Annotated in this window: 50 protein-coding genes and 1 pseudogene; 39 read left to right on the forward strand and 12 right to left on the reverse strand. The window is 72.4% G+C overall.

The window, feature by feature from the left end:
- Positions 1 to 285: 285 nt before the first annotated feature.
- Complete coding sequence (locus ACIA6T_RS32940; RefSeq protein ID WP_399450193.1) at positions 286 to 1,305, reverse strand: LacI family DNA-binding transcriptional regulator; 1,020 nt, start codon at positions 1,303 to 1,305, stop codon at positions 286 to 288.
- A gap of 94 nt (positions 1,306 to 1,399) precedes the next feature.
- On the opposite strand from ACIA6T_RS32940, the gene ACIA6T_RS32945 reads away from it, so the two are divergent.
- The 17 genes from ACIA6T_RS32945 (at position 1,400) to ACIA6T_RS33025 (ending at position 18,480) form a co-directional block, all read left to right on the forward strand.
- Positions 1,400 to 2,659 carry an MFS transporter gene (locus ACIA6T_RS32945; protein WP_399450194.1) on the forward strand — a complete coding sequence of 420 codons (1,260 nt, stop codon included), beginning with the start codon at positions 1,400 to 1,402 and terminating at the stop codon, positions 2,657 to 2,659.
- 9 nt (positions 2,660 to 2,668) lie between these two features.
- The gene (pafA, locus tag ACIA6T_RS32950) at positions 2,669 to 4,030 is read left to right on the forward strand and encodes a Pup--protein ligase (protein ID WP_399450196.1); all 1,362 of its coding nucleotides are present in this window, start codon (positions 2,669 to 2,671) and stop codon (positions 4,028 to 4,030) included.
- A gap of 138 nt (positions 4,031 to 4,168) precedes the next feature.
- Positions 4,169 to 5,170, forward strand: a complete 1,002-nt coding sequence (locus ACIA6T_RS32955; protein ID WP_399450197.1) for an FKBP-type peptidyl-prolyl cis-trans isomerase — start codon at positions 4,169 to 4,171, stop codon at positions 5,168 to 5,170.
- A 61-nt stretch (positions 5,171 to 5,231) separates the two neighbouring features.
- The gene (locus tag ACIA6T_RS32960) at positions 5,232 to 5,603 is read left to right on the forward strand and encodes an FKBP-type peptidyl-prolyl cis-trans isomerase (RefSeq protein WP_030835713.1); all 372 of its coding nucleotides are present in this window, start codon (positions 5,232 to 5,234) and stop codon (positions 5,601 to 5,603) included.
- A 123-nt stretch (positions 5,604 to 5,726) separates the two neighbouring features.
- Positions 5,727 to 6,680 (forward strand): helix-turn-helix transcriptional regulator, encoded by a 954-nt coding sequence (locus ACIA6T_RS32965; protein WP_399450198.1) that lies wholly within the window; start codon positions 5,727 to 5,729, stop codon positions 6,678 to 6,680.
- An 18-nt stretch (positions 6,681 to 6,698) separates the two neighbouring features.
- Entirely contained in the window at positions 6,699 to 7,739 is a 1,041-nt protein-coding gene (locus ACIA6T_RS32970) for a helix-turn-helix transcriptional regulator (protein ID WP_385053593.1), read from the forward strand.
- The gene (locus tag ACIA6T_RS32975) at positions 7,736 to 8,029 is read left to right on the forward strand and encodes a hypothetical protein (RefSeq protein WP_385053596.1); all 294 of its coding nucleotides are present in this window, start codon (positions 7,736 to 7,738) and stop codon (positions 8,027 to 8,029) included. The genes ACIA6T_RS32970 and ACIA6T_RS32975 overlap by 4 nt, the downstream gene beginning before the upstream one ends.
- Positions 8,030 to 8,039: 10 nt before the next feature.
- Positions 8,040 to 8,234, forward strand: a complete 195-nt coding sequence (locus ACIA6T_RS32980; RefSeq protein ID WP_399450199.1) for a hypothetical protein — start codon at positions 8,040 to 8,042, stop codon at positions 8,232 to 8,234.
- Between the two features lie 234 nt (positions 8,235 to 8,468).
- Positions 8,469 to 8,750, forward strand: a complete 282-nt coding sequence (gene tatA, locus ACIA6T_RS32985) for a Sec-independent protein translocase subunit TatA (protein ID WP_385053602.1) — start codon at positions 8,469 to 8,471, stop codon at positions 8,748 to 8,750.
- Between the two features lie 92 nt (positions 8,751 to 8,842).
- Entirely contained in the window at positions 8,843 to 9,712 is an 870-nt protein-coding gene (gene tatC, locus ACIA6T_RS32990) for a twin-arginine translocase subunit TatC (RefSeq protein ID WP_399450231.1), read from the forward strand.
- Between the two features lie 31 nt (positions 9,713 to 9,743).
- Positions 9,744 to 10,634 carry a diacylglycerol kinase gene (locus ACIA6T_RS32995; RefSeq protein ID WP_399450200.1) on the forward strand — a complete coding sequence of 297 codons (891 nt, stop codon included), beginning with the start codon at positions 9,744 to 9,746 and terminating at the stop codon, positions 10,632 to 10,634.
- 7 nt (positions 10,635 to 10,641) lie between these two features.
- Entirely contained in the window at positions 10,642 to 13,500 is a 2,859-nt protein-coding gene (locus tag ACIA6T_RS33000; protein WP_399450201.1) for a DEAD/DEAH box helicase, read from the forward strand.
- 418 nt (positions 13,501 to 13,918) lie between these two features.
- Positions 13,919 to 15,496, forward strand: a complete 1,578-nt coding sequence (locus tag ACIA6T_RS33005; RefSeq protein ID WP_399450203.1) for a sensor histidine kinase — start codon at positions 13,919 to 13,921, stop codon at positions 15,494 to 15,496.
- Positions 15,493 to 15,900, forward strand: a complete 408-nt coding sequence (locus tag ACIA6T_RS33010; RefSeq protein WP_385053612.1) for a roadblock/LC7 domain-containing protein — start codon at positions 15,493 to 15,495, stop codon at positions 15,898 to 15,900. Before ACIA6T_RS33005 ends, ACIA6T_RS33010 begins: the two co-directional genes overlap by 4 nt.
- Positions 15,897 to 16,307 carry a DUF742 domain-containing protein gene (locus ACIA6T_RS33015; protein ID WP_399450204.1) on the forward strand — a complete coding sequence of 137 codons (411 nt, stop codon included), beginning with the start codon at positions 15,897 to 15,899 and terminating at the stop codon, positions 16,305 to 16,307. The genes ACIA6T_RS33010 and ACIA6T_RS33015 overlap by 4 nt, the downstream gene beginning before the upstream one ends.
- Entirely contained in the window at positions 16,288 to 16,908 is a 621-nt protein-coding gene (locus ACIA6T_RS33020) for a GTP-binding protein (protein WP_399450205.1), read from the forward strand. The genes ACIA6T_RS33015 and ACIA6T_RS33020 overlap by 20 nt, the downstream gene beginning before the upstream one ends.
- Positions 16,909 to 16,962: 54 nt before the next feature.
- Positions 16,963 to 18,480 carry a cytochrome P450 gene (locus ACIA6T_RS33025; RefSeq protein ID WP_399450206.1) on the forward strand — a complete coding sequence of 506 codons (1,518 nt, stop codon included), beginning with the start codon at positions 16,963 to 16,965 and terminating at the stop codon, positions 18,478 to 18,480.
- On the opposite strand, the gene ACIA6T_RS33030 is transcribed toward ACIA6T_RS33025, so the two are convergent.
- The 4 genes from ACIA6T_RS33030 to ACIA6T_RS33045 all read right to left on the reverse strand — a co-directional run bounded on the left by ACIA6T_RS33030 (position 18,474) and on the right by ACIA6T_RS33045 (position 22,432).
- Positions 18,474 to 19,427 (reverse strand): RluA family pseudouridine synthase, encoded by a 954-nt coding sequence (locus ACIA6T_RS33030; protein WP_399450207.1) that lies wholly within the window; start codon positions 19,425 to 19,427, stop codon positions 18,474 to 18,476. The genes ACIA6T_RS33025 and ACIA6T_RS33030 overlap by 7 nt on opposite strands.
- A 23-nt stretch (positions 19,428 to 19,450) precedes the next feature.
- A complete protein-coding gene (locus tag ACIA6T_RS33035) occupies positions 19,451 to 19,720 on the reverse strand; it encodes a hypothetical protein (protein WP_385053625.1) in 270 nt (89 codons plus the stop codon).
- An 831-nt stretch (positions 19,721 to 20,551) separates the two neighbouring features.
- Complete coding sequence (locus ACIA6T_RS33040; protein WP_399450208.1) at positions 20,552 to 21,397, reverse strand: siderophore-interacting protein; 846 nt, start codon at positions 21,395 to 21,397, stop codon at positions 20,552 to 20,554.
- Between the two features lie 105 nt (positions 21,398 to 21,502).
- Positions 21,503 to 22,432 carry a 5'-3' exonuclease H3TH domain-containing protein gene (locus ACIA6T_RS33045; protein WP_399450232.1) on the reverse strand — a complete coding sequence of 310 codons (930 nt, stop codon included), beginning with the start codon at positions 22,430 to 22,432 and terminating at the stop codon, positions 21,503 to 21,505.
- Positions 22,433 to 22,780: 348 nt separating this feature from the next.
- Here ACIA6T_RS33045 and ACIA6T_RS33050 point away from each other — a divergent pair, with 348 nt between their 5' ends.
- The 4 genes from ACIA6T_RS33050 to ACIA6T_RS33065 all read left to right on the forward strand — a co-directional run bounded on the left by ACIA6T_RS33050 (position 22,781) and on the right by ACIA6T_RS33065 (position 27,878).
- A complete protein-coding gene (locus ACIA6T_RS33050) occupies positions 22,781 to 23,872 on the forward strand; it encodes a glycine betaine/L-proline ABC transporter ATP-binding protein (RefSeq protein WP_399450209.1) in 1,092 nt (363 codons plus the stop codon).
- Positions 23,865 to 26,480, forward strand: a complete 2,616-nt coding sequence (locus ACIA6T_RS33055) for an ABC transporter permease/substrate binding protein (protein WP_399450210.1) — start codon at positions 23,865 to 23,867, stop codon at positions 26,478 to 26,480. The genes ACIA6T_RS33050 and ACIA6T_RS33055 overlap by 8 nt, the downstream gene beginning before the upstream one ends.
- Before the next feature lie 412 nt (positions 26,481 to 26,892).
- Positions 26,893 to 27,462: a helix-turn-helix domain-containing protein gene (locus ACIA6T_RS33060; RefSeq protein WP_399450211.1), complete on the forward strand. Its 570-nt coding sequence runs from the start codon at positions 26,893 to 26,895 to the stop codon at positions 27,460 to 27,462.
- Positions 27,459 to 27,878: a helical backbone metal receptor gene (locus tag ACIA6T_RS33065; RefSeq protein ID WP_399450212.1), complete on the forward strand. Its 420-nt coding sequence runs from the start codon at positions 27,459 to 27,461 to the stop codon at positions 27,876 to 27,878. The genes ACIA6T_RS33060 and ACIA6T_RS33065 overlap by 4 nt, the downstream gene beginning before the upstream one ends.
- Here the strand turns inward: ACIA6T_RS33065 and ACIA6T_RS33070 are convergent.
- Complete coding sequence (locus ACIA6T_RS33070; protein WP_399450213.1) at positions 27,805 to 28,971, reverse strand: TDT family transporter; 1,167 nt, start codon at positions 28,969 to 28,971, stop codon at positions 27,805 to 27,807. The genes ACIA6T_RS33065 and ACIA6T_RS33070 overlap by 74 nt on opposite strands.
- Positions 28,972 to 29,041: 70 nt before the next feature.
- Here ACIA6T_RS33070 and ACIA6T_RS33075 point away from each other — a divergent pair, with 70 nt between their 5' ends.
- A complete protein-coding gene (locus ACIA6T_RS33075; RefSeq protein ID WP_399450214.1) occupies positions 29,042 to 29,983 on the forward strand; it encodes a LysR family transcriptional regulator in 942 nt (313 codons plus the stop codon).
- A gap of 44 nt (positions 29,984 to 30,027) precedes the next feature.
- On the opposite strand, the gene ACIA6T_RS33080 is transcribed toward ACIA6T_RS33075, so the two are convergent.
- The 3 genes from ACIA6T_RS33080 to ACIA6T_RS33090 form a co-directional block, all read right to left on the reverse strand.
- A complete protein-coding gene (locus tag ACIA6T_RS33080) occupies positions 30,028 to 30,822 on the reverse strand; it encodes a gamma-glutamyl-gamma-aminobutyrate hydrolase family protein (protein ID WP_399450215.1) in 795 nt (264 codons plus the stop codon).
- A 21-nt stretch (positions 30,823 to 30,843) separates the two neighbouring features.
- On the reverse strand, positions 30,844 to 32,289 hold the full coding sequence (gene eat, locus ACIA6T_RS33085; RefSeq protein ID WP_399450216.1) for an ethanolamine permease: 1,446 nt from the start codon (positions 32,287 to 32,289) through the stop codon (positions 30,844 to 30,846).
- A 145-nt stretch (positions 32,290 to 32,434) separates the two neighbouring features.
- Complete coding sequence (locus tag ACIA6T_RS33090) at positions 32,435 to 33,169, reverse strand: FadR/GntR family transcriptional regulator (protein ID WP_399450217.1); 735 nt, start codon at positions 33,167 to 33,169, stop codon at positions 32,435 to 32,437.
- Positions 33,170 to 33,276: 107 nt separating this feature from the next.
- Here ACIA6T_RS33090 and ACIA6T_RS33095 point away from each other — a divergent pair, with 107 nt between their 5' ends.
- Genes ACIA6T_RS33095 through ACIA6T_RS33110 form a run of 4 tightly spaced genes read left to right on the forward strand, consistent with a single transcriptional unit; the run spans position 33,277 to position 37,739 of the window.
- On the forward strand, positions 33,277 to 34,647 hold the full coding sequence (locus tag ACIA6T_RS33095; RefSeq protein WP_399450218.1) for a glutamine synthetase family protein: 1,371 nt from the start codon (positions 33,277 to 33,279) through the stop codon (positions 34,645 to 34,647).
- 8 nt (positions 34,648 to 34,655) lie between these two features.
- Positions 34,656 to 36,029 carry an aldehyde dehydrogenase family protein gene (locus ACIA6T_RS33100; protein WP_399450219.1) on the forward strand — a complete coding sequence of 458 codons (1,374 nt, stop codon included), beginning with the start codon at positions 34,656 to 34,658 and terminating at the stop codon, positions 36,027 to 36,029.
- Between the two features lie 6 nt (positions 36,030 to 36,035).
- Positions 36,036 to 36,818, forward strand: coding sequence for a 3-oxoacyl-ACP reductase (locus ACIA6T_RS33105; RefSeq protein WP_399450220.1), 783 nt, complete (start codon positions 36,036 to 36,038; stop codon positions 36,816 to 36,818).
- Between the two features lie 27 nt (positions 36,819 to 36,845).
- On the forward strand, positions 36,846 to 37,739 hold the full coding sequence (locus ACIA6T_RS33110; protein ID WP_399450233.1) for a DUF2510 domain-containing protein: 894 nt from the start codon (positions 36,846 to 36,848) through the stop codon (positions 37,737 to 37,739).
- 4 nt (positions 37,740 to 37,743) lie between these two features.
- Here the strand turns inward: ACIA6T_RS33110 and ACIA6T_RS33115 are convergent, their stop codons facing one another.
- The gene (locus ACIA6T_RS33115; protein ID WP_399450221.1) at positions 37,744 to 38,946 is read right to left on the reverse strand and encodes an amino acid deaminase/aldolase; all 1,203 of its coding nucleotides are present in this window, start codon (positions 38,944 to 38,946) and stop codon (positions 37,744 to 37,746) included.
- A gap of 1,109 nt (positions 38,947 to 40,055) precedes the next feature.
- On the opposite strand from ACIA6T_RS33115, the gene ACIA6T_RS33120 reads away from it, so the two are divergent.
- Together ACIA6T_RS33120 and mycP are read left to right on the forward strand one after the other, a co-directional pair.
- The gene (locus ACIA6T_RS33120; RefSeq protein WP_399450222.1) at positions 40,056 to 40,868 is read left to right on the forward strand and encodes a hypothetical protein; all 813 of its coding nucleotides are present in this window, start codon (positions 40,056 to 40,058) and stop codon (positions 40,866 to 40,868) included.
- Complete coding sequence (mycP, locus tag ACIA6T_RS33125; protein WP_399450223.1) at positions 40,865 to 42,049, forward strand: type VII secretion-associated serine protease mycosin; 1,185 nt, start codon at positions 40,865 to 40,867, stop codon at positions 42,047 to 42,049. The genes ACIA6T_RS33120 and mycP overlap by 4 nt, the downstream gene beginning before the upstream one ends.
- On the opposite strand, the gene ACIA6T_RS33130 is transcribed toward mycP, so the two are convergent.
- Positions 42,034 to 43,020, reverse strand: coding sequence for a serine hydrolase (locus tag ACIA6T_RS33130; RefSeq protein ID WP_399450224.1), 987 nt, complete (start codon positions 43,018 to 43,020; stop codon positions 42,034 to 42,036). The genes mycP and ACIA6T_RS33130 overlap by 16 nt on opposite strands.
- A 117-nt stretch (positions 43,021 to 43,137) precedes the next feature.
- On the opposite strand from ACIA6T_RS33130, the gene ACIA6T_RS33135 reads away from it, so the two are divergent.
- Entirely contained in the window at positions 43,138 to 43,869 is a 732-nt protein-coding gene (locus tag ACIA6T_RS33135) for an SseB family protein (protein WP_385058677.1), read from the forward strand.
- Positions 43,870 to 43,873: 4 nt separating this feature from the next.
- Here the strand turns inward: ACIA6T_RS33135 and ACIA6T_RS33140 are convergent, their stop codons facing one another.
- The gene (locus tag ACIA6T_RS33140) at positions 43,874 to 44,251 is read right to left on the reverse strand and encodes a DUF1844 domain-containing protein (protein WP_385058675.1); all 378 of its coding nucleotides are present in this window, start codon (positions 44,249 to 44,251) and stop codon (positions 43,874 to 43,876) included.
- Positions 44,252 to 44,646: 395 nt separating this feature from the next.
- Between ACIA6T_RS33140 and infC the strand changes: the two genes are divergently transcribed.
- The 10 genes and pseudogenes from infC to ACIA6T_RS33190 all read left to right on the forward strand — a co-directional run bounded on the left by infC (position 44,647) and on the right by ACIA6T_RS33190 (position 55,494).
- Positions 44,647 to 45,288, forward strand: coding sequence for a translation initiation factor IF-3 (infC, locus tag ACIA6T_RS33145; protein WP_078662092.1), 642 nt, complete (start codon positions 44,647 to 44,649; stop codon positions 45,286 to 45,288).
- A 111-nt stretch (positions 45,289 to 45,399) separates the two neighbouring features.
- On the forward strand, positions 45,400 to 45,594 hold the full coding sequence (gene rpmI, locus ACIA6T_RS33150) for a 50S ribosomal protein L35 (protein ID WP_004933563.1): 195 nt from the start codon (positions 45,400 to 45,402) through the stop codon (positions 45,592 to 45,594).
- A 97-nt stretch (positions 45,595 to 45,691) separates the two neighbouring features.
- A complete protein-coding gene (gene rplT, locus ACIA6T_RS33155) occupies positions 45,692 to 46,075 on the forward strand; it encodes a 50S ribosomal protein L20 (protein WP_004933571.1) in 384 nt (127 codons plus the stop codon).
- Between the two features lie 186 nt (positions 46,076 to 46,261).
- The gene (locus ACIA6T_RS33160; protein WP_399450225.1) at positions 46,262 to 47,110 is read left to right on the forward strand and encodes a TrmH family RNA methyltransferase; all 849 of its coding nucleotides are present in this window, start codon (positions 46,262 to 46,264) and stop codon (positions 47,108 to 47,110) included.
- Positions 47,111 to 47,203: 93 nt separating this feature from the next.
- Entirely contained in the window at positions 47,204 to 48,340 is a 1,137-nt protein-coding gene (locus tag ACIA6T_RS33165; protein WP_399450226.1) for an ATP-binding protein, read from the forward strand.
- A gap of 163 nt (positions 48,341 to 48,503) precedes the next feature.
- Entirely contained in the window at positions 48,504 to 49,625 is a 1,122-nt protein-coding gene (pheS, locus tag ACIA6T_RS33170) for a phenylalanine--tRNA ligase subunit alpha (protein WP_399450227.1), read from the forward strand.
- Positions 49,625 to 52,138 carry a phenylalanine--tRNA ligase subunit beta gene (pheT, locus tag ACIA6T_RS33175; protein WP_399450228.1) on the forward strand — a complete coding sequence of 838 codons (2,514 nt, stop codon included), beginning with the start codon at positions 49,625 to 49,627 and terminating at the stop codon, positions 52,136 to 52,138. Before pheS ends, pheT begins: the two co-directional genes overlap by 1 nt.
- Before the next feature lie 395 nt (positions 52,139 to 52,533).
- Complete coding sequence (locus tag ACIA6T_RS33180; RefSeq protein ID WP_399450229.1) at positions 52,534 to 53,640, forward strand: PP2C family protein-serine/threonine phosphatase; 1,107 nt, start codon at positions 52,534 to 52,536, stop codon at positions 53,638 to 53,640.
- Positions 53,641 to 53,901: 261 nt separating this feature from the next.
- A pseudogene (locus ACIA6T_RS33185) lies at positions 53,902 to 54,802 on the forward strand (hypothetical protein).
- Between the two features lie 146 nt (positions 54,803 to 54,948).
- Positions 54,949 to 55,494, forward strand: coding sequence for an NUDIX hydrolase (locus ACIA6T_RS33190; protein ID WP_399450230.1), 546 nt, complete (start codon positions 54,949 to 54,951; stop codon positions 55,492 to 55,494).
- The last annotated feature ends 119 nt before the right edge of the window (positions 55,495 to 55,613 follow it).

Raw genomic sequence — 55,613 nt, forward strand, 5'->3', positions numbered from 1 at the left:
CGGGCAGTCGTGCCTCCCCCAGTGCCTTAAGGGCCTGGGAGGTGCCCCCAGGGCGGCACGGGTGGGCGGTGGGGGCACCTCCCGCTCGAGCGGAGCCGAGAGTGGGGGAGGCACCCCGTAGGCGCCGGGCCGCGCAACCCCACCCCCGGCCCACCCCAACGCCGGGGCACCCCACACGGCGCCGGGCCGCGCACCCCCGGCCGTCACCAGCGCGACGGCGCCCCGTAAGCCGCGGGCCACGAACCCACCCCCGCCCAGCACCGGCACAGAGGGCTGCCGAAGCCCTCAGCGGGGCGCCGGGGCCGTGGACCCCCGTACCACCAGCTCGACCGGGATGTCGCCCGCATCGGGGGCGTGGCCCTCCAGGACCGCCAGCAGCGCCTCCATCCCCCGCTCACCGAAGAGCTCCGCGTCCAACCGCACCGTGGTCAGCTCCGGATCGATCGCGCTCGCGAGGGCCAGATCGTCCAGTCCGGTGACGGACAGGTCCTCGGGAACGCGCAACCCCAGACGCCGCGCGGCCTTGTACGTGCCGGCCGCCAGATGGTCGTCGTCGCAGACCACGGCGGTGGGGCGGTCCGGTACCGCCGCCCCGCGGAGCGCGGCCTCCGCCGACACCTCCGCCCCTTTGATCGAGATCGGCGCCCGCGCCGTACGCAGCGATGTCCCCGGCACGGCCTCGAGCCGCGCCGCCAGCTCCCGCGCACGCACCTCGAAGGTCCAGGACGCCACATCCGCCGCCAGGTGCAAGAAGCGGCGGTGGCCCAGTGCCAGGAGGTGGTCGGTGACCTGGCGGACGCCGTCGGCGATGTCGAGGTTGACCGTGGCCGCGCCCACACTGCCCCCGGGGTCGCTGTCCAGCATCACCAGCGGCAGCGCCTCGCCGCGGATCGCGGTGAGGGCCTCCGCGGCCATGGAGGAGGCGATGACGCCGTCCAGGGCCGCCTGCGCGGACGCGAAGGGGTCGCGGGCGGGGCCGATGCCCTCGGGGGAGGGGTAGAGGACCACGCCGAAGCCGTGCCGGGAGGCCACCCGGGCGGCCCCGGTGTAGACACCGGCGAAGAACTCCGTGGTGAGGGCGGGGACGACCAGGAGGACCGTACGGGTGCGGCCCAGCCGGAGGTTGCGGGCGGCCAGGTTGGGGCGGTAGCCCAGGGTGCGCGCGGCCTCGCGGACGCGTTCCGCCGTGGCCTCGGAGACCCGGCCGCGCCACTTGTCGCCGAGGACCAGGGAGACCGCGGCCTGGGAGACGCCGGCGGCCTGGGCGACGTCCCGGCTCGTGGGGCGGGTGCCGGCTCGGGGCATCGTCGGGCCGCTCCTTCGTCTGGACTGGTGAACAGCGGACATGGTACGTATGGAGTGCCTAGTTATACGTAAAACTTCCAGTGAAGGGGCCCGCATGGCCACGGGATACCTGGAGATCCTCCGGGCGCGGCACGCCACCCGGCTGCTCGTGGGCACGCTCGTGGGACGGCTGCCCAACGCGACCGCCGCCATCGCGATCGTGCTGTTCGTGCGCGCGGAGGGCGGTACGTACAGCCTGGCCGGCGCGCTGGCGGCGGTGTACGGCGTGGCCAACGCCGTGGGGCAGCCGGTGCTGGGGCGGCTGGTGGATCTGCGCGGACAGCCGCGGGTGCAGTTGCCGGCCGCGGTGCTGTCGGCGCTGGCGATGGCCGTGTTCGCCTTCACGGGGGCCGGGTCGTCGGCGATGGCGTACGTCGCGGTGGCCGCGGCGGGGCTCTTCACTCCGCCCCTGGAGGGCGGGCTGCGCGCCCTGTGGTCCTCCGTGCTGCCCGAGGAGGACCACGTCCACCGGGCGTACGCCATGGACGCCGTGGCGCAGGAGGTGATGTTCACCGTCGGACCGCTGCTGGTGACGGTGTGCGCCTCGCTGTGGTCGGCGCAGGCCGCGCTGCTCGTGCTGAACGTCATCGGGGTGCTGGGCGCCCTGTCCGTGGTCGTCTCGCCGCCCTCGCGGGCCTGGCGGTCGGCGCCGCGCGAGGCGCACTGGCTGGGCGCGCTGCGCTCGCCGGGGCTGCTCGCGCTGCTGGGTGCCTTCCTGGCCGTGGGGATGGCGCTGGGGTCCATCACCGTGGCGGCGGTGTCGTACGCGGACGAGCACGGCGGCGACCAGGTGTACGGCTGGCTGATGGCCGGGATCGGGCTGGGCGCGCTCATCGGCGGTATGGCGTACGGGGCGCGGCAGTGGGCCGGTGAGCCCGCGCGGCGACTCCAGGGGCTTGTGGCCCTTCTGGCGGTGTGTTACCTGCCGCTGATGCTGATGCCGGGAGCGGTGGCCATGACGTTGCTCATGGTGGTCGCCGGGCTCTTCCTGGCACCTGCCATCGCTTGTGCCTTTGTGCTCGTGGACCGGCACGCGCCGCGCGGGACCGTCACGGAGGCGTTCTCCTGGCTGGTGACCACCTTCACCGTCGGCGCGTCGGTCGGAACGGGCCTCACCGGTCCGGTCGTCGAGGCGGGCGGGGCGCTGTGGGGATTCGCCGTGCCGGGGGTCGCGGGTGGCGTGTCGCTGCTGGTTTTGGTCGCCACGGGAGGGGTACTGGCAGTTCCCGCCGGAAGGGCGGTGGTTGCGGCCCGTTCGGAAAATGATCCAAATCGTGCCGTCGAACCTCGTTTCAGGTCGGGGGATCGGGCGTAATGTTCCCTCATGGACCGCCGCATTTTCGGGCTGGAGAACGAGTACGGCGTCACGTGCACGTTCAGGGGACAGCGCCGCCTGTCGCCTGACGAGGTGGCGCGGTACCTCTTCCGCCGTGTCGTGTCATGGGGCCGAAGCAGCAATGTCTTTCTGCGGAACGGCGCCCGCCTCTATCTCGACGTGGGATCACATCCGGAATACGCAACGCCGGAATGTGACGACGTGACCGAACTGGTCACCCACGACAAGGCAGGCGAGCGCATTCTCGAGGGACTCCTGGTGGACGCCGAACGACGCCTGCACGAGGAGGGAATCGCGGGCGACGTCTACCTCTTCAAGAACAACACCGACTCCGCCGGCAACTCCTACGGCTGCCACGAGAATTACCTGGTGGCCCGGCACGGGGAGTTCTCGCGGCTCGCGGACATCCTCATTCCGTTCCTGGTGACCAGGCAGCTGCTGTGCGGCGCCGGCAAGGTGCTGCAGACGCCGCGCGGCGCCGTGTACTGCGTCAGCCAGCGGGCCGAGCACATCTGGGAGGGCGTCTCCTCGGCGACGACCCGCTCGCGGCCCATCATCAACACGCGCGACGAGCCGCACGCGGACGCCGAGCGCTACCGCCGCCTGCACGTCATCGTGGGCGACTCGAACATGTCCGAGACGACCATGCTGCTCAAGGTCGGCGCCACCGACCTGGTGCTGCGCATGATCGAGGCGGGCACCGTGATGCGCGACCTCACCCTGGAGAACCCGATCCGGGCGATCCGCGAGGTCAGCCACGACATCACGGGCCGGCGCAAGGTGCGCCTGGCCAGCGGCCGGGAGGCCTCCGCGCTGGAGGTGCAGCGCGAGTACTACGAGAAGGCGCTGGACTTCTGCGAGCGCCGGGGCATCCGCACCGGCACCGTGGAGCAGGTGCTGGAGCTGTGGGGCCGTACGCTGGACGCGATCGAGGCCGAGGACCTCGACCGTATCGGCACCGAGATCGACTGGGTCATGAAGTACAAGCTCCTGGAGCGGTACCGGGCCAAGCACAACATGACGATGTCGCATCCGAGGGTCGCGCAGATAGACCTCGCCTACCACGACATCCACCGCCGGCGGGGTCTGTACTACCTGCTGGAGAAAAAGGGACAAGCGGCCCGGATCTGCAACGATTTGAAGATCTTCGAGGGCAAGTCCGTTCCGCCGCAGACCACTCGGGCCCGGCTGCGGGGCGACTTCATCCGGCGGGCCCAGGAACAGCGCCGCGACTTCACCGTCGACTGGGTGCACCTCAAGCTCAACGACCAGGCCCAGCGAACGGTGTTGTGCAAGGACCCGTTCCGCTCGGTGGACGAACGGGTGGAGAAGCTGATCGCCGGAATGTGAGAGACGCGTTCCGCCGGGGGATCCCGAAATTCCCGGAACGTCACACGGGCGCCGTACGTTACACCGTGCGGCGCCCTTCTCACGCCGTAGAGTTGCGCGGACGCCATCCACAAGATCGATGATTACGAGGCCCCCACCGTGCGCCGACGCTCACTTCTCATTGCCGTTCCCGCTGGACTGGTGACCCTCGCCGCGTGCGGCGACGACAAGTCCGACTCCGGCAAGGCCAGCGACAGCGCGTCGCCCTCGGCGTCCCAGTCGTCCGCGGCGCCTCCGCCGAAGATCGTCGACGGACCGCTGCCGGCGATCACGGCGGGTACGGAGTTCGGGGAGAAGCCGACGGTCGCCAAGGGCAGCGGCGACCCCTCCAAGGACCTCGCGGTCAAGACGGTCATCGCGGGCGGCGGCAAGACGGTCGCGGAGAACGACTTCGTCGTGGCCCACTACCTGGGCCAGGTGTGGAGCACCGCGAAGGTGTTCGACAACTCTTACGACCGCAAGACCCCGCTGGCCATCCAGCTCGCCCAGGGCAGCATCATCGACGGCTGGCGGTACGCGCTGACCGGCAAGAAGGCCGGCAGCCGCGTCCAGATGGCCGTCCCGCCCACCTGGGGCTACGGCGCGCAGGGCAATGAGCAGGCCGGCATCAAGGGCACCGACACGCTGGTGTTCGTGGTCGACATCCAGGACTCGTTCAACGCCAAGAGCTCCGCCAAGGGCACCGAGGCGGCGCAGGGCGACAAGGACCTGCCCAAGGTCGGCACCAACACCGACGGCAAGGCCCCCTCCATCGAGGTGCCCGACGCGGACGCCCCGAAGAAGCTCGTGTCGAGCTATGTCATCGAGGGCGACGGCGAGGAGGTCGGCGCCGAGAACAGCGTCCTGGTGCAGTACAAGGGCGTGCTGTGGGACGGCGGCGAGGAGTTCGACTCCACGTACGGCCGGGGACAGCTCACGTCGTTCTCGCTGCAGCAGGTCGTCAAGGGCTGGGCGCAGGGACTGACCGGCAAGAAGGTCGGCAGCCGGGTCCTCATCGTCATCCCGCCGGAGCTGGGCTACGGCGACAATCCGCCGGAGGGCAGCGGCATCAAGAAGGACTCGACGCTGGTCTTCTCGGTGGACATCCTCGCGAAGCTGTGACGCCGTAAGGATGTAAGACTGTGCGTGTTCGCCTTTCCGCAGACAAGCAGGAGCGTTAGACGTGAGCATCGACAAGCCCGAGATCGACTTCCCGGGCGGCGAGCCCCCGGCGGACCTCGAGATCAAGGACATCTGGGAGGGCGACGGCGAGGTGGCGCAGGCGGGCCAGACCGTCACCGTGCACTACGTCGGCGTGGCCTTCAGCACGGGCGAGGAGTTCGACGCCAGCTGGAACCGCGGCACCCCCTTCCGCTTCCCGCTGGGCGGCGGCCGGGTCATCAAGGGCTGGGACCAGGGCGTGCAGGGCATGAAGGTCGGCGGCCGTCGTCAGCTGACCATCCCCGCCCACCTCGCCTACGGCAACCAGAGCCCCACCCCGGCGATCAAGCCCGGTGAGACCCTGATCTTCGTGGTCGACCTGCTCGGCGTCTGATCCGACCGAAGCCGATCATCCGGGGCCCATGCCTGTCCGGGCATGGGCCCTCGGCTTTTACCGCGCCACCTCGGGGCGGTACGGTCATCGGTCGTAAGCACCATAGGGAGGCGAAGCGGGTCGATGGCCATTGCCAAGGCCGAGCGGCTGATGAATCTGGCGCTGTGTCTGCTCGGGACGCGCCGGCCCCTCAGCAAGCGTGAGCTGCGCGAGTCGATCGAGGCCTATCTCGAAGCGGGCTCCGACGACTCCTTCAACCGCATGTTCGAGCGCGACAAGGACGACCTGCGCGAACTCGGACTGGTCATCGAGACCGTGGAGAACCTCGACGGCGAGGTCGGCTATCTGGCCCGCCGCGACAGCAACCGGCTGCCCCCCATCACCCTCGACGCCGAGGAGGCCGCCGCCCTCGGGCTCGCCGCCAAGGTGTGGCAGCAGGCCCGGCTCGCCGGAGCGGCCAGCGGCGCCCTGCAGAAGCTGCGCGCGGCCGGCCTCCCCGAGGACGTCGACCCGTACGGCGCCCACGGCGCGCTGGAGCCGCGCATCCCGGTGCACGAGGCCGCGTTCGAGCCGCTGATGCTGGCCTGCCGCGACCGCCGGCCGGTCGTCTTCGACTACCGCAAGGCCAACGCCGCCCAGCCCGGACAGCGGCACGTCGAGCCGTGGGCGCTGGAGTGCTGGCGCGGCCACTGGTACCTGGCCGGCTGGGACCGCGACCGGGGCGCCGAGCGGGTCTTCCGGCTCTCCCGGATCACCGGGAAGGTGCGCTCGCGCAGCGGCCGGTTCACCGTCCCGGTGCCGGACGTCGTCACCGTGCGGGAGACCGTGGCGAGCTGGGCCGGGGAGACCGCCGACCGCTCGGCGCGGATCCGGCTGCGCTCCGAGGCCGGTTACCCCCTTCGGGCGAAGGCCACCGCGGTGCGGGAACTCGGCGACGGCTGGGACGAGTTGGAGATTCCGTACGGGCACGGCCTGGACGCCTGGCTGGTGGAGTTCGGACCGGACGTGGTGGTCCTGGCCCCCGCCGAGCTGCGGGCCGACGTGATGGACCGGCTGCGTGCCGTGGCCAAGGGCTGAGGGGGAGCGGACAAGGACGTGGCAGGCAAACCGGTCAGGCCCGTGAACGCCATCGACCAGACCCGGCGGATGCTCTCCCTGGTGACGTATCTGCGGGAGCGTCCCGGCGCCCGGATCGAGGACGTGGCGCGCGCCTTCGGGATCACCGAGGACGAGCTGGTCTCCGACCTCGATGTGCTGCCCATGTGCGGCACCAGCTTCCGCGGCGGCGATCTGCTGGACATCGACACCGACGGCGAGCGCATCTGGTGGCACAACCCGGCCGCCCTCGGCGCGGAGGCGGCCGAGCCGCTGCGGCTCGCCGCCGACGAGGCCACCGCGCTGCTGGTCGCCGCCCGTGCCGTGGCCACGCTGCCCGGGCTGCGCGAGGGCGACCGGCAGGCGCTGCTGCGGGCCACCGCGAAGGTGGAGACCGCGGCCGGCGAGGCGGCCGGCGCCAGCGCCCGGCTGTCGGTGACCTTCGAGTCCGAGGGCGGCGTCTTCGCGGACGTCGACCGGGCCATCGCCGAGCGCCGCAGACTGTGGATCCGCTACTACTCGCCCGCGCGCGACGAGGTCACCGAGCGGGAGATCGACCCCATCCGCCTGGTCAGCGTCGGGCACACGTATGTCGAGGCCTGGTGCCGGCGCTCCGAGGCGCGCCGCACCTTCCGGCTCGACCGGGTCGCCGAGATCCGCATCCTCGACGAGCCGTCCGCGCCGCCCGAGGTCGAGCTGCGGGACCTGTCGGAGGCGCTGGTGCAGCCGGCGGCCGAGGACCCCGAGGTCGTGGTCGAGGTCGGGCCGGGCGGTCGCTGGGTCGCCGAGTACTACCCGCACGACAGCGCGGACGAGCTTCCCGACGGCGGGCTGCGTATCACTCTGCGCACGCCCGACCCGGCCTCGCTCAGACGGCTGGCCCTGCGGCTCGGCCGCGACGGCCGCATCGTCGAACCGCACGCGCTGGCCGACAGCGCCCGGCAGGCGGCCCGCGAGGCGCTCGCGGCGTACGACGGGGTCGAGGCGGCCGGACGACCGGGGCCGCACGGACAGGACGACAGGCAGGAGCGAGGGCTTTGAGCGAGTCGGCGACGTCCGGTGCGCGGACCATGACGGCGGCGTCCGCGTTCGCGGGTATGAGGAGCGTGGCCCCGGTGAGGTTCCGGGCGGGCTGCCCGGACTGCCGGGAGCGCTTCGAGCTGGCCGCGAGCGCGCTGCGTCTGGCCATCGGCGCCAGCAGCCGTACCACGTTCTACTCCTTCACCTGCCCCGAGTGCGGGGCGGCCGTCCGCAAGCCGGCGGGGGAGCGGATCGTGGAGCTGCTCACCGGCGGCGGGGTCCGGACGCTGCGGCTCCACTCGACCGTCTAGGCTCGCCCTCATGTTCTGGCCGATGTTCGCGATTGCCGTGGGGTTCCTGGGTCTGCTGGTGCTCGGGGTGTTCGCCGTCAAGGTCTTCGTCGAGGCGGAACGGCTCGGCAGGCAGGTCACGGACTCGGCCCGCCGTATCGGCCGGGCGGCGGAGGACCTGGAACACGCGGCGACCAGCACGGCCCGCTCCGCCGAATCCCTTTGAACGGTCCCGGCCACTCCCCGTGCGGCTTCGCCCTGTCACCTGGCGGGTTCCGGCAGGTACGCTGCTGGTCGCGGTCCGGAGAACGAGGCCCGGGTCGCGGACGGGAGTACGCACGGGGATTGCCGGACGTTTACCCCTGAGCGTTACGATCGCTGTCAGCGCCGTCGTTCGGACACCTGTCCGACCGGTCGGACAGCCACCCACCCACCCGCCTCGGTGAGAAGGTAAAGACTTATGGGACGGCTCGGACCCACCGAGATCATTCTGATCCTCGTCGTCATCATCCTGCTGTTCGGCGCGAAGAAGCTCCCGGACATGGCGCGGTCGCTCGGCAAGTCCGCCCGCATCCTCAAGAGCGAGGCGAAGGCGATGAAGGACGACAACAAGTCCGCCGCCCCCGCCGACCCGCCGGCCACCGATGAGCAGCCCCCGGCGCAGCGCACCATCCAGGCCGCTCCCGGCGACGTGACCAGCTCCCGCCCGGTCACGGAGCCGACGGACACGACCAAGCGCTGACGCAGGGCCGGTGAAATCCGGCCCGCCGCACGAGATGGGAACGTGGGTTGCTCAAGTCTGCCCGCAAGCAGGAGAGGGATCCCGAGGGGCGGATGCCCCTCGTGGAACACCTGCGTGAGTTGCGCAACCGGCTCGCCAAGGCCGTCGTCGCGATCGTCGTGGTGATGATCGTGGCCGCGTTCTACAGCGAGCAGCTCATGCAGTTCCTCGCGGAGCCGGTGCCCAAATGCGAGGACCTGGCGAACAGCGACGGTGGTAACTGCGCCATCGTCTCCTTCAACACGCTGACGTCGCCGTTCACTACGACGATCAAGGTGAGCCTCATGGCCGGCCTGATCGTCTCCAGCCCTGTGTGGCTCTACCAGCTCTGGGCCTTCATCGCCCCCGGGCTGCACAAGCACGAGAAGAAGTACACCTACTACTTCGTCGCGGCCGCGGTTCCGTTGTTCGTCGGCGGCGCCTACCTGTCGTACGTCATCCTCCCCGTCAGCATCAAGGTGCTGCTCAGCCTCACCCCCGGGGGATCGGCCAACATCCTCTCGCTCGACGAGGTCCTCGACTTCACCATCAGGATGGTGCTGGTCTTCGGCCTGGCCTTCGAGCTCCCCCTGCTGCTCATCATGCTGAACCTGGTCGGCATCGTCTCCGGCCGCCGCATGGCCGGCTGGTGGCGCGGTGTCGTCATGGGCGTCTTCGTCTTCGGCGCGGTCGCGACGCCCACCACCGACCCGGTGGGGATGATCGCGCTCTCCGGACCCATCGTCGTCCTCTACTTCGTCGCTGTGGCGCTCTCGCTGCTCAACGACAAACGGCGGGCCCGCAAGGAGTCCGAGGGCCCCGCCGACGACGAGGCGTCCGAGCTGGATCTCACCCCGGAGGACATCGATCCGGTGGAGCCCGTGGCGGCCCTGCCCGAGCAGGCGTCCAAGGACCGGGTCAACGGTTATGACGACGTGACCTGAGGACCGCCTCGCAGCTCATAGGGTCATCCCCGTGACCAGCGAGATCACCCTCTTCGTCAACCCCACCGCGGGCCGCGGCCGGGGCGCCCGCGCGGCGCGGCCGGCCGCTTCCGCGTTCCGGGACGCCGGTTTCTCGGTGCGGACCGTGCTCGGCGACGACCCGCGGGACGCCCTGGACCGGGCGCGCGCCGCCGTCGAGGAGGGCACCGGCGCCCTGATCGCCGTCGGCGGCGACGGCATGGCGAACCTCGCCCTGCAGGCCGTCGTCGGCACCGGGACCCCCTTCGGCCTGGTCGCCGCGGGAACCGGCAACGACTTCGCCCGCGCCCTCGGCATGCCCCTGCGGGAACCGGCCGCGGCCGGCCGGATGATCGCCGACGCCCTCAAGTGCGGCCGGGTCCGCGACATCGACCTCGGCCGGATCGGTGACCGCTGGTTCGGCGCCGTACTCGCCTCCGGCTTCGACTCCCGGGTCAACGACCGCGGCAACCGGATGCGGCTGCCCCTGGGGCGCCTGAAGTACGACGTCGCGATGGTCGCCGAGCTGGCCGCCTTCCGCCCGCTGCCGTACCGGATCACCCTGGACGGCGGCGAGGTCCGCGAGGTCGAGGCGACGCTGGTGGCCGTCGGCAACGGGCCGTCGTACGGCGGCGGCATGCGGATCTGCCCCGGAGCGGACCTCACCGACGGGCTGTTCGACATCACGGTGGTCGGCGAGTGCAGCCGGGCCACGCTGCTGCGGGTGTTCCCGAGGGTGTACCGGGGGACGCACGTCGGCCATCCCGCGATCACCGTGCTGCGGGCGGCGAGCGTGGAGCTGGCCGCGGAGCAGGTCACCGGTTACGCGGACGGGGAGCCGGTGGGGCCGCTGCCGCTCACCGCGCGCTGCGTGCCGGGCGCGCTGCGGGTCGTGGGCCCCTGAACGGATAATGATCGTCCTGTTGTCGGTGCGGCCCGGTACGCTCGAAAGCACGATGACAGAGGACCTCTCACCGGCCGAGCGGTACGCGGCGGCACGCAGGCGCGCCGCCGAGCAGGCCACCTCGCTCGCCTCCTTCCGCGAGATGTACGACTTCGGCCTCGACCCCTTCCAGATCGAGGCCTGCCAGGCGCTCGAGGCGGGGAAGGGCGTGCTGGTCGCCGCGCCCACCGGCTCAGGCAAGACGATCGTCGGCGAGTTCGCCGTCCACCTCGCCCTCCAGCAGGGCAAGAAGTGCTTCTACACGACACCCATCAAGGCGCTGTCGAACCAGAAGTACGCCGATCTGTGCCGCCGCTACGGCACGGGGAAGGTGGGCCTGCTCACCGGCGACAACAGCGTCAACTCCGACGCCCCCGTGGTCGTGATGACCACCGAGGTGCTGCGGAACATGCTGTACGCCGGGTCGCGGACCCTCCTCGGCCTCGGCTACGTGGTGATGGACGAGGTGCACTACCTCTCCGACCGCTTCCGCGGCGCCGTCTGGGAGGAAGTGATCATCCACCTCCCCGAATCGGTGACCCTGGTGTCACTCTCGGCGACGGTGTCGAACGCGGAGGAGTTCGGCGACTGGCTGGACACCGTCCGCGGCGACACCCAGGTGATCGTCTCCGAGCACCGGCCCGTGCCGCTGTTCCAGCACGTGCTCGCCGGGCGCCGGATATACGACCTGTTCGAGGAGGGCGAGGGCCGAAAGAAGGCCGTCAACCCGGACCTCACGCGCATGGCCCGCCTGGAGGCGAGCCGCCCGTCCTGGGGCGACCGCAAGCGCGGGCGGGGCAACACGCGCGAGGCCGACCGGGAGCGCGAGCGCAGACAGCGCTCGCGGGTGTGGACGCCGAGCCGGCCCGAGGTCATCGAGCGGCTCGACGCCGAGGGCCTGCTGCCCGCCATCACCTTCATCTTCAGCCGCGCCGCCTGCGAGGCCGCCGTCCAGCAGTGCCTGTACGCGGGCCTCCGGCTCAACGACGAGGAGGCGCGGGCCTCGGTCCGCTCCCTGGTCGAGGAGCGCACGGCCTCCATCCCGGCCGAGGACCTGCACGTCCTGGGCTACTACGAGTGGCTGGAGGGCCTGGAACGCGGCATCGCGGCCCATCACGCGGGCATGCTGCCGACGTTCAAGGAGGTCGTCGAGGAGCTGTTCGTGCGCGGTCTGGTGAAGGCCGTGTTCGCGACCGAGACCCTCGCGCTGGGCATCAACATGCCCGCCCGCTCGGTGGTCCTGGAGAAGCTCGTCAAGTGGAACGGCGAGCAGCACGCCGACATCACCCCCGGCGAGTACACCCAGCTGACCGGCCGGGCCGGCCGGCGCGGCATCGACGTCGAGGGCCACGCGGTGGTGCTGTGGCAGCGCGCCATGAACCCCGACCACCTGGCGGGACTGGCCGGCACGCGCACGTATCCGCTGCGGTCCAGCTTCAGGCCGTCGTACAACATGGCGGTCAACCTGGTCGAGCAGTTCGGCCGGCACCGCTCGCGCGAGCTGCTCGAGACGTCCTTCGCGCAGTTCCAGGCGGACAAGTCGGTCGTGGGCATCTCCCGGCAGGTGCAGCGCAACGAGGAGGGTCTCGAGGGCTACAAGGAGTCCATGACCTGCCACCTCGGCGACTTCGAGGAGTACGCGCGCCTGCGCCGGGAGCTGAAGGACCGGGAGAACGAGCTGGCCCGGCAGGGCGCGGCGCAGCGCCGTGCGGAGGCCGCCGTCGCGCTGGAGAAGCTCAAGCCCGGTGACATCATCCACGTACCCACCGGAAAGTACGCGGGGCTGGCGCTGGTCCTCGACCCGGGGCTGCCGGCGGGCCGTTCCAACGGCCATCGCGGTTACGAGTACGCCGACGGTCCGCGCCCGCTGGTGCTGACCGCGGAGCGGCAGGTGAAGCGGCTGGCGTCGATCGACTTCCCGGTGCCGGTGGAGGCGCTGGAGCGGATGCGGATCCCGAAGTCCTTCAACGCCCGTTCCCCGCAGTCCCGCCGGGACCTCGCCTCCGCGCTGCGCACCAAGGCCGGGCACATCGCGCCGGAGCGGCACCGCAAGCAGCGCTCCCAGGCGGCCGACGACCGGGAGATCGCGCGGCTGCGCAAGACGCTGCGGGCGCACCCGTGCCACGGCTGCCAGGACCGTGAGGACCACGCCCGCTGGGCCGAGCGCTACCACCGGCTGCTGCGCGACACCTCGCAGCTGGAGCGCCGCATCGAGGGCCGGACGAACACCATCGCCCGCACCTTCGACCGGATCGTCGCGCTGCTGACCGAGATGGACTACCTGCGCGGCGACGAGGTCACCGAGCACGGCAAGCGGCTGGCCCGGCTGTACGGCGAACTGGACCTGCTGGCCAGTGAATGCCTGCGCGAGGGCGTCTGGGAGGGGCTCGCCCCCGCCGAACTCGCCGCGTGCGTGTCGGCGTTGGTGTACGAGGCCCGGGTCGCCGACGACGCGATGGCGCCCAAGCTGCCGTCGGGCAGGGCGAAGGCGGCGCTCGGCGAGATGGTCCGCATCTGGGGCCGGCTGGACGCCCTGGAGGAGGACTTCCGGATCAGCCAGACGGAGGGCGTGGGCCAGCGCGAGCCCGACCTCGGCTTCGCCTGGGCCGCCTACATGTGGGCGTCCGGCAAGGGCCTGGACGAGGTGCTGCGCGAGGCGGAGATGCCGGCCGGCGACTTCGTGCGCTGGTGCAAGCAGGTCATCGACGTGCTCGGCCAGATCTCGGCCGCCGCGCCGTCCGCCGAGGGCTCGACGGTCGCCAGGAACGCCCGCAAGGCGGTCGACGGACTGCTGCGCGGCGTGGTCGCCTACTCGTCCGTGGGCTGAACCGCCCGGCCCAGAGCAGTCGGAGAAGCCCGGTGCGCCCCGTGCGCGCCGGGCTTCTGCCTTCCGCGCGCCCTCATCGGGGTGCGTCACCGCCGGGTTCCATGGGCAGGATCGAGAAGCCCCGGGGCGCTCCCTCGCCCGTGACGGTGAGTGGTTTTCGTACACCCGAGCGCGGTGACGGATTGTGTTCGAACGGCCGCGCAGCGTGTAAACGACCTGAGCGTACTCCTGTCCCAGGCGTCATTTCCGGCACTCGCCGAATATGACATGGCGATGATCCTGTCGGACTAAGCTCGCCCGCAGCGCACCGGGTTGAGATGAATTCGTGCGTTTGTTCCCCTATGTGCACGTTTCCCGACCGTCAGTCGATTCGTTTCAGAGGGCTCACATGGCGAGTGTCCAACTTCCCTACACACGCGTGCTGTTGTTGCCGGCCATAGTGATGGCCGCGGCGACCGGAGCCGCCGTCGCCCTGGTGACGGAGCCCGCCCGGATCGCCGTCGGCGTGTGCGGCGCCGTCGCGACCCTGCTGGTGACCGCCGCCGCGGCCGAGGCGGTGCGCCGCGGCCGGATCCTGCGCGAGGCGCGGGCCGAGCACGACCGCCACCGTGCGTACCTGGAGTCCCGGATCGCCGCCCACGACACGGAGACGGACCACTTCATCCGCCAGGTCGTCCCCGCGGCCCTGGACCACCTGCACGGCGGGAACGACCCCCATGAGGTGCTGCGCGACCTGCCCCGGCTCAACCCGGCCTGGCGCGACCTGCCGGAGTACCAGCTCCAGATGCTGCGGACGATGCTCAAGATCATCGACGACGAGGAGAACCTGCGCGACTCCGCCCAGCGCTCCTTCGTCAGCATCGCCCGCCGCGTCCAGGCGATCGTCCACCAGCAGGCCAAGGAACTCCGCGAGATGGAGGAGGACCACGGCCGCAACCCCGAGGTCTTCGACGACCTGCTGCGCATCGACCACGGCACCGCGCTGATCGGCCGCCTCGCCGACTCCATCTCCGTCCTCGGCGGCGGCCGTCCCGGACGCCAGTGGCCCAAGCCCGTCGCGCTCTACAGCGTGCTGCGCGGCGCCATGTCCCGCATCCTCGAGTACCGCCGCATCGACCTGAAGTCGATCGCCAAGATCAACATCAAGGGCATCCACGTCGAGCCGGTCATCCACGCCGCCGCCGAGATCCTCGACAACGCCACCCGCTACTCGCCGCCGACCTCCAAGGTGAGCGTCACCGCCACCGAGGTGCAGACCGGCGTCGCCATCGAGATCGAGGACGCCGGCGTCAGCCTCGACGAGCAGGCCCGCGCCCGCATCGAGGGCATGCTCGAACAGGCCCAGAAGGGCACCGACCTCCAGGAGATCGGCGGCAACCCGCGCCTCGGCCTCGCCGTCGTCGGCCGCCTCTGCACCGCGTTCAACATGCAGGTCTCGCTGCGCGCCTCCGCCTACGGCGGCGTCCGCGCCGTCCTCGTCGTACCCAGCGAGATGATCACCGACGAGCCCGGCGTGGGCCTCGCCCACGGCATCGGGGCGACCTCGGTGCCCCGCCCGGTCGACGCCCTGCCCGGCCCCGAGCGCACCCCCAAGAAGCGCCGCCCCACCAGCCCCCGCATCCCCGCCACCGTCTCCATGGAGGACGACGTCCCGGAGGTCACCGAGTGGACCGCGGGCGGACTGCCGCAGCGCCGCAACCGGGTGAAGACCCCGATCACCCAGCGGTACGCCGAGCAGGCGGCCGCCGAACGGGCCGAGCGGGAGGCCAAGGAGCGGGGTGAGGAGTACCACGACATCTGGGCCAGGCCCGAGCCCGAGAAGAAGCAGGACGACCGCGAACCCGGGCTGTGGGTCGACGCCTTCTGGGAGGGCATGCGCAAGGGCCTCGACCCGGGCGTCCCCACCACCGACTTCACCCGGAACCCGACCGCCTATCTGCATCTCATCAACGAACCGGCCCGCACCGAGGCCGATGACGAGGGGGACCTCAAGTGATCCAGCAACGAGCCAACTTCGACTGGATGCTCAAGGAGCTCGCCGACGGCGTACCCGGCGTCGAGATGATCGTGGTGCTCTCCGCCGACGGCCTGCGCATCGCCCGCTACGGCGGCGAGCCGGACGCCGCCGACCGGGTCGCCGCGGCCTGTGCGGGCGTACAGAGCCTCGCCGGGGCCGTCGCCCAGGAACTCCCGTACGGCAACGGCGAGATGAAGATGGTGCTCATCGAGATCGACGAGGGCTACTTCTATCTGATGGCGGCCGGTGCCAACGCCTATCTCGCGGTGCTCTCCGACATGACCTGCGAGCCGGGCCGCATGGGCGGCATGATGCGCGACCTCGTCGTCCGCATCGGCGCCCATCTGACCAGTCCGCCCCGACGGAACGGGCAGACCGTATGACTCCTCCGCGACGCCAGAGGCGCTTCCCCCAGGACGGACCCCCTCCGCAGCCGGCCGGACCGGCCGGGAAGGAGCGCGAGGGCGGCAACCCGGAGCGGCTGTACGTCGTCACCGGACCGGACGGTGAACGTGCCGACATCGATCTCGTCACGCTGATCGTGGCCGGCTCCCCGGACCCCCCGCCCTCCGCCACCCCCGAGCAGGCGGCGCTGCTCCGGCTCTGTGCCGCCCCCCTGTCCGTGGCCGAACTGTCGGCCTATCTCAACCTGCCGTTCAGTGTGGTGACCAGGCTGCTCACCGAGATGCTGGCGGCGGAACTGGTCCAGGCGCGCTTCCCGGTCGTCCGCAAGGCGCTGCCCGACCGTTCCCTTCTCGAAGCGGTGATGCATGGACTTCAAAGGCTCTGAGACCATCCCGGGCCCCCGCGCCGAGGACCGGTTGCCGCACACGGCACAGGCCGCGGTGAAGATCGTGATCGTGGGCGGGTTCGGGGTCGGCAAGACGACCATGGTCGGCTCGGTCAGCGAGATCAAACCGCTGACCACCGAGGAGACCATGACACAGGCCGGCATCGGGGTCGACGACAACTTCGGTTCCGCCTCCAAGACGGCCACCACGGTCGCCATGGACTTCGGCCGCATCAAGATCACGGACCAGCTGGTGCTGTACCTGTTCGGCACCCCCGGCCAGGAGCGCTTCTGGTTCCTGTGGAACGGGCTGTTCGAGGGGGCGCTCGGCGCGGTCGTACTGGTCGACACCCGCCGCCTCGAAGTCAGCTTCGACGTCATGGGACGGCTGGAGGAGCGCGGTGTGCCGTTCGTCGTCGCGGTCAACTCCTTCCCGGACGCCCCGCGTTACCCCGTCGCGGACCTGCGGTCCGCCCTCGACCTGTCCGAGCAGATCCCGATCATGGAGTGCGATGTGCGACGCCGCGCCTCCAGTCGCGACGTGCTGATGACCCTGATGCGGTTCCTGCACTCGCTCGCCATGACGGGCTCGCTCACCTGACCCCCCGGGATCCCTCCCGCACCGGACCCCGCTTTCCCCTTCGGAGCGACCACTGTGACGCCTGAACCCACCTCCCTGACGGGAGACTCCCCGACCGGAACGGACGCCCCCCGGCCCGGCCCGCCCCCCGGCTGCCCCGCGCACGGCAAGGGCCCCGGCGGGCTGAGCCGGCTGCACGAGTCGGAGGACCTGAGGAAGCTGTACGAGGAACTGCGGGCCGAACACGGTCCGGTGGCGCCCGCGCTGGTCCACGACGACGTACCGGTGTGGGTGGTCCTCGGCCACGCCGAGAGCCAGCAACTGGTGCGCACCCCCGCGCAGTACTGCAAGGACAGCCGCATCTGGTCCGCGCTCGCGGAGGGACTGGTCAAGCCCGACCATCCGCTGATGCCGCACATCGCCTGGCAGCCGATGTGCGCCCACGCCGAGGGCGATGAACACCGGCGGCTGCGCGGCGCCATCGACGCCGCCGTGGCGGCCACCGACTTCCGCGGTCTGCGCCGGCACGTCAACCGCAGCGTCCAGCGCGTCGTCAACCGGTTCTGCGAGGCGGGCGAGGCCGAGCTGGTCGGCCAGTACGCCGAACACCTGCCGATGGCCGTGATGTGCCAGGTCCTCGGCATGCCCGACGAGTACGACGACCGGATGGTCGAGGCCGCCCGCGACATGATCAGGGGCACCGAGACCGCGATCGCCAGCAACGCCTACGTCATGGAGGCCCTGGAACGCCTCACGGCCCGCAGCCGGGCCCAGCCGCTGGACGACTTCGCCGGCCACCTCGTCAGACACCCGGCCGGACTGACCGACGAGGAGGTCGCCCAGCACCTCCGGGTGGTGCTCATCGCCGCCTACGAGACCATCGCCAACCTCCTCGCCAACGTGCTGCGCCAGGTGCTGATCGACCCCCGCTTCCGCTCCCAGCTCAACGGCGGCCAGATGACCGTGCCCCAGGCGGTGGAGCAACTGCTCTGGGACGAACCGCCGTTCAGCACCATCTTCGCCTACTTCGCCAAGCAGGACACGGAGCTCGGCGGGCAACGCATCCGCAAGGGTGACGGACTGGTCTTCGCGCCCGCGCCGGCCAACGTCGACCCCCGCGTGCGCCCCGACCCGACCGCCGACATGCGGGGCAACCGCTCGCACCTCGCCTTCGGCGGCGGCACGCACGAGTGCCCCGGCCAGGACATCGGCCGCGTGGTCGCCGAAGTCGGTGTCGACGCGCTGCTCATGCGGCTGCCCGACGTCGAACTGAGCATCCCCGAGGAGCAGTTGGCCTTCACTGAGTCCATCGCCTCGCGGCATCTCGTGGAGCTGCCCGTCCACTTCACGCCCCGGCCGCAGCAGGACGTGCTGCTGCGGCCCAGCCATGAGAACGACGCGCCCCCGCAGCGGGACTGGCACATCGGCGTGACCCGGCCGACGGCCCCGGTGCCCTCTGTGTCTCCGGTGTCGCCGGAGCCGAGCGTCGAGCCGCCCGTGCCGCATCCCGTGCCGGTGCCGCCGCCGGTGACGGAACCCGCCCCGCCGCGGGGCGCCTGGCAGCGCTTCCTGCGCTGGTGGCGCGGTTACTGACCGGCCGCCCAGTCCTCGTACGAGGACCAGGCCGCGAGCGTCCGGCCACTGGTGAACCGGTGCTCCACGCCCGTCACCGGATCGGTGAACTCCAGCTTCCGTGCCAGCAGTTGCAGCGGACGCCGGAAGTCACCGGCCGGGACGGGGGCGGCCACCTCGGGATACAGCGGATCGCCGAGGATCGGCACGCCCAGGGCGCTCATGTGCACCCGCAGCTGATGGGTCTGTCCGGTGCCGGGCACCAGCCGGTACCGGCCGAGGCCGTCGGCCCGGTGGGCGGCGAGTTCGACGCGGGTGACCGCGTTCGGCTCGCCCTCGACCTCTTCGGCGGTCAGTACCCCGCGCTCCTTCACGATCCGGCTGCGTACGGTCCGGGGCAGGCCCAGGGCCGGGTCGTACGGGGCGACGGCCTCGTACTCCTTGTGCACCAGCCGGTCGCGGAACAGCGTCTGGTAGGCCCCGCGCTCCTCGGGCCGTACCGTGAACAGCACCAGGCCCGCGGTGAGCCGGTCCAGGCGGTGCGCGGCGCCCAGCTCCGGGACGCCCAGCTCACGGCGGAGCCGGGCGAGCGCGGTCTGGGCGACGTGGCTGCCGCGCGGGGTGGTGGCCAGGAAGTGGGGCTTGTCGACGACGACGACGTGCTCGTCCCGGTGGACGATCCTCAGCGGGAACGGCACCGGTACCTCGGCGGGCAGCTCACGGTGGAACCACACGAACATGCCGGGTGCGTACGGGGTGTCCGCCGGTACGGACCGTCCGTCCGCCCCGACGATCAGGCCCGCGGCGAACATCCCGTCCACGACCCCGGGGCCGGCGGTCGAGAGCCGCTGCGCCAGGTGCTCCCGTACCGTGGCCCACTGGTCCCCGGCGGGCAGCCGGACCCGTACCGGGTCCACACCGTCGCGCTGCGGCAGGGGGGAGGGCGGGATCGGCCGTCTGCGTCTCACACCGGGCAAGCGTACGGGGCCGCTCAGTCGTGGTTCCCGGTCGCCCGTTTCAGCTCCGCCTCGATCTCGTGCAGCGGTCGGCCCTCGGTCCGGGCGTACTCGGTCACCGCGAGGCGGACGTCACGGGCGAGGTCGCGCCAGGCCCGCCAGGCGGTTTCCCAGGTGGCGGTCTGGCGCCCGCTCCACTTGGTCCGGGTGGGTGGGCCGTAGGCGTCCCGCAGTTGCCGGACCCGGGAGTGTGCCTCGTCTGCCGCGCGCTGCTTGGCCACGAGTTCGTCGAAGGTGTGTGCCACGCGGCCGGATCCTGGGGCAGCGCCGCGCCTTTGGCCGGTCCGCCACGCCGCTGGCCCTGGCCCCTCGGGCCATGGTTCACCTGATCAGCCCGTCCGGGCGGGCGGGGGTGTCCCGGTGCTTTGTGGGGTGCCCCGCGTTGGTGGGGCTGCGGCCCCGGTGTCTTGCGGGGTGCCCCGGTGTGGGCCGGGGGTGGGGTTGCGCAGCCCGGCGCTTGCGGGGTGCCTCCCCCACTCTCGGCTTCTCCCCCACTCTCGGCTTCGCTCGAGCGGGAGGGACCCCCATGAGCGGGAGGGACCCCCATGAGCGGGAGGGACCCCCATGAGCGGGAGGGACCCCCATGAGCGGGAGGGACCCCCATGAGCGGGAGGGACCCCCACCGCCCACCCTCCCCCACTCTCGGCTCCGCTCGAGCGGGGGGACCCCCATCGCCCTGGGGCACCTCCCAGGCCCTTGAGGCACTGGGGGAGGCACGAATGCCCGCGGAGCGCGGGGAGCGGCGGCGTGCGGCCGCCCGCGAATCGTGGGGAGCGGCACGACTGCCCGCGGATCGTGGCGGCGTGCGGCTGCCTGCGGCTTCGGCGGGACGCAGGCGCGTACGGTCCCGGAGCGCGTGCCGCGGTGGGCGTGCCACAGGCGCCTACGGCGGGAAGGGGACGGGGCGGGGGTGGCCGCCCGCAGTGGCTGGCGCGTCCGCGCCCCCGGCCGTTCGAGACATCTGTTCCGCGCCAGTCCGAGGACGGACACCCCCGACGCGGCCCCGACCCACCCACCGGCCGTAGGCGCTCCACCAGCCCCCACCGGACCGGCACCGTGACCGTGCGGTCAAAAGGTCAGGCGGAGGTCTCCGTGCCTTCCTGCTCGGCCTCGACGCGGGCGTTCCAGTCGCGCTTGGAGGCCTGCCAGCCGTCCTCGTTGTGGCCGAGGCGCCAGTAACCGGAGATCGACAGGTCCTCGCGCGGAATGCCCCGCTCGACCCGCAGCAGACGGCGCAGCTCCTTCACGAAGTGGGCCTCGCCGTGGACGAAGGCGTGTACCCGGCCCTCCGGGAAGTCGAGGCTCCGGACGGCCTCCACCAGGGCCTCGCCGACGGGCCTGCCGCCGCGGTGCAGCCAGCGGACCTCCACATCGGAGTCGATCTTCTGCTCCTCGTCGGGGCCGGAGATCTCCACGAAGGCGAACGCCCTGGCGCCGTGCGGCAGCGCCTCCAGCGAGCGGGCGATCGCGGGCAGCGCGCTCTCGTCGCCGACGAGCAGATGCCAGTCGGCGGCCGGGTCGGGCGCGTAGGCGCCGCCGGGCCCCATGAACCGGACGACCTCGCCCGGCCGGACGTTCGCCGCCCAGGGGCCGGCCAGGCCCTCGTCGCCGTGGACCACGAAGTCCAGGGTCAGCTCACGGTGCTCGGCGTCCCACTGGCGCACCGTGTACGTCCGGGTCACCGGCCACTGCTCGCGCGGGAACTCCTCACGGATGCGCTGGAGGTCGAAGGGCTCCGGATACGTCGTCCCCGCGGCCGGGAACAGCAGCTTGACGTAGTGATCGGTGCAGGTGTCCGCCGAGAAATCGGAGAGCCCCTCACCACCGAGCACCACGCGCTGCATGTGCGGGGTCAGCCGCTCGGTGCGGACGACCTCGGCGGTGTGCGGCGCGCGGGGGGCGCGTACCGGTCGCTCTGCCATGAGGAGCCTCCCAGCTGTCACAGTTAGGGTTACCTAAGTTAGCACCTCGATCTCGGTCGACGCCCCGTCGGCGGACACCCCGTCCGGTTCAGCAATGTGTGCGGCTCACGCCGAGAGGGTCGTCAGCAGGCGCTGCAGCGAGCCGCCCAGACCCCAGCGGGCGGCCAGGGACTCCACCCCGGCCGGGTCGCGCGGCCCGTGCGGCAGCGCCGTGTCGACGTCCGGGAGCGGGACGTCGTCCGCGACCCGGACGACCTTGGGGGCGACCGCGAGATACGGCCGCGCCTCGTCCAGACGCTTGCGCTGCGACGGCGTGAGTTTGGCCCGCGGGTCGTCCACGGCCGCCAGGATCCCGGCCAGGTCGCCGAACCCGGCCAGCAGCTTGGCCGCCGTCTTCTCCCCGATGCCCGGCACGCCCGGCAGACCGTCGCTCGGATCGCCGCGCAGCAGCGCCAGATCCGCGTACCCCCTGCCGTCCACCCCATACTTCTCGCGCAGCACGGCCTCGTCGGTGACCTGGAGCGTGCCGACGCCCTTCAGCGGATACAGCACGCGCACCCCGCGCGCGTCGTCCACCAGTTGGTAGAGATCGCGGTCACCGGTGACGATGTCGACCGGTCCGCCGGCCCGGCCGGTGAACGTGCCGATCACGTCGTCCGCCTCGTACCCGGCGACCCCCACCCGCGCGATGCCCACCGCGTCGAGCACGCTCTCGATGACCGGCACCTGCGGGGACAGCGTGTCGGGCACCTCCTCCTCGTCCGGGCCCGCCGGGCGCTCCTCGGCGACGCGGTGCGCCTTGTAGGAGGGGATCAGCTCCACCCGCCACTTCGGGCGCCAGTCGGCGTCCATGCAGGCGACCAGGTGGTCGGGGCGGTGGTCCTTGACCAGGCGGTCGATGAAGTCGAGCAGTCCGCGCACGGCGTTCACCGGGGTGCCGTCGGGGGCCCTGACGGAGTCCGGGACGCCGAAGTAGGCGCGGAAGTACAGGGAGGCGGTGTCTAGGAGCATCAGTCGTCCGGTCACGGACCGCATCATGCCGTACGTCGCTGACAGTGCGGGTGCGTCGGTGTGGGCCGGGCGGTGGTCTACGCAGCCCGGCGTTTGCGGGGTGCCGTCGCGCCCACCCGTGCCGCCCCAGCGGCACGACTGCCCGCGGAGGGCGGGGCATGCGGCACGACTGCCAGCGGTTGGCGTGCTGTGCGCAACGAGTTGCGTTCTGCGCGAACTATGTGAGGCGTCACACGGACACGTTTGCCCTGTGCGAAACCGGGGAGGCGCGGCCCCGGAGCGATGCCGGTTACAGATTCAACTGTTTTGGGGCCGCGTGAGCCGTCCACCGGGCATCGCTTCTGCCATTTGCCGTCGAGACAAGAGGTACGCGTGTCATCCAGGCTTGAGGCCGAGCATCTGTTCAAGGTGTTCGGCAGACGACCGGACCAGGCGGTCGAACGACTGCGCCAGAAGAAAGCCGACCGGGAGGAGCTGCGCTCCGACGGCACCACCGCCGCCGTCATCGACGCCTCGTTCACGGTGGAGCCGGGCGAGATCTTCGTCGTCATGGGTCTGTCGGGCTCCGGCAAGTCCACCCTGCTGCGCATGCTGAACGGCCTGCTGGAGCCCACCGCCGGACACGTGCGCTTCGACGGCCAGGACCTGACCGCGCTGCCCGACCGGGAACTGCGCCGGGTCCGCTCCAAGAAGATCAGCATGGTCTTCCAGCACTTCGCGCTGTTCCCGCACCGCAGCGTCCGTGACAACGCCGCCTACGGTCTTGAAGTGCAGGGCGTGCCCCGCGCCGAGCGCGAACGCCGCGCCGACGAGGCGCTCGCCCTGTGCGGCCTGGCCGGCTGGGAGAAGTCGTGGCCGGACGAGCTGTCGGGCGGCATGCAGCAGCGCGTGGGTCTCGCCCGCGCGCTCGCCACCGACGCCGACCTGCTGCTGATGGACGAGTCCTTCAGCGCCCTCGACCCGCTGATCCGCCGCGACATGCAGGACCAGCTCCTCGAACTGCAGAAGACCCTGAAGAAGACGATCGTCTTCATCACCCACGACCTCAACGAGGCCATGCGCCTGGGTGACCGGATCGCGGTGATGCGCGACGGCCGCATCGTGCAGATCGGCACCGCGCAGGACATCCTGATCCGCCCCGCCAACGACTACGTCGCCTCCTTCACCCAGGACGTCGACCGCTCCCGCGTGCTCACCGCCGGCGCCGTGATGGACCGCGGGGTCCGCGGCGACGAGGCCGACTGCGGCTGTGAGACCGCGACGCCCGACACGCCGTTCACCGACCTGTGCGCGATCAGTGCCCGCGTACCGCACCCCGTGGCGGTGCTGGACGAGGAGGGCGCACTCGTCGGGATCGTGCCCCGGCAGCGCCTCGTCGGCTTCCTCGGCGACGAGGAGTCCGACCCCGGCGTCTGCGACACCCCGCGCGACAAGGGCGGCGAGAAGGTGATGGCCCGTGCCTAGGATTCCGCTCGGCGACTGGGTCAACAGCGCCGTCGACTGGCTGCTCGCCAACGTCAGCTGGCTGTTCGACTTCTTCAAGGCCGTCTTCACCGGCGCCTACGACGGTGTCAACGCCGTCCTCCAGGCCCCCGAACCGCTGATCCTCTGCGGCATCTTCGCGGTCATCGCCTTCTGGCTGCGCGGCACCTTCGCCGGTGTCCTCACCTTCTTCGGTTTCGCCTTCCTCGACTCCATGGAGTTGTGGGAGGACTCGATGGTGACGCTGGCGCTGGTCATCGTCGCCACGGTGATCGCGCTGGTCATATCGGTGCCGGTGGGCATCTGGGCGGCCCGCTCGGACCGGGTCAGCGCCGTGGTCCGGCCGGTCCTGGACTTCATGCAGACGCTGCCCGCGATGATCTACCTCATCCCGGCGATCCTGTTCTTCGGGACCGGCTCCGCCCCGGGCATCGTCGCCACCCTGATCTTCGCGCTCGCCCCGGGCGTGCGCATGACCGAACTGGGCATCCGCCAGGTCGACAAGGAACTGGTCGAGGCGGCCGAGGCGTTCGGCACCACGCCCCGCAACACCCTGCTGCGGGTGCAGCTCCCGCTGGCGCTGCCCACGGTGATGGCGGGCGTCAACCAGGTCATCATGCTCGGCCTGTCCATGGCCGCGATCGCCGGCATGGTCGGCACCGGCGGACTCGGCGGCGCGGTCATCGAGGCCATCGGACAGCTCAACATCGGCCTCGGCGCCGAGTCCGGCGTCGCCATCGTCGTCCTGGCGATCTACCTGGACCGCATGACCAGCGCCCTGGGCACCCAGGTCTCCCCGCTCGGCCGGCGCGCCGCCGCCAAGGCACGTTCCGCGCAGGGGCTGAAGATCTGGTCCTACCGGCCCCGCCCGCAGGTCGCCGTGATCGGTGTCGTCGTCCTCGCCCTGGTCGCGGGCGGCATGGGGATCTTCGGCGGCAGCGGCTCCGGGACCACCACCGCCGGCGGCGGGAAGGTCGGTGACGGCAAGAAGGTCACCATCGGCTACATCCCCTGGGACGAGGGCGTCGCCTCCACCTTCCTGTGGAAGGAGATCCTGGAGCAGCGCGGGTTCGAGGTCGAGGCCAAGCAGTTCGAGGCCGGCCCGCTCTACACCGCCCTCGCGCAGGGCAACGTCGACTTCCAGACGGACGCCTGGCTGCCCACCACCCACGAGGCGTACTGGAAGAAGTACGGCGAGCAGCTCGACGACCTCGGCTCCTGGTACGGCGAGACCTCACTGGAGCTGACCGTCCCGTCGTACATGAAGGACGTCGACAGCCTGGAGGACCTCAAGGGCAAGGCCGGCCTCTTCGACGGGGAGATCACCGGCATCGAGTCCAGCGCCGGCATGATGGGCCTGCTCAAGAGCAAGGTCCTCAAGGAGTACGGCCTGGACGAGGAGTACGAGGTCGTCGACAGCTCCACCCCGGCGATGCTGGCCGAGCTCAAGCGGGCCTACAGCAAGAAGGAACCGGTCGTCGTCACGCTCTGGTCGCCGCACTGGGCGTACAGCGACTACGACCTGAAGAAGCTGAAGGACCCCAAGGGAAGCTGGGGCGAGGGCGACGGCGTGCACACGGTGTCGCGCAAGGGCTTCGCCGGTGACAACCCGCTCGTCGGGAAGTGGCTGAAGGACTTCTCGATGTCCGAGAAGGAACTCACCGGCCTGGAAGCCGAGATCAACAAGGCCGGCAAGGGCAAGCAGCAGGACGCCGTCCGCACCTGGCTGAAGGCCAACCCCGGCGTGGTCGACAAGCTGGCCCCGGTCGGGTCCGGCTCCGGCGACACCCCCGCCGAGGCGAAGCGGCCGCTGGACGTGGCCTGGTTCCCCTGGGACGAGGACATCGCCGTCACCTACCTGTGGAAGAACGTCCTGGAGCGGCGCGGCTACGAGCTGAACCTCAAGCAGATGGAGGTCGGCCCGGTCTACACCGGCCTCGCCTCCGGTGACCTCGACCTCAACTTCGACGCCTGGCTGCCGTACGCGCAGAAGAACTACTGGGACAAGAGCAAGGACGACCTCACCGACCTGGGCACCTGGTACGAGCCCACCTCGCTGGAGATCGCCGTCCCCTCGTACGTCAAGGACGTCGAGTCCCTGGCGGACCTCAAGGGCAAGGCCGACCTGTTCGACGGGCGGATCATCGGCATCGAGCCCGGCACCGGCGAGATGCAGCTGCTCAAGAACGAGGTCATGCCGGGCTACGGCCTGGAGGACGAGTACGAGGTCGTCGACGGCTCCACGCCGGCGATGCTGGCCGAGCTCAAGCGGGCCCTCGCCAAGAAGGAGCCGATCGCGGTCACCCTGTGGTCGCCGCACTGGGCCTACAGCGAGTACGAGCTGACCAAGCTGAAGGACCCCGAGAAGGCCTTCGGTGAGGGCAACACGATCCGCACCATCGCGAGCAAGAAGTTCCCCGAGCAGTACCCCGAGCTCACGAAGTGGATCAAGGGTTTCCATATGAGCGAGGACGAGCTGGGCGGCCTGGAGGCCGAGATCAAGAACCGCGGCCAGGGCCACGAGGAGGAGGCCGTCGCCGCCTGGCTGAAGGAGCACCCGGACATGGTGGAGCGGATGACCCCGCAGTAGACGACTCCGCGGTAACCGCCGTACCGGCCGCCCCCGAGGGGCGGGCCCGGCCACGCACCTGACGGCGCGGCCGGGCCCGCCCCTCGGGCATGTCCGGAACCGGGCGGGAACACGGTGGGAATCCGGACAACCACGCAGCGCGACGCCCTCCCCGGACCTCCTGGTGACCTTTCGCCGGAGGAGGGGAACAATGGCGGGAACACCCCTTGTCGCGCACGGGGGGAACCGAGGGGCCCGCGGCGCGGCCGGCGTGAACCGGCGGGTCGGCGCCGGTCGCGTGTGACGGCGACGTGACAGGCGCCTGAAACGGTTTGCCGAACATGCGTAGGGTGCAGACAACCCACGAGAAGGAGTGCGCCGGGTCCGCGGCGCACGGGGTGCGGGACGATCGGCGGAGGAGGGAGCCGGAGCGATGGGCGACCACAAGGAACAGCCCTTGCGGGTGGGCGCGGCCGTGCGGCGACGACGCCGCGCGCTGGACCTCACCCTCGCCGTCGTGGCCGAGCGCAGCGGGCTGTCGGTCCCGTTCCTCAGCCAGATCGAGAACGAGCGGGCGCGGCCCAGCCAGACCTCCCTGGAGAAGGTCGCCGACGCCCTGCGCACCACCGCCGTGGAGCTCCTCGCCGCCGCCGACCCGGCGTGCAGCGTGGACGTCGTCCGCGCCGAGGGCGCCGAGCCGCGGACCGAACCGCGGGTGCGCTCCCTGGTGCGCGGTCACCACCAGATGCACGCCTCCGAGTTCACCGGCGACCATGACGCCGGCCGTGAACTCCAGTTCCGCAACGACCAGTTGATGTACGTGGCGGACGGCGCGGTGGAGATCGAGGCGGAGGGCCGCGCGTACCGTCTCGGCCGCGGCGACACCCTGTACCTCACCGGAGGCGTCCGGCACCGCTGGCGGGCCACGGTCCCGGAGACACGGCTGCTGGTCGTCGCCGTCGCCGAGCACATCGAGGCGCTGCGGGACAAGCCCCGCCGATGAGCCCCGCCAGGGTCGTCTCCCTCGTCCCGTCGCTGACGGAGGCCGTGGCGCTCTCCGCCCCCGGCTCCCTGGCCGGCGCCACCGACTGGTGCACGCACCCGGCCGGGCTGGACGTCGTACGCGTCGGCGGCACGAAGAACCCGAAGACCGACCGGATCGTCGCCCTCGCCCCCGATCTGGTGATCGCCAACGAGGAGGAGAACCGCGAGAGCGACCTGGCGGCCCTGCGCGCGGCGGGCCCCGACGTGGTGGTCCTCCCCGACGAGCCCTACCGCTTCACCGCCGACGACGGTCCGGAGGCCTTCCCCGGCCTGCCCTGCGCCCTCGTCGACGGCCGGCACCTCACCTGGTACGGGCCGTCGCTGACCGGGGCGCCGGCGGTGCTGGGGCGGGCCCTGCGAGCAGCGCGCCGCTGAACAGCCCGCGCGCCGTGCGCCAGGCGGCGGTGGCCCAGGCACCGGCCAGCAGGGCGTACAGGGCGAGCGCCAGTACCTCGTAGGCGAGCAGTCCGGTGTACGAGGCGAGGGCCCCGGCGCCGGTGACACAGGTGCCGACCGGGAACGTGAACGACCACCACGTCATCGCGAAGCGCATGCCCCGCCGCCACGCCCGTACGACGTGCGCGGCGGCGAGGCAGAGCCACAGCAGCGCGAACCCCGTGACGGGCACCCCGTACAGGACGGCGAGCGCCCTGAACCCCTCGTCGTACGGCGCCGGTACGACCCCCGGGGCGATGTCCGCGAAGGCGCCGACGGCGGTGGTGGACTGGCCGAGCGGTCCGAGCACCAGGAACAGCGACGGGGTGAGGACGAGGGGCAGCGGACCGTGGGTGATCAGCCGGCCGAAGACCAGCGGCAGCGTCATCAGGGTGGCGAGGAGGCTGAGCCCGAACATCGCGACGCAGGCGAGCAACAGGGTGGCACGGGGCTGGCCCTCCGGGAGGTACGGCACCAGGCGGGGCCCGAGCGCGGCGGACACCATGGGCGCGACCAGCGGCAGCAGCCAGACGGGCGTCGCCTCCCGCGCCGTCACCCGGTGGCGTACGGCCATGAGGTACGGGACGGCCACGGCGGCGGCCAGCCCGGCGGCCGTACCGGCGGTGAACAGCACGGCGTCGAGGACGACGGCCGCGCGCAGCCCGATCCAGTCCCGCCCGAGGGACAGGGCGCCGCCGCCGACGGCCAGCAGGGCCATGGAGAGGCAGCCGTAGAAGGGCGCCATGGCGGGGTCGAGGAGGTGGGCGCGGGCCCGGTCGCGGTGGTGGGCCCAGTGCAGGGCGCGGGCGGCGAGCAGAACCGCCAGGAGGACGAGGGACAGCGCCCAGACGGCGGTGAGCGCGGGGCGCAGGCCGGGCGCGTGCACGGGGAGCGCGGCGCCCGCTCCGGCGACGATGGCGGTGCCCATCACGCAGGCGTACCAGTTGGGTCCGAGGTGACGGACGGCGGTGGCACGCGGGGGCCGTGCGGTGGCACGGGGGAGGGGTGGCAGGGGCCGGATTGCGGTGACCATGGCCATACGGTCGGGCCTGCGGTCCACCGCCACCAGGGAGCACCCCTCTATGGCGGCATAAGCTGGGCTTATGAGCACAACGGATGACCACGACCATCCAGGGCACCGCTCCGCGAGCCCGGGGTCCCTGGCTCACCGGGTGCCGGACCTCGGCGCGCTGGAGCTGCTGCTGGCGGTGGCGCGGCTGGGCAGCCTGGGCGGGGCGGCGCGGGAGCTGGGCATCACCCAGCCCGCCGCCAGCAGCCGGATCCGGTCGATGGAACGGCAGCTCGGGGTGGCGCTCGTCGACCGCTCGCCGCGCGGATCGCGGCTGACCGACGCGGGGGCGCTGGTCACCGACTGGGCGCGGCGGATCGTGGAGGCGGCGGAGGCCTTCGACGCGGGCGCGCAGGCGCTGCGGGACCGCAGGGACTCACGGCTGCGGGTGGCGGCGAGCATGACGATCGCCGAGTACCTGCTGCCGGGTTGGCTGCTCGCGCTGCGCGCGGACCGGCCGGACACGGCGGTGTCGCTGCTGGCCGGGAACTCGGCGGCGGTGGCGGAGCGGCTGCTGTCGGGGGAGGCGGACGTGGGGTTCGTGGAGGGTCTCACGGTGCCGGCGGGGCTGGATTCCGCGGTGATCGCCCATGACCGGCTGATCGTGGTCGCGGCGCCGTCGCACGCGTGGGCGCGGCGGCGGCGGCCGATCGCGGCGGAGGAGCTGGCGAGTACGCCGTTGATCCTGCGGGAGAAGGGGTCGGGGACGCGGCAGGTTCTGGACGCGGCGCTGGGGGGATTGGCCCGGCCGCTGATCGAGCTCTCCTCCACGACCGCCGTCAAGGCAGCCGCCGTCGGCGGCGCCGGGCCGGCGGTGCTCAGCGAACTCGCGGTGGGGGAGGAGCTGGCGATGCGGCGGCTGGTGCGGATTCCTGTGAACGGGATCGCTCTTGCTCGTGATCTGCGTGCGGTGTGGCCCACGGGGCACCGGCCGGCCGGGCCGGCACGGGATTTGTTGGCTTTGACGCGGGGGTGAGGTTGGTTGGGGCTGGGCGGGGGGTGGGTCGCGCGGCCCGGCGCTCACGGGGTGCCTCCCCCACTCTCGGCTGCGCTCGAGCGGGGGGACCCCCATCGCCCACCCGTGCCGCCCTGCGGCACGACTGCCCGCGGGAACGGCGGCAAGGGCTGCCCGCGGTGGGCGGCGGTGGTCAGTGCACGCATCACGCGTACGTCCTCGCCCATCTCCGGGTGCCACTGGACGCCCAGGACCCAAGGGGACGTCGCGAGTTCGATCGCTTCCACCGTGCCGTCCTCCGCGTAGGCCGAGGGGATCAGGTTCTTGCCGAGGCGGTCCACCGACTGGTGGTGGTAGGTGGGGACGGAGGTCTGTTCCGGGGCGATGCCGGCGTAGAGCGTGCCGGGGACCGGCTTGACCGGGTGGTGGCCGAAGACGCCCGGCGCCTCCGTGTGGCCGTCGATGTGCTGGACCAGGGTGCCGCCCAGGGCGACGTTCAGGAGCTGCATGCCCCGGCAGACGCCCAGCAGCGGGATCCGGCGGTCCAGGGCCGCCTCGATCAGGGCGAGTTCCCAGGCGTCCCGCGTCCGGGCGGGCGGTCCCGTGCGCGGGTCGGGCTCGGCGCCGTAGCGGACGGGTTCCACGTCCGGGCCGCCCGCGACGACCAGGCCGTCGAGCCGGGCCACGGTCGCCGCCGCGTGCTCCGGCGCGTCCGGCGGGAGCATCGCGGCCAGTCCGCCCGCCCGCTGCACCAGCCGCGGATAGCCGGCCGGCAGCAGCGCGGCGTCCAGCCGCCACACCCCCCAGCGCACACCGGACTCCGCGTACGTGCTGATGCCGATGAGTGGCCTGGCCGTCATGCCGATCACCTTTCCCGCACTTCAGTCCCGTGACAACTCCGCCTCGGCCGCCGCCAGCGCCGCGAACTCCTCCTCCGGCGCCTTCGCCACCAGGTGCTTGCGGCTGTAGAGACCGAAGTACGCCACGGCCACGATGTAGACCGCCAGCGCGATGAACGCCGCCGTCACGTCCACCAGGAACGTCGCCACCAGCGCCGCGCAGGCCAGCACCAGCGCCACCGACGAGGTGAGCACCCCGCCCGGCGTCCGGTACGGCCGGGGCAGGTCCGGCTCCCGGCGGCGCAGCACGATGTGGGAGAGGGACATCAGCGCGTACGAGATCGTCGCGCCGAAGACGGCGATGTTCAGCATGCGCGCGCCGTCGCCCGTTCCGGCGGCCAGCGCGAAGCCGATCGCGCCCGGCACCAGCAGGCCGAGGTAGGGCGCCCTGCGGCTGCTGGTGAGGGAGAGGAACTTCGGCAGGTAGCCCGCGCGGGACAGCGCGAACAGCTGGCGCGAACCGGCGTAGATCAGCGAGAAGAACGACGCGACCAGCCCCGCGAGGCCCGCGTAGTTCACGATCCGGCTCAGCGTCGTCGCCTCGCCGTCCGGCTGGAGCGCCTCCACCAGCGGGTTGCCCGCGTCCTGGACCGCCGCCGAGCCGCGCGCCCCGGCCGCCGCGAAGAAGGTCACCACGGCCAGCACCACCAGGACGCCCATGGACCAGCGGATCGCCCTCGGCAGGGTACGGGCCGGTTCCCTGGTCTCCTCGGCGGCCAGCGGTACGCCCTCCACACCCAGGAAGAACCACATGCCGAACGGGAACGCCGCCCAGATGCCCAGCAGCCCCATCGGCAGCCAGGAGTTCGCGCCGAACGCCGAGGAGTCCACCGGGATGTCGTCCAGCGAGGAGGCGTCGAACCCGGGCAGCGCCCCCAGCGCGAACACCACCAGCGCCGCCACCGCGACGCCCGTGACGACGAAGCTGAAGCGCAGCGCCTCGCCCACACCCCACAGGTGGATGCCGATGAAGACGACGAAGCAGGCCAGGTACACCGGCCAGCCGGACTCCAGGCCGAACAGGCCCAGCGACTCGACGTAGTCGCCGATGAAGATGGAGATCGCGGCGGGCGCGAGGACGTACTCGATGAGGATCGCGGTGCCGGTGAGGAAGCCGCCCCACGGTCCGAGCGCCCGGCGGGCGAAGCCGTAGCCGCCGCCGGCCGTGGGCAGGATCGACGACAGCTCGGCCAGGGCGAGGACCATGCAGGTGTACATGGCGCCCATCAGCACCATGGCGATGGCCAGGCCGCCGAAGCCGCCCTCGGCCAGGCCGAAGTTCCAGCCCGAGTAGTCGCCGGACACGACGTAGGCGACGCCGAGGCCGGTCAGCAGCAGCCAGCCGGCGCTGCCGCGGCGCAGCTTCCTGCGTTCGAGGTAGTCGTCCGGCTCACCGGCGGGTTCACGGGACGCGGATGGAAGGCTCACAAGGCGACTCCCCAGGGGGCGGCGACGGCGGGGTGCAATGGAACGGATCCAGACCTTTGTGGGCCCATACCTTCGTGGCGCGGACGCCGCGAGCGCAAGCCCCGTGCGTCAAGCCGCGGTAAACCATCCGCGTGGCGTCACACCCTCACGCCAGGAAGCCCCGCAGCAGCGCCGCCGTCCCCGCGCAGTGCTCGCGCGTCATCTCCCTCGCCCCGTCCGCGTCCCCCTCCAGCACCGCCTCGACCAGCGCCGCGTGCTGCCGCTGCGAGTGCTCCAGGTTGCGCACCAGCAGCGGGATGCAGTCCAGCAGGTCGTTCACCGTCGCCCGTACCGCCGCGTACTGCGCGGTCAGCGTCGGCGAGCCGCACAGCTCCGCCAGGGTGAGGTGGAACAGCGTGTCGAGGCGCCGGTAGTCACTCAGCGGTGCCTCCTGCGTGCCGGACAGCGCCTCGCGCAGCCGTGCCGCCCGCTCCTCCGTCAGCCCGTGCGCCGCGCACAGCCCCGCCGCGCCCACCTCCAGCACCTCCCGGAAGCGCAGCACGTCCTCGATGTCGACCTCGGCGATCCGCCGCCGCAGCTCCTCCTCGCCGGTGTCCGTCGGGCGGGGCAGCACGAACGTCCCGCCGTACCGGCCGCGCCGAGACTCCACCAGGCCCTGGTCCTGGAGCACCTTCAGCACCTCGCGCAGCGTCACCCGGCTGATCCCCAGCCGCTCCGCCAGCTCCCGCTCGGCCGGCAGCCGCTCCCCGCCCGCCACCAGCCCCAGCCGCACCACCTGGAGGATCTGCTCCAGCGCCTCCTCGAAGCCGTTGCCCGCGCGGACCTGCCGCAGCACCGGCGCCAGGCGGTCCCCGACCGCGCCGACCGCATCTTCCGGCATCCGGCCGTGCCCCCTTCCCAAGCAAAGGTTCCCGGCAATACCTTAAGGCTCCCGGCTCGACCGAAGAAGGTCAGAAGAAGCCCGAAGAAGCCCGAGGAGGCTCTCCCGTGGCAGACCGCACACCCCCGCTCACCGTCGAGGAACTGCACGCCCTCGTCGCCGGCGGTGAGATCGACACCGTCGTCCTGGCCTTCCCCGACATGCAGGGGCGGCTCCAGGGCAAGCGGTTCGCCGCGCGCTTCTTCCTCGACGAGGTGCTCGGACACGGCACCGAGGGATGCAACTACCTGCTCGCCGTCGACGCCGACATGAACACCGTCGACGGCTACGCCATGTCCTCCTGGGAGACCGGCTACGGCGACTTCGCCATGTACCCCGACCTCGACACCCTGCGCCGGGTGCCCTGGAACGAGGGCACCGCCCTGGTCGTCGCCGACCTCGCCTGGGCCGACGGCTCCCCGGTCGTCGCCGCCCCCCGGCAGATACTGCGCCGCCAGCTGGACCGCCTCGCCGCGCTCGGCCACACCGCCCGGGTCGGCACCGAGCTGGAGTTCATCGTCTTCAAGGACACCTACGAACAGGCCTGGGACGCCGGCTACCGCGGACTCACCCCCGCCAACCGGTACAACGTCGACTACTCGGTGCTCGGCACCGGCCGCGTCGAGCCCCTGCTGCGCCGCATCCGCAACGAGATGGCCGGCGCCGGACTCACCGTCGAGTCCGCCAAGGGCGAGTGCAACCCCGGCCAGCACGAGATCGCCTTCCGCTACGACGAGGCCCTGGTCACCTGCGACCAGCACGCGGTCTACAAGACCGGCGCCAAGGAGATCGCCGCCCAGGAGGGCGTCTCGATCACCTTCATGGCCAAGTACAACGAGCGCGAGGGCAACTCCTGCCACATCCACCTCTCCCTCGCGGACGCGGCCGGCGACAGCGTCATGCCGGACTCCGCCGAGGAGCCGGACGCCATGTCCGAGGTCATGCGCCACTTCCTCGCCGGGCAGCTCGCCGCGCTCCGCGAGTTCTCCCTGCTCTACGCCCCGCACATCAACTCCTACAAGCGGTTCCAGCCGGGTTCCTTCGCCCCGACCGCCGTCGCCTGGGGCCGCGACAACCGCACCTGCGCCCTGCGCGTGGTCGGCCACGGCCGCTCCCTGCGCTTCGAGAACCGGCTGCCCGGCGGCGACGTCAACCCGCACCTCGCCGTGGCCGGCATGGTCGCGGCCGGGCTGTACGGCATCGAACAGAAGCTCCAGTTGCCCGAGCCCTGCCCCGGCAACGCCTACACCGCCGGCTTCGAGCACGTCCCCACCACCCTGCGCGAGGCCGCCGAGCTGTGGGAGAACAGCGCGATCGCCAAGGCGGCCTTCGGCGACGAGGTCGTCGCGCACTACCGCAACATGGCGCGCGTCGAGACCGACGCCTTCGACGCCGCGGTCACCGACTGGGAGCTGCGCCGCTCCTTCGAACGCATGTGAGGCCCGCCTTGTCCGACCAGCCCCCCGAGCTCCAGGTACGCAACCCCGCGACCGAGGAGGTGATCGCCACCGTCCCGGCCGCGACTCCCGCCGACGTCGACGCCGCCGTCGTACGCGCCGCACGCGCGCAGACCGCATGGGCCGCCCTCGCGCCCGGTGACCGGGCCCGGCTGCTGCGCCGGTTCGCCGCCACGGTCGACGAGCACATCGGGGAACTGGCCCGCCTGGAGGTCCGCGAGGCCGGCCACACCCTCGGCAACGCCCGCTGGGAGGCCGGCAACGTCCGCGACCTGCTCGACTACGCCGCCGGGGGAGTGGAACGCCTCACCGGCCGCCAGATCCCGGTCCCCGGAGGGGTGAACGTCACCTTCCTCGAACCGCTCGGCGTCGTCGGCGTCATCGCCCCCTGGAACTTCCCCATGCCCATCGCGGCCTGGGGCACCGCACCCGCCCTCGCCGCCGGCAACGCGGTGCTCCTCAAACCCGCCGAGACCACCCCCCTCACCGCCCTGCGCCTCGCCGAACTCGCCCTGGGGGCGGGCCTGCCCGAGGGCCTGTTCCAGGTGCTCCCCGGACACGGCCCCGTCGCCGGGAACGCCCTCGTGGAACACCCCGGCGTCGCCAAGATCGTGTTCACCGGGTCGACGGCCGTGGGCAAGCGGGTGTGGGCCGAGGGCGCGGACCGCCTCAAGCGCGTCACCCTCGAACTCGGCGGCAAGAGCCCCAACATCGTCTTCGCCGACGCCGACCTGGAGGCCGCCGCGACCGCCGCCCCCATGTCCTTCCTCGACAACGCCGGCCAGGACTGCTGCGCCCGCACCCGCATCCTGGTCGAGCGCTCCGCGCACGACCGGTTCCTGGAACTGCTCGCCCCGGCGATCGAGGCGGTCCGGGTGGGCGACCCGGCGGACGAGAACGTGGACATGGGCCCGTTGATCTCCGCCACCCAGCTCGCCCGCGTCCGCTCCTACGTCGCCGACGACCTCGACGGCATCCGCGGCAAGGCCCCCGAGGGCCCCGGCTACTGGTTCCCGCCCACCGTCCTCACCGGCGTCGACCCGCGGTCCCGCGTCGCCGTCGAGGAGGTGTTCGGCCCCGTCGCCGTCGTCCTCCCCTTCGACGACGAGGCCGACGCCGTACGCCTGGCCAACGCCACCGACTACGGCCTCTCGGGCTCCGTCTGGACCCGGGACGTCGGCCGCGCCCTGCGCGTCTCCCAGGCGGTCCGCGCGGGCAACCTGTCCGTCAACTCCCACTCCAGCGTCCGCTACTGGACCCCCTTCGGCGGGTTCAAGCAGTCCGGCGTCGGCCGCGAGCTCGGCCCGGACGCGCTGGCCGCCTTCACCGAAACCAAGAACGTCTTCATCAGCATGGAGGCCTGAGGGCACATGAGCGAAGAGAACATCTGCCGCCGACTGGTCGGCCGCACCGCCGTCGTCACCGGAGCCGGCAGCGGCATCGGCCTCGCCACCGCCCGCCGGCTCGCCTCCGAGGGCGCGCACGTCGTCTGCGGGGACGTGGACGAGACACGCGGCAAGGCCGCCGCCGAGGAGACCGGCGGCATCTTCGGACACGTCGACGTCACCGACCCCGAGCAGGTCGAGGCGCTGTTCAAGGCCGCGTACGACACCTACGGCAGCGTCGACATCGCGTTCAACAACGCCGGTATCTCCCCGCCCGACGACGACTCCATCCTGGAGACGGGGCTGGAAGCCTGGAAGCGCGTCCAGGAGGTCAACCTCACCTCCGTCTACCTGTGCTGCAAGGCCGCCATCCCCTACATGCGGCGCCAGGGCAAGGGCTCCATCATCAACACCGCCTCCTTCGTGGCCCGGATGGGCGCCGCGACCTCGCAGATCTCGTACACCGCCTCCAAGGGCGGCGTCCTCGCCATGTCCCGGGAACTCGGCGTGCAGTTCGCCCGCGAGGGCATCCGCGTCAACGCCCTGTGCCCCGGCCCGGTCAACACCCCGCTCCTCCGGGAACTGTTCGCCAAGGACCCCGAGCGCGCCGCCCGCCGCCTGGTGCACATCCCGCTCGGCCGGTTCGCCGAGGCCGACGAGATCGCCGCCGCCGTCGCCTTCCTGGCCAGCGACGACTCCTCCTTCGTCAACGCCACCGACTTCCTGGTGGACGGCGGGATCTCGGGGGCGTACGTCACACCGCTGTAGCGTTCGCCCTACAGTGCCAGGATGAGCATGACGCCCCCGCCCGGCTGGTACCGCGACCCGCACGCGCCGCACCAGGAACGCTGGTGGGACGGCACGGCCTGGACCGGGCACCGGCGCGCGCCCGGCGCTCCCGCCGTGCCGCCGGCCCCGTCCGCCGGCGGCACCGGCCGCACGAGGGCGGTCGCGCTCACCACCGCCGGGGCCGTACTGGTCGCGGCGGTCGTCACCGGCGCGGTGCTCCTCGGCGGGGACGACGGCGACCCGGAGACGCGCACCGGTCCGACGGCCACCACGTCCGTTCCCGGGCCCCCGTCGCCGTCACCGTCCGGGTCCGGGTCGTCCGCCGGGGACCCGGACGTCGTCGAGGACCAGCTCAACGGGATCACCTTCCCGCTCCTCGACGGCTGGGTCCGGCCCGAGAACGTGACCCAGGACGACGTCGTCATGACCACCGACGGCACCCACGACTGCCCCGGCGACGGCAGCCTCTGCCGGCACGGCCTCGTCATCTCCCGCACCGTCACCGAGAACGACGAGACCTCGCCCCGGGCGCTCGCCGAGGAGGACATCTCCGACGCGGCCGACGCGGCCTTCGGCAAGGACGCCCTCGGCCAACGCCCCTACGGCGGCCTGGAGTCCCACGAGGTCGTGAAGTCCGGCCCGGTCGCGGTGGCGGGCCGGGCCGGCTACCTCGTGCGGTGGCGCGTCACCACCGCCGAGGGGCCCGGCGGCCATGTGCAGTCACTGGTGTTCCCCTCCAGCGTCGGCACCGGCTCCCCGGTCCTCGTCCGCTACGTCTTCGAGGCGGGGGAGGACGGCCCGCCCCCGGCCGACATGGACCGCATCACCGAGGGCATCCGCTCGGTCACCGACACGGCCTCCGGCGGCGGCGTCGGCAGCAGCGTCGGCCCGGCGGACTGAGCCGCTACAGGAAGGTGTGGCCCTCACCGCGGTACGTCGGCACGGTCGCCGTCACCGCGTCGCCCTCCACCAGGTGCAGCGCGTCGAACCGTTCGCACAGCTCGCCCGCCTTGGCGTGCCGGAACCACACCTTGTCACCGATCAGCAGATCGTCGGCGGGCGAGCCCAGCAGCGGCGTCTGCACCTCGCCCGGCCCCTCCTGAGGGTCGTACCGCAGCCCCTCCGGCAGATACGGCACCGGCAGCCGGTCCGCGCCGGCCGCGCCCGACGCCGGATAGCCCCCGCCCAGCACCGTCACCACGCCGACACCGGGCCGCCGTACGACGGGCAGGGCGAACAGGGCCGACGGACGTCCGCTGAACGACGTGTAGTTGTCGAACAACCGAGGCACGTACAGCCCCGAACCGGCCGCGATCTCGGTGACCGCGTCCTCCGCGGCGGTGTGCTGCACACTGCCCGTGCCGCCGCCGTTGACGAACTCCAGATCCGGTACGACCTCCCGCACCGCCCGCACCACCGCGGCCCGCCGCTCGCCGAGTTCACGGCGCGCGGCGGCCTGCATCAGCCGTACCGCCCGCGACCGCAGCGGCCGCCCGGCCACCGCGTCGCCGACACCGGCCACATGACCCTCGTACGCCATGATCCCGACGACCTCGAAGCCGGGGCGCCGGGCCACCGCGCGCGCGAACTCGGCCACCTGGGCGGGGGAGTGCAGCGGGGAACGCCGGGCGCCGATCCGCACCCGCCCGCCGAGCAGCTTCAGGGACGTGTCCAACTCCAGGCACACGCGCACCACTTCGCCGCCGCCCCCGCGGGAGGCGTCGATCAGGTCCAGCTGCGCCGGATCGTCGACCATGACCGTGACGGCGGCGGCGAGCTTGGGATCGGCGGCGAGCTCGGCGTAGCGGGCGCGGTCGGCGGAGGGGTAGGCCAGCAGGACGTCGTCGAAACCGGAACGGGCCAGCCACAGGGACTCGGCGAGCGTGAACGACATGACGCCCGCGAAACCGTCCCGGGCCAGGACCCGTTCGAGCAGCGCACGGCAGCGTACGGACTTGCTCGCGACCCGGACCGGCTTCCCGCCCGCCCTGCGGACCAGATCGCCCGCGTTGGCGTCGAAGGCCTCCAGGTCCACGATCGCGAAGGGGGCGTCGAGAGGAGCGGTGGCCCGGTCGTAACGGGCCCGGTCGGCGGCGCGCACAGTCATGAGCGCAGCCTGCCAGACGGGATTACCGCACGGTAGGGGATGTTCCGGGCAGATGCCGCGGCCCTGCGGACTGGTTCCCGCTCGACGCGGACCACGCCGTAGAGTGACGCGCACGCACGACGGCGGAGCGGCGCCGGGCAGAGGTCCGGACCGGGATGACGCGTCGTCCGTGCGGGTATCTCTACCAGGGACGAGTCCGTGCCGGGCGGGCACGACGAAACGGGGGGTGCATGAGCACGGAAGCGCGCCGCGCCTCCCACCCCCCGCGCCCCACCGTCCCCCCGCGCCCCGCACACCCCCCGAGGCCGACGGAACAACCGGAAGACCCCGCCACCCCCCGAGGCAGCACCTCGGGCGGCTCCGGCCCCTTCGACCCCCGCGAGCCCGCGCGCCCGTCGGCGGGGGGCCCCGCCCGCGCGGAGGCCGGCGGCACGGCTGGACCTCGTGGGCGTACCTCGGGCGGTTCCGGTGCGTTGGAGGCCCGTGAGCCGGCGCGTCCGTCGGCGGGTGGTCCCGCTCGTGCGGAGGCCGATGGCACGGCTGGGCCTCGTGGGCGTACCTCCGGTGGATCCGGTGCGTTCGGGCCCCGTGAAACCGCGCGTCCGTCGGCCGGGGGCGTCGGCCCGCCGCGTTCTCCGGGCTTCGGTGACGGTGTGTCCGCCGGTACGGGCCCCGTCGCACCCCCGCCTCCGCGTGCCTCCGCCCGTTTCCCCGACACGCCGCCGACCGCAGGCCGGGGGGAGCGGTCCCCGGGCGGCTCACCCTCCGTACCGCCGCAGCCCACCGCGCGCGGCACGGCCACCCCTCCCGAAACCCCGTCGGAGACCACCACCCGCCTGCGCGCGGTGCAGCCCGCCCGACCGGGCACGGCCCCGGCGTCCGACACGCGCCCGGGGACCGGCGGCCCGGCCCCGGACGCGCGGCCGGGAGCCGGCCAAGAGCGTCGCCCCGGAGCGAACCCCGCGTCCGGCGCCGGCGGTGCGGGCCGTTCCGGGGCGGACCCGGCGTACGCGGCGGCCGGTGCGGGCCCGGCGGGCGGGCCCGATCCCGCGCTCTCCTGGAGTGCCCCCATGGCGCCGGGCGGTACGCCCGGAGCGGGACGGCCGGTCGTGTCGTTCGGGGAGCCCGAGGGATACGACGAGGGCGCGCGGCCCCGGCCGCTCGGGCGGCGGGGGCGGTCGCAGGCCGTCGCGGCCGCCGCCTGTCTCGTCCTCGGGACGGGACTCATCGGCGGTGCCGTCACCGGAAGCTGGCTCGCCGGGGACTCCGACGGGCCGGGCACCCGGAACGGCTTCGCCGCCGCCCGGGACATGTGGCACGGCGTCCCGGTCGACCAGCTGTTCCCGCCCACCCTCCAGGGCGAGGGCGCGGGCCCCGGCGGCGCCGACCGGACCTGGACCCGTATCGCCGTGGCCCCCGACAGCGGCTGCGAGGACGCCTTCGACGCCCTGCTCCGCAAGGTCCTCGCCCCCGTCGGCTGCGAGCGCCTGCTGCGCGCCACCTACACCGACGCCACCCAGAGCCATGTCACCACCGTCGGCCTGCTGTTCACCAAGGCCGACGCCGCCGCCATGACCTCCCTGGCCCGCCGCTTCGACAGGGAACGCCTGGACCGCCGTACCGACCTCATGCCCCTGCCGTACGCCGCGAAGGGCACCGCCGCCGCAGGCTTCGGCGCCGAACAGCGCGCCACCTGGACGGTCTCCGTCCTCACGGACGCCCCCGTCGTCGTCTACGCCGTCTCCGGCTGGGCCGACGGCCGCACCGTCGACACCCCGCAACCCGCCGAGGACGCCATGCAGTCCGGAGCCACCACCGCCCCCGCCCAGGCAGGCCTCGGCCACGAGGCCCAGGGCCTCGCCGACCGCGTCGAACGCGGCCTGCGCAAGAAGGCCGGCACCGTCACGGAGCAGCCGTCATGAGCCCCGTCACCGGCCGGCGCCCCGCCGCGGCGGCACTCGGCGGTCTCCTCGCCACCGCCCTCGTACTCGTCCCCGCCACCACCGCGCACGCCGACGGCATCCGCGCCCGGCAGTGGTCCCTGGAGGCCATGCACACCGAGGAGGCGTGGCGGACCACGAAGGGCGCGGGCGTCACCGTCGCCGTCCTGGACACCGGCGTCGAGGCCGACCACCCCGACCTCGACGGCAACGTCCTCACCGGCAGGGACCTCGTCGGCTTCGGCGCGAGCGAGGGCGACCGCGCCTGGGCCCGCCACGGCACCGCCATGGCCGGCATCATCGCCGGCCACGGACACGGCCCCGGCAACGCCGACGGCGTCATGGGCATCGCCCCCGAGGCGAAGATCCTCCCCGTCCGCGTGATCCTGGAGGACGGCGACGACTCCCGCGCCAAGGCCCGCAAGACCCGCGGCAACGCCCTCGCCGAGGGCATCCGCTGGGCCACCGACAACGGCGCCGACGTCATCAACCTCTCCCTCGGCGACGACTCCGCCTCCGCGCACCCCGAACCCGGCGAGGACCAGGCCATCCAGTACGCCCTGCGCAAGGGCGTGACCGTCGTCGCCTCCGCCGGGAACGGCGGCGAGAAGGGCGACCACGTCTCCTACCCGGCCGCCTACCCGGGCGTCATCGCCGCCACCGCCGTCGACCGCTACGGCACCCGCGCCCCGTTCTCCACCCGCCGCTGGTACGCCACGGTCAGCGCCCCCGGCGTCGACGTGATCATCGCCGACCCCGACCACAAGTACTACGAGGGCTGGGGCACCAGCGCCGCCGCCGCGTTCGTCTCCGGCGCCGTCGCCCTGGTCAAGGCGGCCCACCCGGACCTGGCCCCGGCCCAGATCAAGCGCCTCCTGGAGGACACCGCCCGCAACGCCCCCGCCGACGGCCGCGACGACTCCCGCGGCTTCGGCTTCATCGACCCGGCCGCCGCGATCGAGGCCGCGTCCCGGACGGAGCCGGAGGGCCTGAAGTCGGCGGCGTACGGCGACAAGTACTTCGGCCCCGGCCCGGACACCGCCGGCTCCGACGACGACACCGCCGACTGGGCGGCCCCCCTGGCGGGCGGCGCGGGCGGTGTGCTGCTGGTCGTCGCGGTGGTCCTGTGGCGCGGCCGACGCGTCCGCTACGACGAAGGCTGATCCTCCGCCGCCGCACCCGAGGCGTCCCCGGTGAACACGGACACCGCAGCCCGCGCCGCCGCCTCGGTCAGCGCGATCCCCTCCTCCTGGGTCGCGCTGCCCCGCGACAGCACCGCCACCAGACAGCCGTGACCGCCCGCCGTCACCCGTCCGATGCTGTTGATCACCCACAGCCCGGTGGTGCTCCGCCGCAGCCAGCCGTTCTTCAACGCCCATTCCGCACCGTCGGCCGCCGCCGACACCCCCCACCGCTGCCCCACGGCGATCCGCTCCATCAGCTCCCGCACATACGCCCGTGAGGCCTCGCTCAGCTCCGAGCCCTCCGCGTCGAACACCTGCCGCAGCAGCGCGAGCTGGTCGGCGGCCGTGGTCTGCGTCAGCCCCCACAGCGGGCCGTCCCCGCCCGCCGTCCCCGTCAGCCCGAACCGCTCGTTCGCGGCGTCGAGCCCGTCCGCCGTCCCGATCGCCCGCCACAGCGCCGACGTGGAGTCGTTGTCACTGTTCTCGATCATGGCGGCGGCGTACGTCTTCTCCTCGGCGGTCAGCGTCCGCCCCGCGTCCTGCGCCTGGAGCAGCAGCGCCGCCAGTATGTCGACCTTGACGATGCTCGCCGTGTCGAAGGCGCCCCCTCCGTACGAGGCGCTCTCCCCGGAGTCCGGGTCGAGCACCGCCACCGACACCTCGGCGCCCTCCGCCACGTCCACCGACCCCATGGCCGCCGCCAGCAGCGCGTCCCGGTCCACCGCCGCCTCCGTCACGCTCTCCACCGCCGCTTCCTCCCCTTCGGCCGCCCGCGAGGCCGACGAGGATACGGTTTCCGCCGTCCGCGGGTGCGCCCAGGAGGTCATGTACACCGCCCCCGCCGCCGTACCGCCCCCGACGACGGCCAGGGAGAGGGCGAGGGAGACCAGGGCACGGCGCCGGGACCGGCGGGCACGACGGCGCCGCCGCGGTCTGCTGGAGGAGTCCATGGCCGCGATGGTCGGGGCGGTGGCTGTGCGGACCGTTGGACGGAGCTGAGAGCCGGCTCAGATCTCGGTGAGAGGCCGGTGAGGAACACCGTCCACCCCCCGATAGGGTCGGTGACCGTGGCGAACAAGAACATCCCCGACTCCCCCTTCCGCGACGACGACGGCACCGCCGACCCCCGGCTGAGCGCCGCGCTCGCCGCCTGGGCCGAGGACGGCAACGCCGTCGGCCCCGTCCTGGAGGCGCTCAAGGGCGCCCGGCTGCTCGTCCCCGTCGTGGCCGTCCTCGGGGAGGTCGAGGAGGACGAGAACGGGCTGCGCCGCGAGAAGACCAGCGACATGGCCGTACCGACCCTGAAGGCCGGCGGGCGCACCGCCCTGCCCGCCTTCACGTCCACCGAGTCGCTCGCCCGCTGGGACCCGGCGGCCCGCCCCGTCGCCGTACCGCTGCACCAGGCCCTGCAGGCCGCCGCGCACGAGAAGGCGGACACGGTCGTCCTGGACCTGGCCGGGCCCGTGCCCTTCGAGCTGACCGGCCCCACGCTGCTCGCCCTCGCCGAGGGCCGCACCAGCACCGCCCCGCTCGCCGACCCGGCCGTCCTCGAGGCCGTACGGGCCGCCGTCGCCGCGGAGCCCGCCGTGCTGCGCGCCCACCTCGGGCCGGGACAGGCCGACGGCACCCTCGCCCTCGTCCTCGACCCCGCCGCGCCCGCCGCCGAGGCGGCCCGCGCCGTGGCCCAGCGGCTGGCCGCCGACGAGACACTGAGGGCCCGCCTGGTGCGCGGCCTCGACCTGGCAGTCCTGCCGGCCGGGACCACGCCCCCGGGCGAGCCCCTGTACGTACGTCCCTGACGACCTAGCCGTAGAGCGGCCCGGTGTACTTCTCACCCGGGCCCTGGCCGGTCTCGTCCGGGACCAGGGAGGCCTCGCGGAACGCCAGCTGGAGCGACTTCAGACCGTCGCGCAGCGGCGCCGCGTGGAACGAGCTGATCTCCGTCGCGGAGGCGTCCAGCAGACCGGCCAGCGCGTGCACCAGCTTGCGGGCCTCGTCCAGGTCCTTGAACTTGTCGCCCTCCTCGGTCAGACCGAGCTTCACGGCGGCGGCGCTCATCAGATTGACGGCGACCGTCACGATCACCTCGACCGCCGGGACCTCCGCGATGTCGCGGGCCATGGCGTCGAAGTCGGGGTTGCCGGGGGTCTCGGGGGTGTCCGAGGGGGAGGTGTCACTCATGCCCCACACGATAGGCGCAGACGCGTGTCCCCTTGACAGCAGGAGGCACGGGACACGTGGTTAGCGCACGTCTTCCGGAGCTGCTAACCTTGTGTAACGACCGGTCGGACCCGTATGCCTCACGGCCCGCGAGCCCGGCCCACAAGTGGAGGCTTCGAACTCCCACCCGACCGCCCTCAGGGCGGCGGGTCACCGGTCAGGCGGTCCCGTCTCCGAGACGGCGATCCGCCCGAAAGTGCGCCCCGCGGTCCCCGTGGCGGTGCTCCGGTAGTTCGAGGAGCCCCGCCTGTGATCGTCCGGGGCATTTTTTCTGCTTCGGCGCGGTTAGGTCTTACGCATACAGACGTTACGCGGCTGTCCGCCAGACCGTCGCGTGGTGCTACCGAGGAGGATCCATCAGCGCCGAGCCCCGCATCAACGACCGGATTCGCGTTCCCGAGGTGCGACTTGTCGGTCCCAGTGGCGAGCAGGTCGGGATTGTCCCGCTTGCCAAGGCCCTGGAGCTTGCGCAGGAGTACGACCTCGACCTCGTCGAGGTCGCGGCGAACGCCCGTCCGCCCGTGTGCAAGCTCATGGACTACGGGAAGTTCAAGTACGAGTCGGCCATGAAGGCCCGTGAGGCGCGCAAGAACCAGGCGCACACGGTCATCAAGGAGATGAAGCTCCGGCCGAAGATCGACCCGCACGACTATGACACCAAGAAGGGTCACGTCGTCCGGTTCCTCAAGCAGGGCGACAAGGTCAAGATCACGATCATGTTCCGTGGTCGCGAGCAGTCCCGGCCGGAGCTCGGCTACCGACTGCTGCAGCGTCTCGCGGAGGACGTGGCCGACCTCGGGTTCGTGGAGTCGAACCCGAAGCAGGACGGCCGCAACATGATCATGGTTCTCGGTCCGCACAAGAAGAAGACCGAGGCGATGGCCGAGGCTCGCCAGGCGCAGGAAGCCCGCAAGGCGGAGGCGAAGGCCAACCCCGGCAAGTCGCAGAACGCCGCGGACGCCGAGGCCCAGCCGGCCGAGGAGCCTGCCGAGGCGTGACTCCCCGGGGCGCGAGCCCCAGGAAGCAAACCGACACAAGTACGACGCTCCACCGTGCCCGGTTCTCATGACCGGGCACCGGAGCGCCACCGACGAGGAGAGAACGGCGCTATGCCGAAGAACAAGTCGCACAGCGGTGCCAGCAAGCGCTTCAAGGTCACCGGCTCCGGCAAGGTGCTCCGTGAGCGCGCCGGCAAGCGCCACCTGCTCGAGCACAAGTCGTCCCGCGTGACGCGTCGCCTCACCGGCAACGCCGAGATGGCCCCGGGCGACGCCGCGAAGATCAAGAAGCTTCTCGGCAAGTGACGTACGGGCGCCACTGAGCGTCGTACGGCAGGACCGGGACCCCATCGATACCGGGCCGTGTGAGGACAACCACGGCCCCGCTACAAGGAGTTAACAAGTGGCACGCGTCAAGCGGGCAGTCAACGCCCACAAGAAGCGCCGGGCGATCCTCGAGCAGGCCTCCGGCTACCGCGGTCAGCGCTCGCGCCTGTACCGCAAGGCCAAGGAGCAGGTCACCCACTCGCTGGTCTACAACTACAACGACCGCAAGAAGCGCAAGGGTGACTTCCGCCAGCTGTGGATCCAGCGCATCAACGCCGCTGCCCGCGCCAACGGCATCACGTACAACCGCTTCATCCAGGGCCTGAAGGCCGCGAACGTCGAGGTCGACCGCAAGATCCTCGCGGAGCTGGCCGTCAACGACGCGACCGCCTTCGCGGCGCTGGTCGAGGTTGCGCAGAAGGCGCTGCCGGCGGACGTGAACGCGCCCAAGGCCGCGTGAGCACTGCGTTGGCTTGAAGCCGACGTGAGTTTCCAGGACCCGCAGGCTTGAAAGCTTGCGGGTCCTGTTGTTCGGTTCGTCGGCCGTCGTTCGGCTGCGGGTCCGTTGTGGCTGGTCGCGCAGTTCCCCGCGCCCCTGGGGAGTTGCACGGCCGCGTGTTGAGTACTCCCGAAGGTGACGAAGAAGATGGCCTCCGTCAGCCCTGAGCTGATCTCTCCCCGCTCTGCCCGTGTGAGTGCCGCTCGGCGGCTTGCCAAGCGGAACTTCCGGGGGAAGGAGCGGCTGTTTCTCGCCGAGGGGCCGCAGGCCGTGCGGGAGGCCGCCGTCCACGGGGACACGCTCGTCGAGCTGTTCGCCACCGTCGAGGCCGCCGATCGGTACGCCGACATCGTCGGGGCGGCCCGCGACGCGGGCGCACGGATCCACCTCGCCTCCGAGGACGTCATCGCCGACATCTCCACCACCGTCACCCCGCAGGGGCTCGTCGGGGTGTGCCGGTTCCTGGACACGCCGTTCGAGGAGATCCTCGCCGCCCGGCCCAGGCTCGTCGCCGTCCTCGCCCACGTACGCGACCCCGGGAACGCCGGCACCGTGCTGCGCTGCGCCGACGCCGCCGGAGCCGAGGCCGTCGTCCTCACCGACGCCTCCGTCGACCTGTACAACCCCAAGGCCGTACGCGCCTCCGTCGGCTCCCTGTTCCACCTGCCCGTCGCCGTCGGCGTCCCCGTCGAACAGGCCGTGAGCGGACTGCGGGGCGCGGGCGTGCGGCTGCTCGCCGCCGACGGCGCCGGGGACCGGGACCTCGACGACGAGCTCGACAAGGGCACCATGGGCGGCCCCACCGCCTGGGTCTTCGGCAACGAGGCCTGGGGCCTGCCCGAGGAGACCCGCGCCCTCACCGACGCCGTCGTCCGCGTCCCCATCCACGGAAAGGCGGAGAGCCTGAACCTCGCCACCGCCGCCGCCGTATGTCTCTACGCGTCGGCACGTGCACAGCGCGCCGCCGGAGGGTGCCGCTCCGTCACCGGGAACTAGTAGGGTGACCAGCCCGGGGACCCTCCCCCAAGCTCTCGGCAAGGGCTCGAGCACGGGGCGCCCCGAGGACGTTCCGAGAGGTGGGGTACGGGGATGAGCGTCGGCACGAGCAGCGCACCGGGCGCACGGCGGGCGGCGCGCCCGCCCGCGCCCCGGCCCGGTGATCTCGCCGAACTCGGCATCGACCCCGACCAGCTGCCCGACGGACTCGTCGTCGCCGACGAGCACGGACGGGTGATCTGCTTCAACGCGGCGGCCGTCCGCATCACGGCCGTCCCCGCCGAGCAGGCCCTCGGGCAGCCGCTGGAGACCGCCCTGCCGTTAGAGGACCTGGAGAGCCGCCGCTGGTGGCAGCTCACCGACCCCTACGGCGGCCTCGCCATCCGCGTCCGCCAGCCCGAACGCAACCTGCTGCTCCCCGGCGGCCGGGAGGTCCTCGTCTCCGCCCGCTACGTCCGCACCGCACCCACCGGCCCCGTCCGCCGCGTCGTCGTCACCCTGCGCGACACCGAGGCCCGGCGCCGCACCGAGCGCAGCCACGCCGAGCTGATCGCCACCGTCGCCCACGAACTGCGCTCCCCGCTCACCTCCGTCAAGGGCTTCACCGCCACCCTGCTGGCCAAGTGGGAGCGGTTCACCGACGACCAGAAGCGGCTGATGCTGGAGACCGTCGACGCCGACGCCGACCGGGTCACCCGGCTCATCGCCGAACTGCTCGACATATCCCGCATCGACTCCGGGCGCCTGGAGGTGCGCCGCCAGCCCGTCGACATCGGGGCCGCCGTCGGACGGCACATCCAGGCCTACGTCGCCGCCGGACAGCGGGCCGACCGCTTCCTGCTCCGCGTGCAGCACCCGCTGCCCGACCTGTGGGCCGACCCCGACAAGGTCGACCAGGTGCTCAGCAACCTGCTGGAAAATGCGGTGCGGCACGGCGAGGGAACCGTCACGATTGACATCACGCCCTCGGCGTCCCCCCGCGAACGGGAGGACACCGGCACGTCGGTCACGGTGAGCGACGAGGGGCCCGGCATTCCGGAGGAGTCCATGAACCGCGTCTTCACCCGCTTCTGGCGGGGCAGCAAGCGCGGCGGGACGGGCCTCGGGCTGTACATCGTCAAGGGCATCGTCGAGGCCCACGGCGGCACCATCACGGTCGGACGCGCCCCCGGCGGCGGCGCACAGTTCCGATTTACGTTGCCCGTGGCGGCACCGGCGTATCTCACCTGAGACGCCCGACGGCCCCCGCGGGCGCATTCGCGTTCCCTCACCCCGTTAGACTCGGCTTTTGGCACCTTTGCGTCCCGAGGACGAAAGACGAGACGTCACCAGGGATTCGTCCACGAGTCGATGACGGGGACCATCAGCCAGCCAACCGGAAGCACGGGAAGAGATGTCGGCACCGAATAAGTCGTACGACCCTGTCGAGGTCGAGGCGTTGAAACCGGAAGAGATCGAGCGCATGCGGGACGAGGCGCTCGCCGCCTTCGCCGCCGCGGACTCGCTCGACGCGCTCCAGGAGGCCAAGGTCGCCCACACCGGCGGCACCTCCCCGCTGTCGCTGGCCAACCGCGAGATCGGCGCCCTGCCGCCGCACGCCAAGGCCGACGCCGGCAAGCGCGTCGGTCAGGCGCGCGGTGCCGTGAACAAGGGCCTCGCCGCCCGTCAGGCCGAACTCGAGGCCGAGCGCGACGCGCGCGTCCTGGTCGAGGAGGCCGTGGACGTCACGCTGCCCTACGACCGCGTCCCGGCCGGCGCCCGCCACCCGCTCACCACGCTGTCGGAGCGCATCGAGGACATCTTCGTGGCCATGGGCTACGAGGTCGCCGAGGGCCCCCAGGTCGAGGCCGAGTGGTTCAACTTCGACGCCCTCAACATCGGCCCGGACCACCCGGCCCGCGGAGAGGCCGACACCTTCTTCATCGAGGGTCCTCAGGGCGGCACCGAATCCGGTGTCGTGCTGCGCACCCACACCTCGCCCGTGCAGATCCGCTCCCTGCTCGACCGCGAGCTGCCGGTCTACGTGATCTGCCCCGGCCGCGTGTACCGCACCGACGAGCTGGACGCCACGCACACCCCCGTCTTCCACCAGGTCGAGCTGCTCGCCGTGGACGAGGGCCTGACCATGGCGGACCTCAAGGGCACCCTGGACCACATGGTCCAGTCGCTGTTCGGCGCGGAGATGAAGACCCGGCTGCGGCCGAACTTCTTCCCCTTCACCGAGCCGAGCGCCGAGATGGACATGCTCTGCTACGTCTGCAAGGGCGAGTCCGTCGGCAACCCCGACCGTCCCTGCCGCACCTGCTCCAGCGAGGGCTGGATCGAGCTGGGCGGCTGCGGCATGGTCAACCCGCGGGTGCTCACCGCCTGCGGCGTCGACCCGGAGAAGTACAGCGGTTTCGCCTTCGGGTTCGGCATCGAGCGGATGCTGATGTTCCGCCACAACGTCGAGGACATGCGAGACATGGTCGAGGGTGACGTCCGGTTCACCCGGCCGTTCGGGATGGAGATCTGATGCGGATCCCGCTTTCTTGGCTGCGGGAGTACGTCGACCTGCCGGCGACGGAGACCGGCCGTGACGTACAGGCCAAGCTCATTTCGGCCGGGCTCGAGGTCGAGACCGTCGAGCACCTCGGCGCCGACCTCAAGGGCCCCCTCGTCGTCGGCCAGGTGCTGACCATCGAGGAGCTGGAGGGCTTCAAGAAGCCGATCCGCTTCTGCACCGTCGACGTCGGCCGGGCCAACGGCACCGGTGAGCCCCAGGAGATCGTCTGCGGCGCCCGCAACTTCGCCGTCGGCGACAAGGTCGTCGTCGTCCTCCCCGGCGCCACCCTGCCGGGCGGCTTCTCGATCTCCGCCCGCAAGACCTACGGCAAGACCTCCCACGGCATGATCTGCTCCAGCGACGAGCTGGGCATGGGCGACGACGGCACGCACGGCATCATCGTGCTGCCGCCGGAGACCGAGGTCGGCAAGGACGCCATCGAGCTCCTCGAACTGGTCGACGAGGTCCTGGACATCGCCGTCACCGCCAACCGCGGCGACTGCCTGTCCATCCGCGGCGTCGCCCGCGAGACCGCCATCGCCTACGGCCTGCCGCTGCGCGATCCGGCGCTCCTCGACGTGCCCGGGCCGAACGCCTTCGGCTACCCGGTGCAGGTCTCCGACCCGGTCGGCTGCGACCGCTTCACCGCCCGCACGGTGACCGGCCTCAGCCCCGAGGCGCGCTCCCCGATCTGGCTGAAGCGCCGGCTGCAGAAGGTCGGCATGCGTCCGATCTCGCTCGCCGTCGACGTCACCAACTACGTGATGATGGAGCTCGGCCAGCCGCTGCACGCGTACGACCGCTCCCTGGTCCAGGGCACCATCGGTGTGCGCCGGGCCGAGGAGGGCGAGAAGATCGTCACCCTCGACGGCGTCGAGCGGAAGCTGCACGCCGAGGACCTCGTCATCACCGACGACCGCGGCCCGATCGGCCTCGCGGGTGTCATGGGCGGCGCCGACACGGAGATCGCCGACCACGACGACCTCGAGAAGTCGACCGGCGACGTGGTGATCGAGGCCGCCCACTTCGACCAGGTGTCCATCGCGCGCACCGCCCGCCGCCACAAGCTGTCCTCCGAGGCGTCCCGCCGCTTCGAGCGCGGCGTCGACCCGCAGGCCGCCGCCGCTGCCGCGCAGCGCACCGTCGACCTGCTGGTGCTGCTCGCGGGCGGCACCGCCGAGGCCGGCGTCACCGAGGTCGTCGCCCCGACCGCGCCGCACACCATCACCGCCCCCGCCGACCACCCGGACAAGGTCGCGGGCGTGACGTACGGCCGGGAGACCGTCGTGCGCCGCCTCCAGGAGGTCGGCTGCGATGTGTACGGGCAGGACGAGCTGATCGTCACCGTGCCGTCCTGGCGGCCCGACCTCACCGACGCCAACGACCTGGCCGAAGAGGTCATCCGGCTGGAGGGCTACGAGAACCTGCCCTCCACGCTGCCCAAGCCGCCGGCCGGCCGCGGCCTGACCGCCCGCCAGCGCCTGCACCGCCGGATCGGCCGCGCCCTGGCCGGGGCCGGTTACGTCGAGGCGCTGAACTACCCGTTCGTCAGCGAGCAGGTCTTCGACCAGCTCGGCCTGGAGGCCGACGACCCGGCCCGCCGCGTCGTCAAGCTGGTCAACCCGCTCAGCGACGAGGAGCCCGCGCTGCGGACCTCGCTGCTGCCGGGCCTGCTCGGCGCGCTGCGCCGCAACGACGGCCGGGGCTCGCACGACCTCGCGCTGTTCGAGACCGGCCTGGTCTTCCGGCCGCGCGAGGAGCGGCGGGCCGCCGCGAACCTGCCCGTCGACCGGCGCCCCAGCGAGGCCGACATCGCCGCGCTGGACGCCGCGCTGCCCGACCAGCCGCGGCACGTCGCCGTCGTGCTGACCGGCGCCCGCGAGCAGGCCGGCTGGTGGGGCAAGGGCCGCGCGGCCGACTGGGCCGACGCGGTCGAGGCCGCCCGGACCGTCGCCCGTGAGGCCGGCGCCGAACTGGGTGTCCGCAAGGGCCAGTACGGTCCCTGGCACCCGGGCCGCTGCGCCGAGCTGACCGTCACCGTCGACGGCGAGGAGCGGATCATCGGCCACGCCGGCGAGCTGCACCCGCGCGTCCTGAAGACCCTGGGCCTGCCCGCGCGCAGCTGCGCGATGGAGCTGGACCTGGACGCCCTGGAGCAGGTCGGCGACGACACCCCGCAGGCGCCGGGCATCTCCACCTTCCCGGTCGCCACGCAGGACGTCGCGCTGGTCGTCGACGCGTTCGTGCCCGCCTCGGACGTCGAGGCGGCGCTGCGCGAGGGCGCCGGTGAACTGCTGGAGTCCATCCGCCTGTTCGACGTGTACGAGAACGCCGAACAGCTCGGCGAGGGCCGCAAGTCCCTGGCCTACGCACTCCGCTTCCGGGCGACCGACCGCACCCTGACCGTCGACGAGGCCTCGGCGGCCCGGGAATCGGCGGTCACCCTGGCGGGCGACCGCACCGGAGCGGTACTGAGAGGCTGATCCAACCCGTCCGGCACCATCAGCCCGTCCGGCGTTTGAGGACAAGGGGGTCCGGGGGCACAGCCCCCGGGGACGGGACGGGACGGGAAGGGGCGGCGGGGGCGAAAACACAAAAGCCCCACAGCCGCCCGCGAGGACAACCGCACAGAGACCGGCCCACGCGGCCGATAACCGCCGGGAACGGGGGGGGGGGGGGGGGGGGGGGGGGGGGGGGGGGGCGGCCCCCCCCCCCCCCCCCCCCCCCCCCCCCCGTTCCCCTCCCCCCACCGGTCACCTCACTCATTCGGGTGACTATCCGGATCGATACGTCCGGATCAGGCCATACGGTCGACAGAATCAGACCGGCCTCTCGAGGCCGGTCTGCGCTGTCCGGGCCTATATGGGGGGCCATCGGCATGATCCGCTTCAAGCCCGGGGCTCCCCGCAGGGTGCCACCCCGGTTCCTGTCCTCACGGGTACCCACCCTCGCGGTGCCCACGGCGCTGGGCGCCACCGCGGTCGCCTACCGGCTGACCTGCCCGCTCGCCCACGACGAAGCCCTCGGCGCGCGCCTCGTCAGCAGCGCCGTGATGTGCGCGATCGTCACCGGCCTGGTGATGCACGTCCGGCACCGGCTGCTGCGTGAACTGCGGCTGGCCCGCCGGGCCGCGGAGGCAGCGCAGAGCGCGCTGGTGAGGCCGCCGCCCCCGCGGGTCGACGGCCTGGCCGCCGCCGCGGTCCACCTCGCCGCCGACCCCGGAGCCCGGATCGGCGGCGACCTGTACGAGGTGGTCGCCACCGAGCACGGCGTACGGGCCGTCATCGGTGACGTCCGCGGCCACGGCCTCGGAGCCGTGACGACCGTCGCCGCCGTCCTCGGCAGCTTCCGCGAGGCCGCCCACGACGAGGCCGAACTGGCCGGTGTGCTGCGCCGGCTGGAGCGGGCGATGGCCCGGCACCTGCGGGAGCGCGCCCACAACGGGCACGACCCGACGGGCGCCGCCGCCCAGGACGGTCCGCTCGGCGAGGAGTTCGTCACCGTCCTGCTGCTGGAGATCCTCCCGGACGGGGGCGTACGGGCCCTGAACTGCGGCCACCCCTGGCCGTATCTGCTGACCGGCGCACGGGTGGAACCGCTCGCCCGTACCGATCCGCTCCCGCCGCTCGGCCCGTTCCCGCTGCCGCCCGAACTCCCCGTCGTGCCCTGCGGACCCCTGCTCCCCGGCGACGCGCTCGTCCTGCACACGGACGGAGCCGAGGAGGCACGGGACGCCGAGGGCCGGTTCTTCCCGCTGCGGGACGTCCTCACCGAGGCCGCGCGCGAACACCCGCTCACACCCCGGTCCGTGCTGTGCACGGTCCTCACGGCGCTGCTGCGGCACACCGTCGGCCCGCCGAAGGACGACGTGGCCCTGCTGGTCCTGAGGAACGAGCGGCATGTGGGAGGCACCCCCACAGAACCGCGCGCCACCACGCACCCGCACCCGACGAGCCGCCTCCGGTCCCCGGCGCGGCCGGCGTGACCGGTACGACCGGCGGCGCCACGCCGTCCGTCCCGCCACGGAGTGTCGGGCAGGCAGCAGGGCGGACGGCGTGGAAACGGGCCGCCGCACTGTACGAGGGGGAGCCGACGGCCCGGCCGGCCTCTTTCGAGGCAGTTCAGTCAACCGGCCGGACACGTTCGGCGACAGCGCGCGCACACTGCGGATTCGAGCACTCCGTTCACACCCCGTGTGAACGCACAGCCACTACTCTGTCCGGCACCGAGCCACCGGGGGGCCTGAATGCAGCCCAATTCTCTGCTCGACGCGATCCTGGACGAGGCCGGGATCTCGCACGCGGGCCTGGCCGCGCACGTCAACCAGGCCGGACGGGCACGCGACCTGTCGCTCCGCTACGAGCACACCGCCGTGGCGCGCTGGCTGAAGGGACAGCGGCCCCGGGGACAGGTGCCCGACCTGATCTGCGAGGTGCTCGCCGCCCGGCTGCACCGCCAGGTCACCCTCGACGACATCGGCCTCGGTGTACCCGGCGAACCTTCCGCCCCGCACACCGGCTCGCTCTGCGGGTTCGTCGAGCGGGCCACCGCGCTGTGGCGCTCCGACCAGCAGCGGCGCCCGCACCTGCTCGGCGCCCCCGCCGTCACCGGCACGCCCGCCGTCATGCCCGTATGGGAGTGGGAGAACCCGCCCGAGGACGTGGACGTCTCCCGCGGCGGCCGGCACCGGGTCACCTCCGGCGACCTCGACATGCTGCGCGCCGCCCGCACCCACTACGAGCAGATGTACCGCAAGGCCGGCGGCGTCGCGACCCGCGCCCGGATCGTCGGCTTCCTCGACGCCGAGGCCGCCCCGCTGCTGCGCGGCCGCTACACCGACGCCACCGGCCGCCAGCTGCACCGGGCCACCGGCGGCCGGGGAGCACGCGGCGGCCGTGGACAACCCCGCGCACGACCGGGGCCGGGTGCACCGGCTGGCCATGCTGAGCACCATCGAACTGCGCCGGGGCAACGCCGACAAGGCGGTGGCCATCGCGGTGCAGATGGCCGAGCAGGCCCGGGGGATGGAGTCGCAGCGACTGCGGGACAGACTGCGCGAGGTGCGCGAGCACCTCGTCCGCAGCGGCTGCGCGGGCACCGCCGAGGCGGCCGAACTCATCGACGGGTCACTGCGCGTACCGCTGTAGCACGGGCCCGGTGTTCAAGGCACCCGTGCCCGGCCGCGCGCCTCCGCCGCGCCCGCCGCTGTGCCACGGGCTGCCTCCCGTGCGCCTGCCTGGCGGACCACCGCTGCTGCGATATTGCCCCCTACCCGTCGGAAGGTGGCAGAACCGTGCAGTGGACGAAGCGGAACGAACGGAATGTGTACTCAAATCGCTGGTTCAGCGTCAATCTCGCGGATGTCGAACTGCCGGACGGCCGGCATCTCGACCACTTCCTCATCCGGCTGCGGCCCGTCGCCGTGGCCACGGTGGTCAACGAGGCCAACGAGGTCCTCCTGCTGTGGCGCCACCGCTTCATCACCGACAGCTGGGGATGGGAACTCGCGGCCGGAGTGGTCGAGGACGGCGAGGACGTCGTCCGGGCCGCCGCGCGGGAACTGGAGGAGGAGACCGGCTGGCGGCCGGGGCCGCTGCACCACCTGATGAGCGTGGAGCCCTGCAACGGCCTCACCGACGCCCGGCACCACATCTACTGGTCCGACGAGGGCGAGTACGTCGGACACCCCGTGGACGACTTCGAGTCGGACCGCCGGGAGTGGGTGCCCCTGAAAGTGGTCCCCGACCTGGTCGCCGCCGGCGAGGTCCCGGCCGCCAACATGGCGGCGGCGTTACTCCTGCTGCACCACCTCAGGCTCGGCCGGGACGGCAGGCCCTGAAACGCCGAGGGCCCGGCACCCTCGGGGATGCTGTTGGTTAATTCGGGCCTGGTCACTTCGCCCCGCCGCTATGCGGCGGGGCGAAGTGCTGTCAGGGGGCTGGTGCGGGTGCGGGCTCG

This window comes from Streptomyces sp. NPDC051740 (assembly GCF_044453165.1).
Classification (GTDB): domain Bacteria; phylum Actinomycetota; class Actinomycetes; order Streptomycetales; family Streptomycetaceae; genus Streptomyces; species Streptomyces atrovirens.

What these genes read in the sequence shown, in the direction of transcription:
- ACIA6T_RS32940 (WP_399450193.1), bottom strand. Translation starts at nt 1,305, where the DNA reads ATGCCCCGAGCCGGCACCCGCCCCACGAGCCGGGACGTCGCCCAGGCC.
- ACIA6T_RS32945 (WP_399450194.1), top strand. Translation starts at nt 1,400, where the DNA reads ATGGCCACGGGATACCTGGAGATCCTCCGGGCGCGGCACGCCACCCGG.
- pafA (WP_399450196.1), top strand. Translation starts at nt 2,669, where the DNA reads ATGGACCGCCGCATTTTCGGGCTGGAGAACGAGTACGGCGTCACGTGC.
- ACIA6T_RS32965 (WP_399450198.1), top strand. Translation starts at nt 5,727, where the DNA reads ATGGCCATTGCCAAGGCCGAGCGGCTGATGAATCTGGCGCTGTGTCTG.
- ACIA6T_RS32980 (WP_399450199.1), top strand. Translation starts at nt 8,040, where the DNA reads ATGTTCTGGCCGATGTTCGCGATTGCCGTGGGGTTCCTGGGTCTGCTG.
- tatA (WP_385053602.1), top strand. Translation starts at nt 8,469, where the DNA reads ATGGGACGGCTCGGACCCACCGAGATCATTCTGATCCTCGTCGTCATC.
- tatC (WP_399450231.1), top strand. Translation starts at nt 8,843, where the DNA reads ATGCCCCTCGTGGAACACCTGCGTGAGTTGCGCAACCGGCTCGCCAAG.
- ACIA6T_RS33000 (WP_399450201.1), top strand. Translation starts at nt 10,642, where the DNA reads ATGATCGTCCTGTTGTCGGTGCGGCCCGGTACGCTCGAAAGCACGATG.
- ACIA6T_RS33015 (WP_399450204.1), top strand. Translation starts at nt 15,897, where the DNA reads ATGACTCCTCCGCGACGCCAGAGGCGCTTCCCCCAGGACGGACCCCCT.
- ACIA6T_RS33020 (WP_399450205.1), top strand. Translation starts at nt 16,288, where the DNA reads ATGGACTTCAAAGGCTCTGAGACCATCCCGGGCCCCCGCGCCGAGGAC.
- ACIA6T_RS33040 (WP_399450208.1), bottom strand. Translation starts at nt 21,397, where the DNA reads ATGGCAGAGCGACCGGTACGCGCCCCCCGCGCGCCGCACACCGCCGAG.
- ACIA6T_RS33045 (WP_399450232.1), bottom strand. Translation starts at nt 22,432, where the DNA reads ATGCGGTCCGTGACCGGACGACTGATGCTCCTAGACACCGCCTCCCTG.
- ACIA6T_RS33060 (WP_399450211.1), top strand. Translation starts at nt 26,893, where the DNA reads ATGGGCGACCACAAGGAACAGCCCTTGCGGGTGGGCGCGGCCGTGCGG.
- ACIA6T_RS33065 (WP_399450212.1), top strand. Translation starts at nt 27,459, where the DNA reads ATGAGCCCCGCCAGGGTCGTCTCCCTCGTCCCGTCGCTGACGGAGGCC.
- ACIA6T_RS33070 (WP_399450213.1), bottom strand. Translation starts at nt 28,971, where the DNA reads ATGGTCACCGCAATCCGGCCCCTGCCACCCCTCCCCCGTGCCACCGCA.
- ACIA6T_RS33075 (WP_399450214.1), top strand. Translation starts at nt 29,042, where the DNA reads ATGAGCACAACGGATGACCACGACCATCCAGGGCACCGCTCCGCGAGC.
- ACIA6T_RS33080 (WP_399450215.1), bottom strand. Translation starts at nt 30,822, where the DNA reads ATGACGGCCAGGCCACTCATCGGCATCAGCACGTACGCGGAGTCCGGT.
- ACIA6T_RS33090 (WP_399450217.1), bottom strand. Translation starts at nt 33,169, where the DNA reads ATGCCGGAAGATGCGGTCGGCGCGGTCGGGGACCGCCTGGCGCCGGTG.
- ACIA6T_RS33105 (WP_399450220.1), top strand. Translation starts at nt 36,036, where the DNA reads ATGAGCGAAGAGAACATCTGCCGCCGACTGGTCGGCCGCACCGCCGTC.
- ACIA6T_RS33110 (WP_399450233.1), top strand. Translation starts at nt 36,846, where the DNA reads ATGACGCCCCCGCCCGGCTGGTACCGCGACCCGCACGCGCCGCACCAG.
- ACIA6T_RS33115 (WP_399450221.1), bottom strand. Translation starts at nt 38,946, where the DNA reads ATGACTGTGCGCGCCGCCGACCGGGCCCGTTACGACCGGGCCACCGCT.
- mycP (WP_399450223.1), top strand. Translation starts at nt 40,865, where the DNA reads ATGAGCCCCGTCACCGGCCGGCGCCCCGCCGCGGCGGCACTCGGCGGT.
- ACIA6T_RS33130 (WP_399450224.1), bottom strand. Translation starts at nt 43,020, where the DNA reads ATGGACTCCTCCAGCAGACCGCGGCGGCGCCGTCGTGCCCGCCGGTCC.
- ACIA6T_RS33140 (WP_385058675.1), bottom strand. Translation starts at nt 44,251, where the DNA reads ATGAGTGACACCTCCCCCTCGGACACCCCCGAGACCCCCGGCAACCCC.
- rpmI (WP_004933563.1), top strand. Translation starts at nt 45,400, where the DNA reads ATGCCGAAGAACAAGTCGCACAGCGGTGCCAGCAAGCGCTTCAAGGTC.
- ACIA6T_RS33160 (WP_399450225.1), top strand. Translation starts at nt 46,262, where the DNA reads ATGGCCTCCGTCAGCCCTGAGCTGATCTCTCCCCGCTCTGCCCGTGTG.
- ACIA6T_RS33165 (WP_399450226.1), top strand. Translation starts at nt 47,204, where the DNA reads ATGAGCGTCGGCACGAGCAGCGCACCGGGCGCACGGCGGGCGGCGCGC.
- pheS (WP_399450227.1), top strand. Translation starts at nt 48,504, where the DNA reads ATGTCGGCACCGAATAAGTCGTACGACCCTGTCGAGGTCGAGGCGTTG.
- pheT (WP_399450228.1), top strand. Translation starts at nt 49,625, where the DNA reads ATGCGGATCCCGCTTTCTTGGCTGCGGGAGTACGTCGACCTGCCGGCG.
- ACIA6T_RS33180 (WP_399450229.1), top strand. Translation starts at nt 52,534, where the DNA reads ATGATCCGCTTCAAGCCCGGGGCTCCCCGCAGGGTGCCACCCCGGTTC.